Below are 56,508 nucleotides of genomic sequence, written 5' to 3' on the forward strand. Positions count from 1 at the left end.
TGCCAAGCGCAGCTATGGTTACTTCCAGAGTCAAAGCACCGTGCGCGGCGAGCAGACCGCCTTGGTCAACGAGATGATCGAGGGCCAGAAGGTGGTGCAGGCCTTCGGCCACGAGACCGAGAGCCTTGCCGCCTTTGACGAGGTGAACGGCCGTCTGCAGGATGTGAGCCTGAAGGCCATCTTCTTTTCCAGCCTGACCAACCCCGCCACCCGCTTTGTGAACAACATCGTGTACGCAGGCGTGGGCCTTGTGGGTGCCGTGTACGCAGTGCGGGGCGGCATCACCATCGGCCAGCTGAGCGTGTTTTTGAGCTACGCCAACCAGTACACCAAACCCTTCAATGAGATCTCCGGCGTGGTGACGGAGCTGCAGAACGCTCTGGCCTGTGCGGCCCGCGTGTTCGACCTGCTGGACGCCGACGATCAGGTACCGGAAGCCGAGAACGCTCCCGTGCTGCAGCCGGACGGCCATGTGCAGCTGGAAAACGTTTCCTTCCGCTACCTGCCCGACCGCCCGCTGATCGAGGGCCTTTCCCTCGACGTGAAGCCCGGTCAGCGCATCGCCATCGTGGGCCCCACGGGCTGCGGCAAGACCACCCTCATCAACCTGCTCATGCGGTTCTATGACGTGAACGGCGGCAGCATCAAAGTATCCGGCACTGACATCCGGGATGTGACCCGCGCTTCCCTGCGCGGCAGCTACGGCATGGTGCTGCAGGACACCTGGCTGCGGGCCGGTACCGTGCGGGAGAACATCGCCTACGGCAAGCCGGATGCAAGCCTTGAAGAGATCGTGGCAGCAGCCAAAGCCGCCCATGCAGACAGCTTCATCCGCCGCCTGCCCGAGGGCTACGACACCGTTATCGCCGAGGACGGCGGCAACATCAGTCAGGGCCAGAAACAGCTGCTGTGCATCGCCCGCGTGATGCTCTGCCTGCCGCCGATGCTGATTCTGGACGAGGCCACCTCCTCCATCGATACCCGCACCGAGGTGCGCATCCAGAAAGCCTTTGCCCGCATGATGCAGGGCCGCACCAGCTTCATCGTAGCCCACCGCCTTTCCACCATCCGGGAGGCCGACGTCATCCTTGTGATGAAGGACGGCCACATCGTGGAGCAGGGCGATCACGACCAGCTGCTGGCTGCAGGCGGCTTCTACGCCAAGCTCTACAACAGCCAGTTCGAGGGCGTGGAGACCTGAGAAGGGGCCTGCCCCAGAAAAGAAGGAAACCGGCAGGACATTGCATCCCGCCGGTTTTTTCTTATCTTCCGCCTGCCCTGTCAAGGGGAAAATTCCGCCGCTGGCTGCTTTTCACGCAGATTTTGGGGCGATTCACGCAGATTTCATTTCCTTTGCCCCTCTTTTGTGCTATTATCAGGTCAGGATAATTACGGGGGGGTATGTTTTCCCTTTCCGGCTCAAAGGAGGAGTTTTATGAAACTGCACAAGTTCATTCAACGCATCTGCGCTGCCACTGTGGCAAGTGCACTCACCCTGTCGCTGTGCACACCGGTGCTGGCGGAAGGGATTGCAGCCCTGCCCGCCCCGACGTCCGGCACCTCGCAGCCGGATGAAACGGGCGATGTCCCCATTGACCCGGCCCACTTCCCGGATGAAAACTTCCGTAAGTATCTGGGGCAGAAGGCTATTGATGATGACAAAAATGGCATTCTCAGCCAAACCGAGCGGGAAAAAGTAACCGCTATCGTTCTCCACAGTGCAGGAAACATCAGCGACCTGACCGGCATTAAATATTTCCCGAATCTGAAAGAGTTGTACTGCAACGGCGGGGATCTTGCCAACCTTGATGTGAGCCAAAATACTAAGCTGACCAATCTGTACTGTTACAACAATCAGCTCACCAGTCTGGATGTAAGTGAAAACACCAAGCTGACTGAACTGGACTGCTCCGACAACCAGCTCGCCAATCTGGATGTAAGTGAAAACCCCGAGCTGACCTATCTGAAATGCGGCAGCAATCAGCTCACCCGCCTGGATTTGCACGTCAACACCGCATTGGAAACGCTAATCTGCGACAATAACCAGCTCACCAGCTTGAATCTGAGCAGCAACACCGCGCTGACTCAGGTGTATTGCTCCGGCAACAAGCGCCAGATCACCGTGGGCGAGACCGGCCAGTTTGATCTGTCCGCGCTGAAGGGCTTTGACGTTTCCAAAGCCTCCGGCTGGTCTGAGGGTGCCACTGTGGATGGGAATATCCTGACCGTGCCGTACGGCGTGACCGAGATATCCTATCGATATGATCTGGATCTGGGCAACAGAAAGCGCGAGACGTTCACCCTTACCTTTGACAAGGTGGAAGAGCCCGACCTTCCCGACGATTCGAGTGCCCCCGCAGACACCGGCAGCACCGCAGGCGGCGCCATTGCCGCTGTGGCCGTGGGCGGCGCGGCCGTGTGGGGCGGCTATGAGCTCGTCACCCGCGTGATGCTGCACAGCCTGCTGCCCGAGGGCGCAGCCATCCCGGCCAGCCGCGGCCAGCTGGCCTTGCTGGTGTGGAACACCGCAGGCCGTCCCGAACCCGTGAACGCCCCTGCTTTTGCGGATGTGACCGACCCGGACACCGCCAGAGCGGCCCAGTGGTGCGTGGAGCAGGGCCTGCTGACCCTGAAGAAGGACGGCAGCTTTGACCCGGACGGCTGGACACCCAAGTTCCGTGTGATTCAGGTGTGGAACAAGGCATTCCCCAAGCAGTAACCTGACGGCAAAAGGCCGGCGCAAACTCCTTCAGTCTCGCATTCGCTCGACAGCTCCCTCAGTGAGGGAGCCTCTGGCGAAGAGATAAGGCTTTATGCCATGCCAAAGCCTCCCTCACAGAGGGAGGTGGCACGGCGTAAGCCGTGACGGAAGGAGTTACGTCGACCTTTCTTTGCTGCTTTTATTTCTTTCACCCGATCTGCTGCACCACCGGTTCATCCGGCGGCGGAGTGAGGGTGGAATGCTCCACGATGAACTGCTCTGCCCTCTCCCGGGCCAGACGCTGGCGCACCTTGCGTGCATCGTTGGCCGGGAAGGTGCGCTCACCGTCCAGCTTCGCGTCCCAGTGGGCAGCGGCTGCCGCCACCTCGGCGTCCGAGGGTGCAAGTCCTTCCTTTTCCGCCACCAGCAACAGCCCCAGCCAGCTGCGCAGCTTGCGCTCTGCCTGCGTGTGGAGCCAGACGCGGAACTCCTCCACGGTCTGACCGCGCACCTTGAGGAACTGGTCAAAGTTGATGCCGTTGGCCTGCAGGCTCAGGTTGAACTGCCGCTGCTCGGCAAAGTAATTGCCGCCCACCAGCTGTTTGGGCAGTGTGCCCGTTACCGCATCGCCCAGCTGCCACACCAGCTCCCTGCGGGCACGCTGCACCGCCTGTGCGCAGCGCTGGGCCCAGATGTCCCGGGCCACCTGCCGGCGCAGCGCTGCCTTGCCCGCGGCGTCGGCTGCACGCTCCTCGTCGCCGTGGTGACGGTTGATCTCCAGTTCAATGGTCAGCTGCCGGATGGGGTGCGGCTCCACGGCCTGCACGAAACCGGTGTACTGCCCCACTTCCAGCGGCGGCAGCGCGTAGAACTGCGCCCCCGCCCGGAAGCCCTCGGCCCGGTTCACCGCCAGCAATTCAAAATCCGGGTCGGTCACCGGCACCACATGGTACTCCCGCACCAGCTGCTCATACAGCGCCGAAAAGCCGCCCAGAATAGTGCGGTTCACCGCCTCAGTCAGCAGACCGTCCTCTTCCTGCGGCGCGTCCGGCCCTGCCTGCACCTGTGCAATGGCTGCCGCCAGTTCCTCGGCACCGGCTGTGAATACCAGACGGCAGTCGCCCGGCTCAGCCATGCCAAAATGTTCCAGTTTCATCCTCTTTTCCCCTTTCAGTGGGCAATGCCCACGGTCAGCACCAGCAGGACCACACCCAGCACGGCATACAGCACCTCGGCTCCCAGCGTGGCCCGGTCGCCTTCCACGTACATCTTCTCCGGGTCGTCGGGGTCATAGTATAAGGTGACGGTATCTCCCACCGCAAAGCTCTTGCCCCGTGCAGGCTTCGGGTAGTGCAGCCGATGGCTGCCGCCTGCGGTGGTAAAGGCCAGCACATAGGCACCACCATCCCGGCTCTTCACGGTGCCCTCCACCGTGGCCGCGACCTTCTGCCCCTGCGTGCACAGCCTGCGCCGTGCCAGCACACTGCGCAGCGCCATAAAGAACATGATGCCTGCCCCCAGCAGGAAAATGATAACATTGAACATTCTGTTTTCCCTCATTTTCTCGGCAGCCGCTTTCCCGCTCCGGGGCGCACCGGGCCGACACCGCGCCACTGCCGGTATGGCAGCAAGCGGGCCGTGCAGCGGTGTGCTGCGGTGTGCAAAAGCAGCTTCTTAGTCTGCGCATACAGGAGCACCCGCAGCGCGTCCTGTTTATTGTATCACACTTTGGCGAAAATTTCGCCCTGCAGCGGCTATTCAGAGTGCATCAATTTTGCCGCAAAAATTTGTCGAGAAAATCTGAAAATAATGCTTGACATTCTTCGTATATCTGGTATAATAACTATCGTTCCGAGCGGTACAGCTCACGAACATAACAGAATATGCGGATATGGCGGAATTGGCAGACGCGTTAGATTCAGGTTCTAATCGGGGCAACTCGGTGGAGGTTCAAGTCCTCTTATCCGCACCAAACCATGAAAATCCGAACCTTTTCTCGATAGGAGAAGGGTTCGGATTTTTTGTTTTCTTCGGAAAGCAAAATGAAGGCTCCTTCCCGACGGCTGTGTGTCCAAAACCTTATCAGAAGAACCGTATAACAAAAGTCACAACTGTAAAGGTGCCGTAAGGCAGAAAGGACACGAGTATGAAGTACGATGAAAGAACCTGCAAATTCAACATGGACACCGGCTGCGTGGAGCTGCTGCTCGGGGATGGGAGAAAAATTTCCATTGACTGCACTGGGGTCGAGGATGCGTTGGACGTGACCATGGCGCAGAGGTCGGAGTTGGATTACCTTATCCACAATGACCCGTTGGGCTATGCAGACTTGATTCTGAATGGCGCCCCGGAGAAATACCTGAAAAATGTAAACGGGAGCCATGGGTTAGAAGATTAAGCAAAGAAAGAGCAGGAGCATTTTGAGAATGTTCCTGCGCTTTCTTATACCTGTTCCATCAACTTGACGAAGGCTTGTGCATAGCGCGGCAGATAGTCACCGGTGCGCCATGCCGCCACCGATTCAATATGAAGTGTACAGTTTTGTAAAGGATAGGCTCCGAAAGGAATATCAAGCTCCAGATGTTCCAGCAGTTCTCCGCTCAAAAATCCAATTCCATAGCCATTTGCAGCCAATGCGGCCGCAGCACGAATATTGCTGCTCTCTAAAATCTCGGCGGGCTGAATATGCCGTTTTTCCAGTTCCTGAAGGATATACTGCCCCTGCCGCTGGGTACGATTTTGCAAAAGCAAAGTCTGTCCGGCCAACCACTCCAGCGAAAACTCTCCTCTTTGGGCAGATTTCGCTTCTAACGGATGCCCTTTCGATAAAATTGCGTACATCTTATCACTGTGCATGACCTGATAACTTAAGCCGGTCATTCGTTCAAAGGACATATAAAATGCCAGATCTATTTCGCCGTTCAGCAATTTCTGGTCAAGTACGGCACTGGGGGCCTCTACAATGCGGAACTGTACCTGCGGAAACTCTTTGTGGAAGATGGGTAGTACCTTCGGCAGCGAGAAGCTGCATCGGAACGGCGGGATACCAACATAAAGAACACCCCGGTCAGAACGCAGAATATCCGTCATCTCTGCATCCATCTCACGCTTCTGGCTTAGGATACGCTCCACATGGGCATAGTACCGCTGTCCGGCATAGGTCAGCTTCAATCGGCGGCTCCCACGTTGAAACAAAACCAGTCCAAGGTCTTCTTCCAACTTTTGCAAAAATTTAGAAAGTGTAGGCTGGCTGACATAGAGCTGCCGCGCTGCATGGGTAAGATTTCCGCATTTTACAATAGTGGAAAAATATTCTAACTCCTTGAAATCCATATAGATTCACCTGCCTATTCCGTGTGCTTTTATTTTATCATGTACTATGCATATAAGCTATAGAAAAAATGAAAAATTGATATTTTTGGAATCGAAAAAGTTATGATATACTGCTACTTGTGAAATATATCACAAGAAAATCTTTCTTTGGGACGAAAAAAGCAGGAGGAAATCATGAAAAAGAACAAGATGCTGTATCGCATTGTTGCAGCAGTCCTTGCTTGTGCAGTGGTTGCGCTGGCGCTCGTCACGTATCAGAGCCGCAGTAGCAGCAATGCACCTGTGGCAGAAGGCGCTGTGACTGCAACTGGTTCGGCGAAGGGCATGGAAGGCGATGTGGTGGTGGAAGTCACAGCAGATGCCACTACTATATACTCCATCACTGTGAAGGAGCAGAATGAAACACAGGGCATTGGCTCTGTGGTCTGTGAGCAGCTGCCGGATACCATGGTGGCTGCAAACAGCTACAATGTGGATGGCATTGCCGGTGCAACGGTCACCAGCGATGCGCTGAAGGAAGCCGTGAAAGCCGCTCTGACCAGTGCCGGGCTGGACGCATCTGCTTTTGCAGTTGCACAGACGAGCGATGCCGCAGTGGAAAAAACTGCCGAGAGTCTGGATTGTGATGTGGTCATTGTTGGTGCAGGCGGTGCCGGTTTGACTGCTGCTGCACAGGCCGCTGAAAATGGAGCCAAGGTCATTGTTGTTGAAAAGATGCCCATTGTGGGCGGCAACAGCCTGAAAGCAACGGGCGGCATGAACGCTGCGGACACCAAATATCAGGAAGCACTGGGCATTACGGACAGTGGTGTGGACGAATTTATCGAGGATACCATGAATGGCGGCCATCAGATCAACGACCGCAGCTTGGTGACCGTGATGGCAGAAGAAAGTTCGGATGCAGTCGATTGGCTGGATGCTATCGGTGCTCCGCTGCCCAAAGTCGCTGCAACGGGCGGCACTACCCACAAATATCTGCATGAGCCGGAAGATGGAAGCGCAGTCGGCAGCTATCTGGTTGAAAAGCTGAATGCACAGGCAGAAAAGCTGGGTGTGCAGATCATGCTGAACACCGAAGCGACCGAGATCCTGACGGAAAATGGTGCTGCGGTTGGCATCAAGGCAGAAAGCAAGGAACATAATTATACCATCCATGCAAAGAGCGTGATCCTTGCGACCGGTGGTTTTGGCGCGAACTTTGATTTGATGGCCAGCTTCAATCCGGCACTGGCCAATGCTGTGACCACCAATCACGCCGGTGCTACGGGTGATGGTATCTTGATGGCAGAAGCCATTGGCGCTGACACGGTGGACATGGATCAGATCCAGCTGCATCCGACCGTTTATCAGGAAACCGGCCTGCTGGTTTCGGAGAGTGTGCGCAGCATGGGCGGTATTCTGGTCAATGCTGAAGGCAAGCGTTTCTGCAACGATCTGGCTACCCGTGATGCTGTTTCCAATGCGGAATTGGAGCAGCCGGGTGCATACGCCTATATTATTTTTGACCAGCGTATTGTGGACGATCTGAAGTCCTGCCAGAAGTACATTAAAAATGGCCTGACCGTTTCTGCCGACAACTACGAAGATCTGGCAAAAGCAATGGGACTGGAGGGCGATGCCATCCAGAACTTTGTGGATACGATGGATACTTGGAACGCAGCAGTGGCAGCAGGCGAGGACAAAGAGTTTGGCCGCAACAACGGTATAGACGCTGACCTTTCTACTGCACCCTATTACGCGATCAAAATCGCACCGGGCATCCATCATACCATGGGTGGCCTGAAGATCAACACAGACGCAGAGGTCCTTGATACGCAGGGGAATGCGATCCCCGGTTTGTATGCCGCTGGCGAAACGACCGGCGGTGTGCATGGCGGCAACCGCATTGGCGGCAATGCCGTGTGCGACTTTGTAGTGTTTGGCCGGATCGCGGGCAACAACGCTTCGGCTTACGCAGCGAACTAAGCCATTTATATAAAACAAAAAACAGGGTGCGCCCTGCGGACGCCCCCTGCCAAAAGCCACAGACAACAGCGATATGTACAGCAGGGAGTTCCCCACCGGAGGGAACTTCCTGTTTTTCGTTGTTTGCATGATGGGCCTGTTCCGCCTGCCATGCGGCAAACTCCCGCTGACCTTCCTCGCTGTTCCAGCAGGCAAGGATGGCCGGGTAGAATGCCCGTGCCAGACGGTCGATGACTTCATCGGGATAAGGGGAAGTGTTTGTGGACTTTTTCTTTTTGTTCAAACGCACGCTCCTTTGATCGTCCCACCGTGGCAAAGTTGGGCGAGAAAATCAAAGTTCCAATTTTTATCAGGCGCAAGGGCGCGGATGCTTTCCGCCCTGCACTTGCGGCTGGGGGCTCGTTGATGGCTTACAGGTGCCTGTCGTTATGCGATTTCTTTCTCGTTCAGCATTTCTTCAAACTGTGCCATATACGCCTTGTGCTGCTTGAGGATTTTTAGCGTTTCAGTTTTGGCGTAGGAATCGTCCGGTAGCTTAGGCAAGTATCTCATCAAAAAATCAAAGTCCTGCTGAATCCGCCGGACAGCGACTTCCAACGCGGAGTAGTTGATTCCAGAGTAGTGTGAGTAGCTCGACTGCGGAGCGGGGCGGTCCTCCGGGTGCAGAATCTCGTGCACGATCTGCTTGCGGTTCGGAAAATCGGCTCTGGCAAGGCGGTGCATATCAGCATCACGGACTTTGAACTGCCCGGACAGGATTTTCTCCTGCATACCGGGCACCATCTGTTCCATGATCTCTACGCCACGCATGAATTTTTCAGAACGGGCAACGTAGGATTCGCTGACATTGTTCCGCTCCGCAATCTGCTTGCGGATGCTCGCTTCCGCAGAGGTGGGAGGAATTGTGTCAATTTGACACAATTCCTCCGGGGCGGTTTTCTTGGCAGCAGCCGTGTGCTGGTTGTTGCCGTTTCCACCGGGCTTTCGATGCTCCACACTGTACTGTTTTCCAATGAGGAACTTCTTCTGCTCCGGGGTTAAATTGCGCCGCCCCAACTGGTTCTTACAGATCCAAGCGAGAACTTCTTCCCGGCTTTCAAAGGGGAGCGGCATCGTGGAGAAAGAGATTTCGGGATGTTCCTGAACGATTTCATAACGATTGTGGCCATCAACAAGTGTGTTGTTCCACACGATCAAAGGAGAGATCAGCTTGCCCTCTTTCAGGATATTTTCTTCAAGCTGCTTAAATTCATCATCGGTCAGAGGGGGAATCTGGGACTGGAACTCCGGGTCAATTTTCAGATTGATCATACGCACACTCCTTTATCTCTCCTGCTGCGTCTGTTCTTCCTCCCGGAAAAAGGACGCAACATTCTGCTTTGCGGTTTTCAGCTTGAGCAGTTCTTCCTTGGCTTCTTTGTACTGTTCATAGAACTTTGCCTTTTCGGATGCCAGCTGCGCATACTCGGCTTCCAGCTTTTTCGGGCTGGGCAGCTTGGTGATGTCGTTTGCCTTGAAATAGGCTGCTGCCGCCCGGTGCGCTGTCAGCTCTGCACAGTGCTGTTCTTCAAAGGCTGCTGGTCGTTTTGCAGTTTTTAACTGCTGTGCGATGTCCTTGGTGCTGGCGTAGGCTGCGACGTGATAGCGCAGCTCTTTGTTGAATTTCATGCGACCTTCGAGGTCTTTCACTACTGCCAGCGAATCGTGATACTTGGTTTCCAGTTCGGCGATGCGCTGGTTCAAGGCGTCCTCGTCGGTCAAGTTCTTTTCCTGCAGAAGATTCACGGTCTGTGCCATAACTTTGAGATTGTGTTTAGTGAGCCAACGCTTATAGCCGATGCCCTTGCCCTCGGTCATTCTCGACTGGATGTCGATCAGTTTCCCGATGGTATCCTGCTTGAACTGCGCCTTGGGTTTGCGTTCGGCGTTTGCCTGCAACGTGGCAAGCACTGCTGCCTTATCGAACTTGTCACCGAGCTTTTTTGCCCGGATGAACTTCGTTCTGCCAGAGGGCAGATAGCTGAGCTGTCCACGGCTTTCCTTGACGGTGATGCCATACTGTTGCATGAGCCTGTCGGAAAATTCTTCAAAGCTCGTGGCACGGTACAATACAGACGAAATCTGTCTCCGTAAAGTATCCTTCACAGTTTCAAACTTCTTCTGCCGGGGCTGCTGTCCGGCTACGGTAAGGGCTGCGTTTTCACGGTCAAGTTTTAACTGGCCGCGCCTGCGCGCCCAATACTCGGCTTCGCTCACGCGCTCCTTCGAGCCGTTGAGCAGGTCGATCTGGTACAGACCAGCACCTTCGCACAACTCCATGACCTCGACACGCAAGTGCCGCATGGTCTGGGCAGTGCTGGAGTGCTTCATGCCCTCACGCCAGTCGCGGGGCTTCTGCATATAGGGCTTGCGCTCCACCTCTCGTGTTCGGATGCTGCCAATCACGATGTGGACATGGATATTTCCCGAATGGTTGTGCCCATCCGGGTGAGTGCAGACGATGGCGGGATGACCGGGAAAGTTTTCTTCGCAGAATTTCAGGCCAAGAGCCTGTGCCGTTTCCATGGTCAAGCCATTGTCGGCTGCATCTCTGGGGTCAAAGCTGATGATATACTGGTGGCTTTTGATATCACCATGCTGGGTATTCTTGCCATACTTGCGGTTTGCCAGCAAACAGGCTGTAGCAAACGAGAAATCGCCGCACTCAAGGGTGTCGAGCAGGTACGAATCCCGCAGCTTCGGCTTGCCCTGTTCATCCAGAAGTTGCTTTCCAGTGAACGCATCGTGTTGATAAACGAGGTACGCTTCGATGGCGGTATAGTCCGAGTTTTTAGAGGCGATATGCTTGAGCGTTGCCATACAGTTCACCCAGAACTTTCTCGGTGTGCAGCCGAAATGCGGTCAGGTCTGCAAGTTCGTCAAGGAGTTTCGCTCGGATCTGCTCGGTGTCTGCACCGCCGGAATTGAAGTGCCTTGCAAGCTGGTTGAGATTGCTGCCCACCTTGCTGCACTGGGCAAGCAAAGTGGAAACAGCAGTCAGGGTTTCTTCTCCGCCGCCGGCAACGATGACTGTTTTCTCGATCTTGACGTTGTGGATGGCACGGCGGATAAAAGTGGAGAGGGAGAGATTCAGGAGTTTGCAAGTGAGTTCCAGTGACGCTTTTTCCTCCGCTGTCACACGGAACTTGATGACGTGCGTTTTGTTGTTCGGCGTGTCGTGGTGCTGGGAATTGCTAGGGGTCGATTGAACATTCGTTTTGGTCATTGTACCTCCTGTCTGTTCGATAACTCCTCGGTGAAGTTATGTAAGCACGACACGCCGTTCCATTCGTGCCGCAAGGCACGAATGATGAGCAGGGTTTGGGGCAGGCACGCCCCAACAAGATCACTTGGAAAACTCGCAAGAGTTTGAGAAGTGAAGTCCCGGATGGATAGAAATTTTCAAGAATTGAAAATTTGTGGCCACGGGACGGTTCTTGCCCTCTACCGCTGCGCTCAAAACCGTTTCTGGGTAATTGTTTCCGAATTGTTAAGGCGCAAAAAATAAGTAGAGGTTGTGCTGCTCATGTATGTGGGTCACCGTTTGCTCCGAACGCAGTTCCTGCCCCTGTTTGTGCAGCGGCGTTGACGGAAAGTCGGTATCACGTCCGGTCGGCTCATAAAATTTTCAAGGTACGTTTCCCATAAAGAAAAATACCGCCCACGCAGCGCAGCGATGATTTTGTCGGGTGAATCGGCGGCAAAATAGATCGGATGTGTTGCGGGGCGGTAAAAATCTTCATGGGGAATAAATCCTCGCCGCTCTGTACTTTTCTACAAAATTGGTGGGATTTGCGATAAAGGGTATCATGGATTGCAGGGCACGTCAAGATGGTTTTGCAAATTTTATTGCAGTAAAGCAGTGATAGTAGGACTTATGTTTAACACACGGCAAGAAACAATTTCCGTTTCGCACATTGTAATGTTCGCAGAAAAAACTTATAATGCTTTTGAACCTGTAGGACACACAAAACGCGGAAAAGAGAGGGAATCATGAGAAAACTGTTCCTTTTGGAAGATGATCTGAGCCTGATCAGTGGGCTGACCTTTGCATTCAAGAAACAGGGCTTTGCACTGGATACAGCCCGGACACTGGCAGAAGCCGAGGTGCTGTGGTCAGACAGAAAATATGACCTGCTGGTGCTGGATGTTTCCCTGCCGGATGGCTCTGGCTTCGATTTCTGCCAGAAGGTGCGGCGCACATCCAACGTGCCGATTCTGTTCCTGACCGCTTCGGATGAGGAAATGAACATCATCATGGGACTGGATATGGGCGGGGATGATTACCTGACCAAGCCGTTCAAGCTGGGTGTCCTGTTGTCGCGGGTCAATGCACTGCTTCGCCGTGCAAATGCGTCCAGCGCAGGAGAACCCGTACTGGAATCGGGCAGCATCACCGTCCGGCTGTTGCAGGGGCAGGCGTACAAAAACGGAATCTTGCTGGAACTGACCGGCGCAGAGTACAAGCTGCTCTGCTTCTTTATGCAGCATCCGAATGCCGTTCTATCCAAGGAACAAATTCTGGATGCACTGTGGGACTGCGATGGGGATTACATTGACAGCAGTGCCTTAACAGTGTATATCCGGCGGCTGCGGATGAAGATTGAGGACGACCCCGGCAAACCGCAGATGCTGCTGACTGTCCGCGGCATGGGCTATAAATGGAATGGGTAAAGGTGCCGTATGAAAGTATTCGCAAACCGGGAGATCCGAAATTTGTTCCAAGCCGTGCTGGCGGTCTGGGCGGTGGCATTGGCGCTCACGCAGGGCATCGTATGGCATACGACGCATGTATTTTCTTTCGGGTTACTGTTGGTTTTTCTGCTGCTGGGCGGCTGTCTCTGGGGCGTGCTTTTTCGCTATTTCCAAAGGCAGAGCGCGCTTCTGGAACAGGCAGTCCAGCAAATCCAAAGCTGTCTGGATGGCAACCCGGATGCACGACTGGACTGCGACCGGGAGGGAGAATTTTACCGTCTGTTTCACTCCGTTAATGCATTGGCGGCAGTTCTGAGCGCACACGCAGACAACGAGCAACGGGAGAAGCGTTTTTTGAAAAATACCATTGCAGATATTTCGCACCAGCTCAAAACACCGCTGGCGGCGTTGAACATCTACAACGGTCTGCTTCAGGACGAAGCTGTTTCGCCGTCGGAGGTCAAAGAGTTTGCAGACCTGTCCGAACAGGAGTTGGACCGCATCGAAACGCTGGTGCAGAATCTGCTCAAAATCACCCGGCTGGATGCCGGTTCGGTCGTCTTGGAGAAGAAAAACGAAAATGTTGCTGAAATGGTGCAGGACATCGCGCGGCAGTATCACTATCGTGCAGAGCAGGAACAGAAAAAGCTTGTTCTGTCCGGCTCAGAGGCGGTTACACTTTGGTGCGACCGTGACTGGATGCAGGAAGCTGTGGACAATCTTGTAAAGAATGCCCTTGACCACACAAAGAGCGGAGATACGATTCAGGTAGAGTGGAATGCACTGCCGTCCATGGTTCAGATCAAAGTGCGCGACAACGGCAGCGGCATCCACCCGGAAGATTTGTACCATATCTTCAAACGGTTTTATCGCAGCCGCTTTTCACAGGATACACAGGGCATCGGGCTGGGTCTGCCGCTGGCAAAAGCCGTTGTGGAAGCCCATCACGGCACCATTGAAGTAGACAGCGAGCTGGGAAAGGGCACGACCTTTACTCTGAATTTTCCGATTCCTACAAAATTGTAGGCTGCGTGTAGGCTTGCAGTAAGGTTGACGTGTTATCCTTTTCTGCACAGACAGAGATCATCCGTCTGAATCGAAGGAACCTGCAAAGTGAGGGATACACTATGGAACTATTAGAAGTCAACCATCTCTGCAAGACCTACGGCAGCGGAGAAACCGCTGTCCATGCGCTGAAAGATGTTAGCTTTTCAGTGCCGAAAGGCGAATATGTGGCGGTCGTTGGCGAATCCGGCTCTGGCAAAAGCACCCTGCTCAACCTGATTGGCGGACTGGATATGCCGACTTCCGGCAAGGTGCTGATTGATGGCAAGGATGTTTTTGCCATGAAAGACCGGGAGCTGACGATCTTCCGCCGCCGCAATATCGGTTTTATCTTTCAGGCATTCAACCTCATCCCGGAACTGACCGTAGAACAGAACATCCTGTTCCCGGTGCTGTTGGACTACCAAAAGCCGGACAGGGCATATCTGGAAGAACTGCTGACCGTGCTGAATCTGAAAGACCGTCGGAAGCATCTGCCAAGCCAGCTTTCCGGTGGGCAGCAGCAACGGGTAGCCATCGGCCGCGCCCTGATGACCCGCCCTTCCCTGATTTTGGCGGATGAGCCGACCGGCAATCTGGACACCCAGAACACCAGCGAGGTCATTGCCCTGCTAAAAGAAACATCCCGGAAATACGAGCAGACCATCCTGATGATCACCCACAACCGCAGCATTGCGCAGACGGCAGACCGGGTGTTGCAGGTATCGGACGGCTGCCTGACCGATTTTGGGAGGTGCCGGGAATGAGCAGCACAGAAATGAAAAGCTATCTGAGCCTGATCCCGATTTCTGCCAAGGTACGCAGACGGCAGAACCGCATGACGATTTTGTGCATCGTCCTTGCGGTGTTTCTGGTCACGGCGGTGTTCAGTATGGCAGATATGGCGATTCGGATGGAAACCTCAAACCAGCTGAACAAAAACGGAAACTGGCATATCATGGTAAAGGACATCTCCCCTGAAACAGCCGCAGAGCTTGCCGCACAGGAGGATGTTGCTGCATTTTCGGCGTATAGCGACATCAACGCTTCCCTTACGGAAAACTACTTTGCCGGAGATAAACGTGCCGCACTGGTAGGAGCAGATGATGCAATCCTTCAAATCTTTCCGGGAATGCAGTGTAGCACTGCCCCGGCGGATGGCGAAGTGCTCGTGACAGCAAACATCCGGGATTGGCTGGATGTCACGGTCGGTACAGCGATTCCGCTGACGCTCCCGGATGGACAGACCATTTCGCTTACTGTCGCAGGTTTCAATGAGGATACCTCCGATGCGAACCAGTATGATGCTGTTGTGCTGGTGATGAACCGCAGTACATTTTCTCAGATTGCCGCACAGGTAGAAGAATCCTTTGAAACACAGTATTTCATCCAGTTCAAGCCACGTACCAATTTGCGGCAGTCCATTGTGAACATCGAAAACAAGTACGAAATTTCAGAAGAAAAAATCTCCGAAAATACTTACCTGATGGCGTTGAACGCAAGCAGCAACAACGATTATATTGTAGGCTTATATGCGGTAGCGGCTGTGTTGGCTGGCATGGTCGTCCTTGCCGGAATTTTTATGATCACAGGCAGCATCAACAGCAATGTAGCGCAGCGTACCAGCTATTATGGAATGCTGCGTTGTCTTGGGGCAGGAAAAAATCAGGTTCGGATGCTTGTCCGGCTGGAAGCTCTTTTCTGGTGTAAAACTGCTGTTCCAGCAGGATGTGTGCTGGGAATCGTTTCCACATGGGGATTGTGTTCCTTTCTGCGTAGATTTATCGGCGAGGAGTTCAGCTCTTTACCAGTGCTTGGCATCAGCCCGGTCGGTATTATCTGTGGTTCCGTGCTGGGACTTATCACGGTTTGGTTCGCGGCATCTTCTCCGGCACGGCGGGCGGCAAAAGCTTCTCCGATCACAGCAGCAACTGGGAATGCGGTAGAAAATGCAGCGGATTCTCCGTGTCATGCTCGGTTGTTTGGAAGTCGTGCAGAGCTTTCTTTGGGCGTGAGCCATGCAACCTCGTCCAAAAAGAACTTGCTTCTGATGACAGGTTCCTTTGCGTTAAGCATTCTCCTGTTTTTGAGCTTTTCGGTTTTGCTTCGATGGGTTGGATTTGCGCTGAATCCGTTGCAGCCCTACACACCGGACTTATCGGTGGCTGAAACATCCGGGCAAAATGTCCTTGACCCGGTGCTGGTGGAGCAGCTGGAAGCTCTGCCGGAAGTCAAACACGCATTCGGGCGGATGTATTGCCCGCTCCCGGCGGAATATCAGGGAAAACAGGGGTCCATCGACCTGATTTCATACGATACGATACAGTTTGGCTGGGCGAAAAAAGACCTGATTGGCGGAACCCTTCCGCAGGAGCCGGAGGATGGCACATACCCTGTGCTGACGGTATTCGACAAAAGCAACTCCCTGACCGTGGGTGATACCATTCAGCTGGAGGATGCAAAGCTCACAGTCGTGGGTGTATTGAACGACAGCCCGTTCAGTAGTACCGATTCCCCGATTGTTATCTGCACCGAAGAAACCTTCCATCAGCTGACCGGGCAAAACCGCTATGCGGTGATCGATATTCAACTAAAAGATACCACAGCAGACGCAGCCATTGCACAAGTGCACACCCTGCTGAGCGACACGTTAAACAAGCAGGTTGTTTTTTCCAACCGAATCGAAGGAAATCGGATGATACAAAGCACCTACTGGGCGTTCCATCTGGTGGTCTATGCGTTTCTCATCGTGATTGCAGGAATCACCATTCTGAACATCATCAACAGCATTTCCATGAGCGTGTCGGCACGAATGAAGCAGTATGGCATCCTGCGTGCCATTGGGATGGATGATACACAGCTGAAACGCATGATCTCTGCCGAAGCTGGCACCTATGCGGTGTCCGGTCTTGTGGTGGGCATTGCGCTGGGTCTTGTGCTGAATCGGAAGCTGTATATCCTGCTCATCACCCATTATTTCGGTGCAGCGTGGCAGGTGCCGTGGGGCTGTCTTGCCGTGATTGTCGTAGTCGTGCTGGCGGCTGTGGTGCTGGCAGTATATAACCCGGTCAGGCGAATCCTCATGCAGCCCATTACTGCAACCATCAGTGAATTATAAGCCAGAACAACAGATGTCCACCAGCTTATGGCGAAAACCATAGGTCGGTGGGCATCTGATTTACGAAAAGAATTAAATGATGTTCGTTGATTTTCCCATTGCAAACCGTTGTAAAATATGGTATATACATTATACGAAACTGCATTTTGAAAGAACCGTTCACCGTTTAATGATGTGTAAAGTGAGGTGCTTGCTATGACCGCCGTAATCTACGCCCGCTATTCCTCGGACAACCAGCGCGAAGAATCTATCGAAGGTCAGATTCGTGAATGCACCGCCTATGCCGAAAAGAACGGCATCACCATCGTCAAGCACTATATTGACCGTGCCATCTCTGCCAAGACGGACAACCGCCCGGAGTTCCAGCAGATGATCAAGGACAGTGACAAGAAGCTGTTCGACATCGTGCTGGTCTGGAAGTTGGATCGTTTTGCCCGAAATCGCTATGACAGTGCCCGGTACAAGACCCAGCTGAAAAAGAATGGTGTCAAGCTTATGTCTGCCACCGAGATCATTTCGGATGGCCCGGAAGGTATCATTCTGGAATCGGTTCTGGAAGGTTATGCCGAGTATTACTCCGCTGATCTGTCCGAAAAGGTCATTCGCGGCATGACGGAAAACGCCCTGAAAGGCAAATTTTCTGGCGGTGCTATCCCTTTCGGCTACACCATCAACGCAGACCGCCGCTTTGAAATCGACCCACTCACAGCTCCCTTTGTAGCTGAAGCTTTCCAGCGGTACAATGACGGACAGACGATGCGGGAGATTCGGGATTGGCTCAATGAAAAGGGCATCAAGAATAAGCGCGGTGGGCCAATGACTTTCAATGTCATCCAGCACATGCTGAGCAACCGCCGATATATCGGCGAGTTGAAGTACCGGGACGTCCTGATTCCCGATGCGATTCCCTCCATTGTGTCCGCAGAGCTTTTCAACGATGTACAGGAAAAGATGTTGAAAAATAAGAAAGCCCCTGCCCGTAGAAAGGCAGAGGATGACTACCTGCTCACCACCAAGCTGTTCTGCGGCTACTGTGGGGCGTTGATGTTTGGCGAAAGCGGCACGAGCCGGACGGGTGAAGTCCACCGCTACTATAAATGTGCCACTGCCAAAAAGCACAAGGGCTGCAAGAAAAAGACCGTCCGCAAACAGTGGCTGGAAGATCTGGTGGTCAACCAGACCATGCAGCTTGTCAAGGACGATGCCGCTATGGAATCCATCATCGCCAAGGTGATGGAGTTGCAAAACAAGGAGAACACCAACATTCCCCTTTATGAAAAGCAGCTCCGGGATGCAGAATCCGGTATCCAGAATATGCTGAACGCGATACAGGCTGGAATCCTAACCAGTTCCACCAAGGAGCGGCTGGAGCAGTTGGAAGAAACCAAGCGTGAGCTTGAAGCCCGCATTGCGGAAGAAAAGCTGGCGAAGCCGAAAGTGACCGAAGAGTTCATCCGGTTTTGGTTGCTCCGGTTCCGCAAGCTGGACATGAGCCTGAAAGACCAGCGGCAGGCACTGGTGGATACCTTCATCAATGCGATTTATCTGTACGATGATAAGGTTTTGATAACCTTCAACTATAAAGAAGGAACACAGACCGTCACCTTTGGAGAAGCGACAGAAGTTGCATCCGAGGGAAATGGTTCGGATTTGGATTGCTTTACTGCACCAAGAAAAACCAGTACACAATGTGTACTGGTTTTTCTTTTTCGGTGCGGAAGAGGACTTGAACAGCAACGACGACGACCGCAGCCAGCGGCTGAAACAGGGAGGAGTTGTTGGGGCCGCGTTCTGATTTTTCAAAGCCCTGCCAAGGGGCTGCAGAAAAATCAGCAAACGCAACCCGTAAGGCCCTGACCGCCAGATTCCGCCGCGGTTCCCAACCTGTAGGAATGTCTACCGGGAGGCAGACTGTCCACTGTCTTTTTTGTTTTACATAGCAGTTTCTCTTTAGCAGTAACTGCGGATAAGAGGACTTGAACAGGGCGGCGGCGCGCAGCGCCGTAAGCAAAGCCACAGTGCGGCTTTGCTTAGCCTGCGGTTCCCAGCCCGTAGGAATGTCTACCGGGAGGCAGACTGTCCACTGTCTTTTTTGTTTTATTTACGTAATATCCTTTCGCCCAGAACACTCTCCTTCCGTATTTGTATTTTAGGTTTGCATGTCGCTCGAATATCATGAGCGTACTCTTCCCTTTGAGATACCCCATGAAATCTGCTACGGCAAGTTTGGGCGGTATCGACACAAGCATATGGATATGGTCTGGCATCGCGTGTGCTTCTATTATCTCTACATGCTTGTAATCGCATAGTGTCCTTAGTATTTTTCCAATATCTTTTCTTAGCTTTCCGTATATCACTTTCCTGCGATATTTCGGTACTAGCACTATGTGATATTTGCAATTCCAGCTCGTATGTGATAAACTTTTCTCGTCCATATGGATGAACCTCCTTTTGCTTTAGTATGCGGTTGGCGTTACCCGCTTCTAATTATAGCAAGAGGAGGTTCTTTTTCTACCGTTTCAACGCTACGGCTCTATTCTTCCACAAGCATAGCTTGTGGTTTTCTATATGAACGAAAAGACCGCTTCCGTTCAAAAAACGGAGGCGGTCTTTTGCGTCCGGCAGATCTACTACTGGTCAAAAGAAATTGATCGCACCAGGGTGAAGGATGCGCTGGACGCTCCATGCGCGCAGAGGTCTGGCATTGTTCTGGCCGTTTTTACATCTTCTGGATGACGGCACCAAGCCAGCGGCACATGGTATCTCCCGCCTGATTGGCAATTTCCAGCACGCGGGCATGGCTGTGCTTCACGGTCTGGATGCCGGTGGCCATATTGGTGATGCAGCTGACCGCAAGCACCTTCATTCCCATATAATTGCAGACCATCGTTTCCGGTACGGTACTCATGCCCACGGCATCTGCGCCCATGCCTGCAAAGGCGCGTATCTCCGCAGCGGTCTCGTAGCAGGGCCCCATGAATCCCAGATAGGTGCCCTCCTTGTAGTCGATGCCCATTTCCTCAGCGGTGTGCTTGGCAAGCTCCTGCAGTTCCAGATTGTAGGGCTCGGTCATGTCCGGAAACCGGGGGCCGAACCGTTCATCGTTGGGGCCGATGAGGGGATTCGTGCCCATCATGTTGATGAAGTCGGTGATGAGCATCAGGGTGCCGGGAGCAAAGTCCCGGTTGATGCCGCCGCAGGCATTGGTCAGCACCACCTGCTCCACGCCCAGCAGCTTGAGGACATAGAAGGGGTAGCAGACCTCCTTCATGCTGTAGCCCTCATAAAAGTGGAAGCGGCCTTCCAAGGCATAGACTTCTTTTTCGCCCAGTCTGCCTGCCAGCAAAGCGCCTTTGTGCCCTGCCACTGTGGATACCGGGAAGTTGGGGATGTCCTTGTAGGGCAGCTCCTCTGTGTCGGTAAAGTCTGCGGTCAGGTTTCCCAGCCCGGACCCCAGCACCACCGCCACCTTTGGGCGTTTGGTGGTGCGTGCCTTGATGTACTCTGCACTTTCCAGTGCTTTTTCATAAAGATGTTCCATAGTGTATTCTCCTTTTTTATGTGAGATCGTTAAACAAGGTGGACCAGAAGCATATTTCGATGCATCGGTTCCGCACCGCTATGTCAATGCGGGGCAGGAAACCGCAAAAATGACGCTGCTGATCCAATATTTATAAAAGAGCTCGATTGCAATAGGAGTATGAAAATCGATTTTCTGCTGCCGGAGGATGGCTTATAAAAATCGCGCAGTATCAGCAAAAACAGAGGGGCTGTTGCAAAACAGCCCCAACGAAAAAAAGAGATAGACTTTCCCGAAGGGGTTGCCTATCTCATTTTTTGTTGTAAGCTGAGGTTGTGAAAAAACAGATACAACAAGAACAGTATACAGGAACGGGCGGCACATATCAACAGCCGCCTCTGCCAATAAGCGAAAATATTTTAATCCACGGTCTGCATGGCTTCGCTCAGGGGATAGAGCCCATTTAAAAATCTGCGGAATATATAAAAAGCAAGTGCATCCCCTCTCCATCAAAAATTTTGGTTTTCGAGAAAAAGTGTTGCACTTGCTTTTCTTTATGTGAGATCTCGGTTTGAATTATCGCGTAATATCGTCAACCCAAAGAGTGCTGTATTTTGCAGCAGCCCCTTTGATTTTATGACCGCGATTTTCCAAAGCAGCGCTATGCCGTGTGCGGTCACGCCCAGTTTTTCCGCCCATAGCGGGTGGTCAGCAGGCAGATCTCCTTTTGAAGCTTCTTGGTCAGCTGGGTCTTTTTCAGCCGCCAGCGCCAGTTCTGGCCCACGGTGGAGGGCTGATTGATGCGGGCAGAATTGTCCAACCCCAGCCAGTCCTGCATGGGAACGATGCAGGTCGCCGCTGCGCTGCGCAGGATCAGTGCGATCATGCTTTTATAGAGCTGCTCTTCCGGGGTGGCGTAGTCGTACAGGTAGTCCCGCACCATGGCACGCTCGGCATCGGTGATGGTCTGGTACCACGACACCAGCGTCTCGTTGTCGTGGGTGCCGGTATAGGCCACACTGTTCACAGGGTAGTTGTGGGGCAGGTAGTCGCTGGCGCTGCCGGTGTCCCGGGAGTCAAAGGCAAATTCCAGCACCTTCATGCCGGGGAAGCCGCTGTCCCGCACCAGCTGACGGACCGTCTCGCTCATATAGCCAAGGTCCTCTGCAATGATTTCCCGCTTGCCCAATGCCTGCTCCACGGCGCGGAACAGCTCGATGCCGGGGCCCTTCTCCCAGTGGCCCTCCGCCGCAGTCTCGCTGCCGTAGGGGATGGAGAAATACTCATCGAAACCGCGGAAGTGGTCGATGCGCACCACATCGTACAGCTCGAAGCAGTACCACAGGCGGGTGATCCACCACTGATAGCCGGTTTCGCGGTGAGCTTCCCAGCGGTAGAGCGGATTGCCCCAGAGCTGACCGGTGGGCGAAAATCCATCCGGGGGAACACCCGCCACCGCCGTGGGCAGATTTTCCTGATCCAGCTGGAACAGCCCCGGGTTTGCCCATGCATCTGCTGAGTCCAGCGCCACATAGATGGGGATATCGCCGATGATCTGGATGCCCTTGCTGTTGGCGTAGGCTTTCAGTTTGCGCCACTGCTCGTCGAACTTGAACTGGAGATACTTGTGGTACTCCACCTCAAAATACAGCTCCCGGCGGTAGTAGTCCATGGCAAGCTGCCAGCGCAGACGGATGTCCTCGGCCCACTCGATCCACGGCTTGCCCTCAAAGCGGTCCTTCACCGCCATGAACAGGGCAAAATCATCCAGCCACCACTTGTTTTTCTCACAGAACGCTGTAAACACTTCGTTGTGGCCGATGTCGCTGCGGGAGTACGCCAGCCGCAGCAGACGGCCGCGCTCGGTATACAGGCGGCTGTAGTTGATGTCGTCTGCCTTGCGGCCGAAGTTTGCCTTTTTGCACTCGTCGGCAGTCAGCACCCCTTCCTCCACCAGTGCATCCAGACTGATGAAATACGGATTGCCCGCAAAGGCAGAAAAACTCTGATAAGGGCTGTCGCCGTAGCTGGTAACACCCAGCGGCAGGATCTGCCAGTAGGTCTGCCCGGCTTCCTTGAGCCAGTCCACAAAGTCGTATGCTTCCTGCGAAAAGCAGCCGATGCCGTAAGGGGACGGCAGACTGCTGATGGGCAGCAAAATGCCTGCACTTCTCTGCATCTTCGTTTACCTTCCTTTATAACTCGATCAAAATACCTGCATGGTCCGATACCTGTGGCTCCTGCAAGCCGTTGAACACCACCCGGCTGCTTTTTACGGCTGCTGCTCGGGAGCACCAGATCTGGTCGATGCGCTTTTTTGCCGCCGCATCCGGGGCGTCCCGCCAGCCATCGATGGCCTGCACAACGGTGTAGCCATCATCCCGCTGCTGCGCCAGACGATAGGTGTCCTGCCAGCCGCTGCGGAGGATGAGGTCATAGCCTTCCCCCCGCACGTCGGCTTCACTGTTGAAGTCCCCCAGCAGAAAGGCGGTCTGTTTTGCACCCGCTGCCTGCGACAGCGTTTCCCACTGGGCAGCAAACGGTTCTTCCTCGTCCTTCCACCAGCCCATGTGCACCGTGTAATACCAGACGTCTCCTGCACAGACGCCCAGTGTGCGGCGGGTCTTCCAGTTGCTGTAATCGTTTGTTTTGCTCAGCAGCAGGTTTTCGGCGGCGGTGATGGGCGCACGGCTGAACACCGCCTCGCCCTCATCGTAAATATCGTAGCCGACCTTTGCCGGGAGCCAGCTCCAGTAGTAGTGCACGCCCCGCTGTTCCAGCATCCGGGCCACCGCGGCGGCGTGGTTGTCCGCTTTCAGCGGCACCCTATTGCCAGGGCAGGGATAGTACCCTGCCGGAGCGTCCCCCAGCAGCGGAGCGGCGGCGGTCTGGTTCACCTCCTGCAGGGCGAACACCTCCGGCTGCTCCACTGCGATGAAGTTTACAAAGATCTCCCGCTTGGCCTCATAGTCCGGCTCGATGAGGCTGTGGGTATTCAAAGTCAGCAGTTTCATAGTTTTTTTACAAAATATCGTTGATATCAGATTTCAGAACGTCTGCCTTGGGGCCGTACACAGCCTGAATGCCGTCGCCCTTCACCAGCAGGCTCAGGGCACCCTCAGCCTTCCATGCGGCAAGGTCGGCCACCTTGGCGGGGTCCTTCACAGTAACGCGCAGACGGGTCATGCAGGCATCCACCAGCACGATGTTCTCACGGCCGCCCAGCAGGGCGATGATGCGCTCGGCCTGACCGTTGTCGGCCTTTTTGTCGGCCTTCTTCTCGGTCTTTGCATCGGCAGCGGAATCGTCCGCGTTGTCATCGGTATAGTTGCCCAGACGGCCCGGCGTAGCCAGCTTGAGCTTGCCGATCATGAAGTAAGCCACAACGTAGCCGATTGCAAAGAATGCGATCACGCAGATCACAAAGTTGATGATATCGCCGCCCAGACCGGCCTGCAGGGACATGGGGATGCGGGTGATGAATTCCAGATTGCCGAAGGAGTGCAGGCGCAGATGGATGATGCCTGCCATGGCGAACGCACAGCCCTGCAGCAGTGCGTACACGATGTACAGCGGCATGGCGCAGAACATGAACATGAATTCCAGCGGCTCGGTGACGCCGGTCAGGAACACGGCCAGTGCGGTGGAGATGAACATGGACTTATAGTTTGCGCGCTTGTCGGCGTCCACACGGCGGTACATGGCCAGTGCGATGCCCAGCAGCAGACCGGTAGCGCCGATCATCTGGCCTACCTTGAAGCGGGCGGGGGTAACGGTAGCCAGCAGGTTGTTGTAAGCAGCCATGTCACCGGCCTTCTTGAAGTTGATGAGGTCGTTGGCCCATGCCAGCCACAGCGGGTCCTGACCAAATACCTGACTGCCTGCATTGACGCCGGTGGCGATGGTGTAGGTGCCGCCGAAGGAGGTGTAGTTCATGGGGATGGTCAGCATGTGGTGCAGACCGAAGGGCAGCAGCAGACGCTCCAGCGTGCCATAGATGAACGGAGCCAGAACGGGAGAGGTCTCGGAAGAGTTGGCGATCCAGATGCCGAAGTTGTTGATGCCGGTCTGGACGACAGGCCAGAACAGCGACAGCACGATGGAAATGACCACCGAGTAGGCAATGACCACCATGGGCACGAAGCGCTTGCCGTTGAAGAAAGCCAGTGCATCCGGCAGCTTGCGGAAGTTGTAGTATTTATTGTAAGCCACACCGCCCACAAAACCGGCGATGATGCCCACAAACACGCCCATGTTCAGGGCCGGAGCACCCAGCACGGAGGTAAAGTAACCGTTGACGGCGATCTCCTGCCCGAACAGGGTGTGGGTCACGGCATTGGGGTCTGCCAGCATGGCGCTGGTGACGCCGAAGATGTTGCCGGTGATCACATTGATGAGGGCAAATGCCAGCACTGCCGCGAAGGCACCGCCGGCGCGCTCCTTTGCCCAGCTGCCGCCGATGGCCACGGCGAACAGGATGTGCAGGTTGTTGATGACTGCCCAGCCGATGTTCTCCATGGTGGTGCCGATGGTCATGACTGCTGCGATGTCGCCGCCGCCCATCTGCACCAGCTTGCCCAGACTGATCATCAGACCGGCAGCGGGCATGACGGCGATGACCGTCATCAGCACCTTGCCCAGCTTTTGTAAAAAGTCGAAGTTGATGAGCCCCTTTTTGCCCGGAGCCGCTTTTGTTGTTGCCATGATGTTCCTCCTTATTCCTTTTGCATCGTTTTACGCAAGTGTTGCGCCACGTTTGCGTAACTTTACGCAACAAGAATAATCCAACTCCGCAATTTTTACAAGAGTTTTCTATGGCAAAAATAAACTTTCTACGTTTTCTACAACACAGCAAAGGATTCTTTGTGAAAGTTGTCGAAGATACGCAGAGTGACGCATTGCACGATTTGCGCAACTCTTTGCGCAAACATTGACATTGCGTGCAAACGGCTTTACAATAGAAGCAATATATCAGACACGGAAATCAACTTTTGATGCTTGACCCAGAGCAAAAGCCTTCACCCCTTGGGGGGAAGGTGGCGCGTAGCGCCGGATGAGGGGTATTTAGAGCAAAATGCTGTTGTCCTGCGCCCTCATCAGTCACCTGCGGTGACAGCTGCTCCCCTCTTTGTCACCTACGGTGACATTTCTCCCCGGCGCGGGGAGAATCTGTCCCTTCCGGGGGAAGCCTTTAGAGGAAAATTGATTTCCTTGTATGTCGAGGAGGAACAGATCATGGCAGTTACCATCAAGGATGTCGCCGCAGCAGCGGGGGTCTCCCCCTCCACGGTGTCCCGCACCTGCAAGGACAGCCCTTCCATCAGCCGGGACACCAAGGAGCGGGTGCGCCGCATCATGGCACAGCTGGGCTATGAGCCGAACTTTGAAGCCGAACCAGTGGAAGCTTTTTCCAAGACCATCGGCATCATTCTGCCCTCCTCCCAGCGGGACGTCTACGAAAATGCATTCCATCTGGAGATCATCCGCGGCATCGGGCAGTTCTGCAACCAGCGGCGGTATGTGAACACGGTCATCACCGGGCAGGACGATGCAGAGGTTCTGGACGCCATCCAGAGCATGGTGGCCAACGCGCAGGCAGATGGTTTCATCCTGCTCTATTCCAAAAAGGACTGTCCTGTGGCAGCCTATCTGCGCAGCGAAGGGCTGCTCCACGTCATTGTGGGCAAGGCAGCACAGTCCGCCAACCAGACCATCTATATCGACAACGACAACGCCCTTGCCGGAGAGGAAGCCGCCGACTACCTCTATGAGATGGGCCACCGCCGCATTGCCTATTTTGGTGTCAGCAATGCCATGCTGTTTTCGGCAGAGCGTAAGCGCGGCTACCAGATGTCCCTGCTCAAGCATGGCATCACCCCCCGCGAGCAGGACTGCGTGGAGATCGACGCCCTGAACGATGCGTACGAAGAAACGCTGAAGGCCCTGCTCACCGCGCCGGACCGCCCCACCGCCATGCTGGTCAGCGATGATATTCTTGCTGTGGTGCTGGAACAGTTCTGCGGCAAGCTGGGGCTGCACGTCCCGAAAGACCTTTCCATCGTTTCCTTCAACAACTCGCTGTTCTCCCGCATCACCAGCCCGCAGCTGACCACCGTGGACGTGAACCCCTACCAGCTGGGCATGGAAGCGGCCAGCCAGACCATCAACCACATCGAGAACCCGAATCTTCTGGCAACCAAGATCATCGTGCCGCACCGGCTCATCCCACGGGAGAGTTGCTGCCCGCCGCCGGAGGTCTGATGTGCAAAAAACGAGGCCGTTTCCTCTCTTTTCCAGAGAGGCAGAACGGCCTCGTTTTGCTTATTTTTTCCGGTACTCCCGGGGCGTCATGCCGAAGTGTGCCTTGAACGCCCGGTTAAAATAGGAGAGGTTCTCAAACCCGCACCGGGAAGCGATGGTCAGAACCGTCTCATCCGTGGCCTGCAGCGCTTCGGCGGCGGTGTTGAGCCGGTACTCGTTCAGAAAGGCCACAAAGCTCTGTCCGGTCATCTGCCGGAACCACCGCATAAAATGGCTGGCGCTGAAGGAGCAGACCCCGGCGGCATCCGCGACCCGGAGCGCCTCGGCATAATGAGCCGAGAGCCATTGCAGGAGCGTTTTCAGCCGCTGGGTGTCGGCTGTCTCGGCGGCAAGCCGCTGCCGGCCCTGTGCAAGGAGCAGGGCAAGAAACCGCAGCAGCGCCCCCTTGACCTGCAGTTCATAGCCGGGGAGCTTGGCACGGTTGGCATCCTCCACCTCCCGCAGGCAGGCGGCGGCCTGCAGATAACACAAATCGTTCGGGGTCAGCCGCGCAGGCAGCGACAGGCGCCCGCTTTGCAGCGGAAGCAGATATTTCTCGGCACAAAGGTCCTCTGCGCCGCCCAGAAGCTCCAGCTCAAAAATGATATTTTCGTATTCCATGCACTGCCCCTCGGCCTGCCGCAGGGCATGGAGGGTGCCGGGCGTAAAAATAAAGATGTCCCCCATGCGGGCCGGGCAGCTTTCAGCGCCCACCTGCACCAGCCCTGTGCCCCGCTTGACAAAGACCAGCTCCATGCTCTCCTGCCAGTGGAGCGCCACCTGCGGAAAGTCCCCCGGAATGGTGCAGGGATACAGATTGAAGGGAAACCGCACGGCACCGTGCTGCTTGGTCTCCTGCAAAGATGCCTGATTTTGCATCGTTTCACCTCCTGATGATAGGATTGTACCACAGTCTGCGCTTTTTAGGCAAGATTTTGATTGTTTTATGTGGTATATCTGGAAGTACAGATGTCAAACCTGTTTTCCGCAAGGTGTATCTGAAAACAAAGAAAATGATGAATATTCCGCAAGCACAAGCGGGCTCTAAGGCAAAGAGCCACAGGGATCCTTTGTGGATCTCAAGGCTGTTTCACGCAAGATCCGGCTGTGCTTGTAGAAACAGACTAAATTTTCGACTTTTCAGATACACTCTAATAAAGGAGGATGCATTTATGAGCTTTACCGAAACGTTACAGGGTCTCACGGGCAAGCCGCTGGCGGACTGCACGAATCAGGAGCTGTATCTCGCGCTGCTGGAACTCGTCCGGCAGAAGAGCGCCGACCGTGTGCAGCCGGTCACCGGCCGCAAGCTGTACTATATCAGCGCCGAATTTCTCATCGGCAAGCTGCTGTCCAACAACCTCATCAATCTGGGACTGTACGATGAAGCCCGGGATGCACTGGCTGCCGCCGGCAAGAGCCTTTCCGATATCGAAGAGGTGGAGCCGGAACCCTCTCTGGGCAACGGCGGTCTGGGCCGTCTGGCTGCCTGCTTCCTCGACTCTCTGGCAACGCTGAACCTGCCCGGCGACGGCGTGGGCCTGCGGTATCACTTCGGCTTGTTCCATCAGTCCTTTGAGGACGGCGTGCAGAACGAAAAGCCCGACCCGTGGCTCACCGCCCACAGCTGGGCCGAAAAGACCGACATCACCTACCCGGTGGAACTGGCGGGCAAAGAGTACACCGCCCGGCTGTACAAACTGGCCGTCACTGGCTACGAGGGCCGCACCAACACCCTGAACCTGTTTGACCTTGACACCATCGATGAGAGCATCGTCCATGACGGCATTGCCTTCGATAAAACTGCCATCGACAAGAACCTGACCCTCTTCCTCTACCCGGACGATTCCGATGAGGCAGGCCGCCGCCTGCGGGTGTACCAGCAGTACCTGATGGTCTCTGCCGGTGCCCAGCTGATTCTGGCCGAGTGTGCCGCCCGGGGCTGCGATTACCATGATCTGGCCGACTACGCCGCCATCCAGATCAACGACACCCACCCCAGCATGGTCATCCCGGAGCTGATCCGGCTGCTGGGCGAAAAGGGCATCGAATTTGAGGAAGCCGTAAAGATCGTCACAAAGACCTGCGCCTACACCAACCACACCATTCTGGCCGAGGCGCTGGAAAAGTGGCCCCGCGCCTATCTGGATGCCGTTGTGCCCCAGCTGATGCCCATTATCGAAAAGCTGGACGCGCTGGCCCGCACCCGCACCAAGGACGAGAGCCTTGCCATCATCGACAAGGACGACCGGGTGCACATGGCCCACATGGACATCCACTTCACCCACTCCACCAACGGCGTGGCGGCGCTGCACACCGAGATTTTGAAGAATTCCGAGCTGCACGGCTTCTACGAGCTGTACCCGGAGAAGTTCAACAACAAGACCAACGGCATCACCTTCCGCCGCTGGCTGCTGGAATGCGACCCCCGCCTGACCGCCACGCTGGAACAGCACATCGGCTCCGGCTTCCGCAAGGACGCTGCCGAGCTGGAAAAGCTGCTGGCTTTTGCTGATGACGAAGCTGTGCTGGACCAGCTGACCGCCGTGAAGAAGGCCAACAAGGAAGCACTGGCAGACTGGCTGCTGCGTACCCAGAAGGTGAGCGTGAACACCGATGCCGTGTTCGACATCCAGTCCAAGCGCCTGCACGAGTATAAGCGCCAGCAGCTGAACCTGCTGTATCTCATCCATCAGTACTACGAGATCAAGGCTGGGCACCTGCCCGCTGCTCCGCTGGTGAGCATCTTTGGTGCCAAGGCCGCACCTGCCTACACCATTGCAAAGGACATCATCCATGCGCTGCTGACTCTGTCCAAGGTCATCGCCGCAGACCCGGAGGTGTCCCAGTGGCTGCAGGTGGTCTTTGTGGAGAACTACAACGTCACCGCCGCCGAAAAGCTGATCCCGGCCTGCGACCTGTCCGAGCAGATCAGCCTTGCCTCCAAGGAAGCCTCCGGCACCGGCAACATGAAGTTCATGCTGAACGGCGCGCTGACGCTGGGCACCATGGACGGTGCCAATGTGGAGATCAGCCAGCAGGTGGGCGAGGAGAACATCTATATCTTCGGCCAGACCTCCGATCAGGTCATCCACCGCTACGCCGTGGGTGACTACGACCCCGCCCAGTGGGTGGAGGGGGATGCTAACATCCGCCGCGCCATCAACTTCCTCACCGGCCCGGAGATGCTGGCCGCCGGTCACGCCGAAAACCTGACCCGCCTGCACAACGAGCTGATCCATAAAGACTGGTTCCAGACCCTGCCGGACTTCAACGCCTACGTGGTGCGCAAGGGGCAGGCCCTCAGTGATTACGTCTGCGACCCGAAGGGCTGGCGGCGCAAGTGTCTGGTGAACATTGCCAAAGCAGGCATGTTCTCCTCCGACCGCACCATTGCCGAGTACGACCGGGACATCTGGCATCTGGGCAAATAATTTTTCCTAAACTGCATTCCACCATCATTTTTTCAAAGGCTGCTGCACGCTTTTTGCCGTGCAGCAGCCTTTTTGTATAACGAAAAGGCCCTCCCTGTTTGTCAAGCAGGGAGAGCCTTTATCTATTCGGCATTGCCGCTGTTTGCGGAGAAAGCGGTCTGACGGCCTTTCCTTTTATCCTCTCCACCCTCTGGCAGAGGGGTCCAGCATTTCGGCGGCAGAATAAACAAGGGCGTTGCAGATGGCTGCGGCCACATTGCTGCCGCCCTTGCGCCCCATGGCAGCAATGGCAGGCACGCCGTGCTGTTCGCAGATTGCAAAGAGGGTCTCCTTGCTTTCCACCACGTTCACAAAGCCCACCGGCACACCGATGACCAGCGCAGGCCGCAGCCCGGCTTCTATTTCTTCTGCGATGGTCAGCAGGGCTGTGGGCGCATTGCCCACGGCAAGGATGGCCCCCGGGTGCTCCCGGGCAGCGCGGTGCATGGCAGCCACGGCGCGGGTGGTGCCCGCCTGCTTTGCCGCTTCGGCCACAGCGGGGTCGGCCATGTAGCAGACGGCCTCACAGCCCAGCTTTGCAAGGCCCGGTCTGGAAATGCCCGCCAGCGCCATGTTGGTGTCGGTGACGATCACCGCACCCCTCTGCAGGGCCCTGACAGCGGCCTGCACCGCGCCGGAAGTAAAGCGCAGATTTTTTGCGTAGTCGAAATCGGCAGTGGTGTGGATGACCCGTTTGACCACCGCAGCCGTCTCCGGCGGCGGGGTCAGGCCCAGCTCGTCCAGTTCCCTTGTGATAATGGAGATGCTCGTCCGTTCAATGTCGGCGGGCAGATGATGCTGCGGTGTCATGCGTTCTCTCCTTTCGGTCCGGCAAGGCCCATAGCGGCGTAAACGGCAGGCAGGTCCAGCGCCGCGCGCACGCCGTCTGCCAGCAGGTCAAACTGCTGCTGACGGTATTGTTCCATGGGGATGAGATCGGCCCCGGCCGGGTCGATCCCCTTCTTTCTGCACAAAAAAGCGGTCAGTTTTTCAGTCAGTTCGCCGGTGTCGAACAGCCCGTGCAGGTAGGTGCCGAACACATTGCCCTGCACACAGCCCTCCGGCGTGCCGCCTGCAAGGGTGCAGAACGCACTGCCCCGCACCTCGGTGCGGCCTGCGTGGATCTCGTAGCCCGTGAGCGCTGCCCCGGCAAAGGGAGCAGCGGCAGCGCGGGCTGCGGTCTGGGTCAGGTGCTTTTCGGTGCCGAACACTGTCGTGGTGGGCAGCAGGCCAAGGCCCCGCAGGGTGCAGGGGGTGCCGCTCTCCTCCCCTGCCGGGTCGCAGAGCTGTTCGCCCAGCATCTGATAGCCGCCGCACACGCCCAGCACCGGTGTACCGGCTGCCGAAAGCCTGAGCATCGCCGCTTCCAGCCCGCTTTCCCGCAGCCAGCGCAGATCATCCATGGTGTTCTTGGTGCCGGGCAGGATGACGAGATCCGGCGCGCCCAGCTGGCGGGTGCGCTGCACATACCGCACGCCCAGCAGCGGGTGCTGTTCCAGCGGGATAAAGTCGGTGAAGTTGGACACATGCGGCAGGCGCAGGATGGCGATATCCAGCGGCTTGACGGCGCTTTTTGCTTCCAGACGGTCCGAGAGAGAATCCTCGTCCTCGATCTCCACCCGCAGATACGGCACCACACCCACTACGGGCAGCTGCGTTTTTTCTTCCAGCATGGCAAGGCCGGGCCGCAGGATCTCCACATCGCCCCGGAACTTGTTGATGATGAGTCCCCTGATGCGGGCACGCTCGTCGGCTTCCAGCAGCTCCACGGTGCCGTACAGCTGCGCGAACACGCCGCCCCGGTCGATATCGCCCGCCAGCAGCACCGGCGCATCCACCAGCTTTGCAAGGCCCATGTTGACGATATCATCCGCCTTCAGGTTGATCTCTGCCGGGCTGCCCGCGCCTTCGATCACGATGATGTCGTTCTCGGCGGCAAGGCTGTTGTAGGCTTCCAGAATGTCCGGGATAAGGCTGCGCTTCATCCTGAAATAATCGGCGGCGGACATCTGGCCCCGGGCCCTGCCATTCACAATGACCTGACTGCCCACATCGCTGCTGGGCTTGAGCAGGATGGGGTTCATCCGCACATCCGGTTCTGCGCCCGCAGCCTGTGCCTGCACCACCTGTGCACGGCCCATCTCCGCGCCGTCGCGGGTGACGAAGCTGTTCAGGGCCATGTTCTGGCTTTTAAAGGGTGCCACACGGTAGCCGTCCTGCGCAAAGATGCGGCACAGCGCCGCGCACAGCAGGCTTTTACCCGCACCGCTCATGGTGCCCTGCACCATAATGCATTTTGCTTTGCTCATTGCGCCACCTCCGGCAGGGTCTCGGCCAGCAGCGCAAGCAGCTGCCGGTTTTCATTCTCGGTGCGCACGGCGGTGCGGTACCAGCCTGCGTCCAGACCCGGATAGTTGCCGCAGCTGCGCAGCACCGCGCCCTTGTGCCGCAGCGCAGCGCCCAGCGCTTCCGGTGCCCGGAACAGCAGATAGTTGGCCCGGCCCTCGATCACCCGCAGGCCCAGCGCCCGCAGGCCGTCTGCCAGCACAGGCCGCTGTGTTTCGATCAATGCACGCACCTGCGCCACATAGTCCGTCTCGTCCAGCGCAGCAATGCCTGCCGCCTGCGCCAGACCGGACACCGCCCACGGCTGGCCCGCTGCCTGCATCCGGGCAAGGCGGCTTTCGTCCGCGCTCAGGGCATAGCCCAGACGCACGCCCGCCATGCCGTAAAGCTTGGTGAAGGCTTTCAGAATGATCAGCTTCCTGCTGGTGCTCAGCAGCCGCTTTGCGGAAAGGATCTGCCCCTCGGGCAGAAAATCCAGAAAGCATTCGTCCACGGCCAGCACTGCACCCACGGCCTCGCATCTGCGCAGCAGCGCCTCCACAAGGGCAGGCCGGGCCAGCTGGCCGGTGGGGTTGTTGGGCTGACAGAGGAACACCAGATCGATGCCCGGGTGCACGGCATCAAGGATGGCGTCCGTCACCGCAAAATCGTTTTCCTCCCGCAGGAAATGCCGTTCCACCCTGCAGTCCACAGTTCCCAGTGCCGTGGCGTACTCGGCAAAGGTGGGTGCCGTCACAAGGGCGGTGCGGGGCTTTTCGGCCAGCGCCAGCCGAAAGATGAGGTCTGCCGCACCGTTGCCGCACAGCAGCCATTCGGCGGGCACACCCTCAGCCACAGCCAGCTTTTCACGCAGGGCCCGGCACAGCGGGTCCGGGTAGCGGTCGGCCGTGGCAAGGGACGCCGTAATGGCCTTTGCCACGCCCCCGGGCAGACCCAGCGGGCTGACATTGGCCGAAAAATCCAGCGGGTCGCGGCCGAACTCGGCGCGGTAGCCCGCCCAGTCGCCGCCATGGGTCAGTGGTTTCATGCAAGACACCCCCGTATCACAAGGCCCAGCACCACCGCCAGCATGCTGGCCGCATACATCATGCGGTTGGCGCGCAGGATGTCCTGCGGCTCAATGGGACGCAGAGCATCACCGATGGTGGGCTTGGGGTAATATTCGCCAAAATAGTAAGCCGGGCCGGCCAGCTGCACCCCCAGTGCACCGGCGCAGGCGCTTTCGGTCTGGGCGCTGTTGGGGCTGGCGTGGTTGTGCCGGTCCCGCCGCCAGATGCGCCATGCACCTTTGGCATCGTTTCCGGTAAAGGCCGCAGCGGCCACCCACAAAAGGGCGGCAAGGCGGCTGGGGATGTAGTTGGCCATATCGTCCAGCTTCGCGGCTGCGCGGCCAAAATAAAGGTACTTCTCGTTCTTGTAGCCCAGCATACTGTCCATGGTGTTGATGGCCTTGTAGGTCAGCGCCAGCGGTGCCCCGCCGATGAGCATATACAGCAGCGGCGCAATGACGCCGTCGCTGGCATTTTCGGCCACCGTTTCCACGGCGGCCTTGGTCACGCCCTCGGCGGTCAGATTCTGGGTGTCGCGGCCCACGATGCGGCTCACGGCTTTGCGGGCCGCGGGCAGGTCGTTCCGGACCAGCTCGTTATACACATTTGTGCTCTCCTGTGCAAGGCCCTTGGCTGCCAGCGCCTGCCCGCACCAGAACATCTGCACGGCAAGGCCCAGCCACGGGCTGAGCTTTGCCGCCGCCAGACACACAAGGCTCGTGACCAGAAAGGTGCCCACCGGCAGGCAGAACGCCGTCACGGCACCGCCCAGCAGCTCTCCCTGCGGGGTGCCGGGCAGGCGGGCGCGCAGGAACTTTTCCAGCCGGGAGATGCATCTTCCCATAAGCACCACCGGGTGCGGCAGCCACGCCGGGTCTCCGAAGAGGGCGTCCAGCACAAAGCCGCCGACAACTGCCTGAAAGATCATGCCCTGCTCTCCTTTGTGTACTGGACGGTCTTCACGAGATACAGCAGATGCTTTTCCGTCCAGTCCTTTGCATCCAGCACAAAGCCGCCCGCGTTGGGCCCGCACCATGCGTAATAGTCCCTGTGGGGGACGGCAAACCGCTCCATGGCGGCCATCTGGGTGCCGCCGTGGGCCAGAATGACCAGCCGCTCTTCGCCTGCGGCAAGGGCTTTATCGATCAGTTCTGCCACAGTGCGGCAGATGCGATCCGAAAAGTCCGTCTTGCGCTCTCCGTCCGGGCAGGGGCTTTCGCAGTTGGCCTTCACCCATGCCTGATACTCGGGGTCCTTTTCCATCTCGATGAAATTGCGGCCCTCAAAGCTGCCAAAGCACATCTCTTTCAGGCCGTCCACCGGCACAAGTTTCGCCTCCGGGAACAGGATGCGCGCCGTCTGGCTGGTGCGCTGCAGGGTGGAAACATAGACCACATCGGGGTCAAAATCTGCCCGGCGCAGCTGGGCAGCGCCTTCGGGTGAGAGCGGGATGTCGCGCTGGCCCTGATAACGCTTCTGGGCGTTGTATTCCGTCTGGCCATGACGCAGAAGATAGATCAGCATTGAGACAATTCTCCTTTCAAAACCGTTGGGATGCCGCAGAACATCTGCACGACGCACTCTGCCCGTGCGGCCAGCAGGCAGGCAAGCCTGCCCGCCGCCTCGCGGTCGGCACGCTGCTTTGGGTCCATCGGCACAACACCGCCGCCTACCTCGGTGGCGATGAGGATCTCGTATTCAGAAGCAAGGCGGTCTGCCAAGGCAGGCAGGTCGGCGGCATCTGCCGCCAGCTGCTGCACATCGGCCAGCGCCCTGCCGGGAAGCATTTGCGCAAAGGTGCGCTTGCCGCTGTAGAGCGGCCCGGTGATAAAGATCATAGCAGTCCTCCCCACTGGCAGGCACACAGCGCCGCCAGCATCCAGAGCTCGGCCTTTTGCAAAAACCACCCGGCAAGGTCGCCGGTGATGCCGCCGAACTGCTTCCGGCTCACAGCATGGTAGCGCCAGAGCACCGTCAGCGCTGCCAGCACCAGTGCCCAGCCGCCCAGCGCCGCCATGCCCATGCACAGCACTGCGGCCAGCACCGCCAGCACCCGGCGCACCACAGTTTTGTCTGCCGCAGTGGCAAAGGTGTGCGCAAGACCGGTGTTTTTCGCCATGGGGAATGCCGCCACCGCATAGCCCGAAAGCGCTCGTTCCAGCACCAGCGCCAGCGCCCACAGCGCCCCCGCCCGGGGAGTGAACCGCACGCAGGTGCACAGGGCAAAATAGGCCAGAAAATAGCTGCACAGCCGGATGACCGCAAAGGCACCGCAATGGGGGTCTTTTAATATTTCCAGCTTCTTTTCTCGGTCGCCGTAGCTGGAAAGGGCATCGCAGGTGTCGGCGTAGCCGTCCAGATGGATGCCGCCCGTCACCCACACAGGCACCAGCGCAAAGCCCGCCGCCTTTGCAAGACCCGGCAGAGGCAGCACCCCGCACACGCACCATGCCGCCCCAATCACCGCACCGATGAGCGGGAAGGCGCACATGGCGTAGCGCATATTTTTTTCGTTCCAGTCGAACTGCGGCACCGGGATGGCCGAAAACATGGCAAAAGCCACCGCGATGGTCTGCAAAACGATCATTTTTCCACTCCTTTATAGTACACGGGGATGCCGCATACCACCCGCACCACCGCATCTGCCCGGGCGGCAAAAGCATTGTTCACCTGCGCCAGTGCCCGCAGATAGCGGTCTGTATCGCCGGCATAGTCGGCCCCGCCGCTGAACACCTCGTTGGAGACCACGAGCAGGTTTTCGCACTGGGCAGAAAGGCTGTCCAGCCCCCGCAGGATGGCAGCGGCGGCATCCTCCCCTGCCCCGGCAGGGTCGTACAGCTCGTTGGCCGCAAGGTTGCCCAGGTCTTCCAGCAGGGCCGTGCCCCGGGCAGGCAGACGCAGCTTTTCCAGATGCAGCGGACACTCCACCGTTTCAAACTGCTTTGCGGCCCGCATTTTGCGGTGCTTTTCCACCCGGGCGGCACACTCGGCGTCCCATATCTGCATGGTGGCAAGGTACCAGCGGGGGCCGGTGGTCCTGAGCACAAGGCTCTCGGCATATTCGCTTTTGCCGCTGGCTGCGCCGCCCAGCACCAGCGTCAGCATTGGGGCTTGTACGGCTCAATGCCGCCCTCCGCAAAGGAATAGCACCCGCCGTACACCGCCAGTGCCATATCCCACAGCGGGATGCTTGCCACTGCACCGGTGCCCTCGCCCAGATGCAGCCCTGCGGTGATGACGGGTGCCTTGCCCAGTGCTTCCAGCACCATACGGGCCGCAGGCTCTGCGGAGCAGTGGCTGGCGAACACGGCCTTTGCCGCCGCCGGGCACAGCCGCACGGCGCACAGCGCGGCTACCCCGCTGATAAAACCATCTGCCAGCACCGGCACCCCGGCCAGCGCCCCGCCCAGAAAGATGCCGCACAGGCCCGCGATGTCAAAGCCGCCCAGCTTGGAAAGCACATCCAGCGGCTCCTCCGGGTCCGGCTCATTCTTCAGGATGCCGCGGCAGATGGCATCCACCTTGCGGGCAAGCCCCTCGTCCGAAAGGCCCGCACCGCGCCCGGTCATAAGCTCCACGGGCTGGCCCAGCAGCACCGCCGCCACCGCACTGGAGGTGGTGGTATTGCCAATGCCCATTTCACCGGTGGCGATGAGCCTGTAGCCATCCTCTGCCAGTTCCCGGACAAGGGCGATGCCCTCCCCAATGGCCTGCACCGCCTCGGCACGGCTCATGGCGGGCCCTGCCGTAAAGTCCATCGTCCCGGCGGCAATGCGGCAGTTCCGCACGCCGGGCACCGGTTCGCCTGCCATGCCCATATCCACGGGCACCACATCACAGTGGGCCGCGCGGGCCATCTGGCACACACTGGTGCGCCGCATTGCAAGGTTTTCGGCCACGGCGCGGGTCACTTCCTGCCCGGTCTGGCTCACCCCCTGCGCCACCACACCGTTGTCCGCGCAGAGCACCACCACCGCCCGGCGGGAGAGATCAAACTCCGCACTGCCGGTGAGGGCAGCGGCGTCCTCCAGCATGGTCTCCAGCCGGCCCAGTCCGCCCAGAGGCTTTGCAAGGCCGGCCCAGTGGGCGTGTGCCGCCGCGCGGGCGGCTTCGTCCGGCGGGGTGATACCCGCCAAAAGTGCATTCAGTTCCGTTTCGGTCATTTTGGTCATCCTTTTGTTTTGCTGTATCGTTCTGCCGCACGCACAAATCGTCCCGGCAGGGGCGTGCCCGCCCAGTATAAATGCGGGAAGCCCGCATAAAAATTCTCGTTTGCAAAGCCGCATTCCCACTGCATTTTCTCGTTTTTACGGGCCGTAAATGCAGTGCCGTTTGCGGTGGAATCCCAGTGGTGAAATTCGTGGACAGGCAGGCTTTCTCCCGCGCGGAACAGCATACTGTCCCGCTTTGCGGTCAGGACAGCATAGCCGAACCGCACCAGCCTGCCCGCCCGGACGCCTGCTCCCGGCAGGACGCCCGCCATGGGCCAGCTCTTTTCCTCGGCGTCCTCCAGACTCTGCCCGAGATACAGAAAGCCGCCGCACTCTGCCGCTGTCGGCAGACCGGCGTTCACAGCCTGCAGGATGGAGGCCCGCATGGTTTTGTTTTCGCTCAGGGCCTGCGCATACAGCTCCGGGTAGCCGCCGGGCAGATACAGCCCGCAGACTCCCTCCGGCAGGGCAGCATCCCGCACCGGGCTGAAAAATACAGGCTCCGCGCCCGCCTCCCGCAAAGCGTCCAGCGTTTCGGCGTAAGTAAAGCAGAAGGCTCCGTCCCTCGCCACGGCGATGCGGACAGAAGCGGAAGCCGTTCCCCGGGGAGAAAGGCGTCCGCCCTCGGGGCATGGCCTTTCCGTCACCGCCGCCAGCTTCTCCCAGTCCATCACCAGACGGTCTGCCAGCAGAGCGATCTTTTCCTGAATGTCCGTGATCTCGCCTGCGGTCTTCAGGCCCAGATGGCGGCTTTCCACCGCCGCCTGCGGCAGGTTGGGCAGATAGCCCAGCACCGGCAGGCCGGTCTCGCTTTCCAGCAGGTCTTTGAGCATTTTATACAGCTTTTCGGAGCAGCTATTGAGCAGGATGCCCGAAATATGGCTGTTTTTGCGGAAGTGCACAAGGCCCTGGATCTCTGCCGCCAGCGTTACGCTGGCCCCTCCGGGCTGCACCACCAGCAGCACCGGAAGCCCCAGCGTGTCTGCCAGCTCCCATGCGCTGGCCCGGGTGGTCAGGCCCTGCCCGTCGTAAAAGCCCATGGCCCCCTCGCACACGGCAGCGCCGTGCCCGGCGGCACAGCGGGCGTAAAGCGCCTGCACCGTAGTCCGGTCCGAGAGGAACAGATCCAGATTATGGCTGTCCACCTGCAGAGCGGAGCGGTGGAACATGGGGTCGATGTAGTCCGGCCCGCTTTTGAAGGCGCAGGGGTCGGCCCCGCGCTTTTTCAGTGCCGCCAGCACGGCGCAGGTCATCGTGGTCTTGCCGCTGCCGGACCGGGGCGCGGCGATGAGGAATTGCATCATTTGCGTATACCCGTAATGAGGAAGATGGGGTTGTTTGCCATGAGCAGGTGAAGACGGCCTGCCGGTTTTGTGCGGCTGACCGCCAGCTGCACCACCTCGGCGGCAAGGCCCCGGGCGGTAAGGGCGGCAGCCGCAGCGCTCAGCGTTTCCAGCGCAATGGCGGAAATGCAGATGCGCGCGTCCGGGTTTTTGGCAAGCACAGCATCCAGCACGCCTTCCATGCCGCCTTTTGTTCCGCCAATGAACACGGCGTCCGGTGCAGGCAGGTCTGCCAGTGCATCCGGGGCGCGGCCCTCGATGAGGGTGAGGTTGTAAGTTTGGAACTTTGCCCGGTTCTGCCGGATCAGGGCACAGGCGTCCGGATCGCACTCCACGGCATACACATGCCCTTTAGGCGCTGCCAGTGCCAGCTCCACGCTCACACTGCCCGTGCCTGCGCCCACGTCCCACAGGATATCCGCAGGCTTCACGGCCAGCTTTGCCAGCGCGGCGGCGCGCACCTCCTGCTTGGTCATGGGCACCTGGCCCCGGATGAAGCTTTCGTCCGGGAAGCCCGGTGTGCGGAAGTGCGGGACATCAAAGTTTTCCACAAGAAGCACGCTGAGCGGTGCAAAACTCTGCCCCGCCAGTTCCGCCGCAGAGCCGTAGCGGATGGCTTCTTCCCCGGTGCCAAGGTTTTCGCCCACCAGTGCGTGCACTTCGCCCATGCCGGCATCGGCCAGCTTCCGGCAGAGGGTGGCGGGTGTTTCGGCCCCGCCGGTGAGGAAAAAGACGGAGCGCTCCGTCATGCACTCTGCCACCGGGTCGCAGGCACAGCCGTGGGCCGACACCAGCTTCCAGTCCTGCCATGGGCGGCCCAGCGCCGCCGCCAGCAGCTGGATGCTGGAAACGCCCGGATACACCCGCGCAGGGATGCCCAGCGCCCGCAGGGGCGTAAGCAGGCCGGACGCGCCGGAATAAAACCCGGTGTCCCCGCTGTAAAGCACGGCGGCATCCTGCCCGGGGGCCTGCGCCAGCGTCTCAAGGATCTCGGCAGGCTGATAGAGGGCAAACTGCCGGGCAGTGCACTCGGGCGGGAGGCCCGCCAGCAGCCGCTTTGCGCCAAACACAAGGCCTGCCCTGCGCACAGCGTCCTGCGCCTGCACCGACAAAGCCTCCCATCTGCCGCTTCCCATACCGATCAGTGTGACCATTTCAAAATCTCCTGACAATGCGTGAATAATCCTGCCTCGGTCTCGCCGACCTCCTCCGGACGGCGCAGCACCACCAGCTGTACGCCGGTCTCGGCTGCGGCCTGCACCTTTTCGGCAAAGCCGCCCGCCGCGCCGCCGTCCTTGGTGACGAGATACCGGATGTGGAACTGTTCGATCAAAGCTTTGTTCAGCTGGCAGGAAAACGGCCCCTGCATGGCAATGATGTTCCGGTGCGGAATCCCGGCTGCCTCGCAGGCGGCAATGCCCTCCGGCGTGGGCAGGACCCGGGGATAAAGCCGCGCCGGGTCCAGCGGCGCAAACGCTGCCAGCTCCTTGGCACCGGTGGCAAGCAGGATGTTTTCCTTCGTTCCGGCAAGGTACTCTGCCGCCTGCGCCGCGGTCCCGAACACCACGCAGTCCTCGGGCAGCGGGCTCCGGGCCCGCAGCAGGCGACGGTATTCCACGCCGGCCTGTGCCGCCGCAGCGCGGATGTTCCGGGTCACATCCACCGCATACGGATGGGTGGCATCCACGCAGAGGTCTGCACCCGTCAGCAGCGCCGCCATGGCATCCGGTCCCAGCCGCCCGGCGTGGACCGTGATGCCCGCCATCTCACCCTGTTCCTCGGCTCCCAGCGGCGTGGCCACACACACGGTCACCTCAGCCCCCAGTGCCGCCAGCTTTTTGGAGAAGCGGCGTCCCTCGGTGGTGCCGCTGAACACGACAGCCTTCATTTGCGGTACCCCCGGGGTGTGACCATCCGGCCCGAAAGGGCGCGGGTGTTCCCGTTGCCGATGTACACGGTGGTGAACATATCCACCGGCGTGTCCTCCAGCTCGGCCAGCGTCAGCACCCGGGCGCTCTGGCCCTCGCGGCCAATGTTGCGCACAAGGCCGCAGACCGTCTCCGGCCCCTTGCCGTTTGCGCGCAGGATGCGCACCGCCTTTTGCAGGTAGTCCGGCCTGCCCTTGGAAGAGGGATTGTACAGTGCCACGCAGAAATCGCCCTGCGCGGCGCAGGCCAGCCGCTTTTCGATGACCTCCCACGGGGTGAGCCGGTCGGAAAGCGAGATCACGCAGAAATCGTGGGCCAGCGGTGCGCCCAGCACCGCTCCGCCGCTGAGGGCGGCAGTGAGCCCGGGCACCACCTCCACGGCAACATCCGGGTAATCCTCGGCCAGTTCCAGCAGCGGGCTGGCCATGCCGTAAACGCCCGCGTCGCCGCTGCACACCAGCGCGACCCGCTTGCCGGTGCGGGCTTTTTCCAGCGCCCAGCGGCAGCGGTCGATCTCCTGCGTCATGCCGGTAGCATAGTATTCCTCGCAGGGGAACTCGGGCTCGATCAGGTCAATGTAAAGCTTGTAGCCGCAGATCGCATCCGCATGTTCAAGGGCGCTCTGGGCTTCCTGGGTCAGATAAAAAACATCGCCGGGGCCAAGGCCCACCACGTAAACAACATTCTCGGGCCGGTCCATGTCCCATTCATCCATCTCAAATTCGTACCTGTCAGACATGCTGCCACCTCCAATCCGGGGCGAAGGGCCGCGCCGCCAGCGCAAAGGTCACGCCGGTGCGGGCAAATTTGTGAAAAACCAGCGGCCCGCCTGCAGCCAGCACTGCAGCGCGCTCGCAGACGTTATCCACGCCGGTGACGCTCTGCACAAAGGCCGAGGGCGTAAAGCTGCCGGGGGCCTGCCGCAGCTGTTCCGCCGTGAAAAACTCCACAGGCCAGCCTCGACTCTGGCAAAAGGCCAGAAGGCCCGCTTCGTTCTGTTTTAGATCGATGCTGGCCGCCGCCGCGATGCACTGCGGGGCAAAACCTGCCTGTGCGCAGAAGGCCGCAAAGGCTTCGGCCAGCGTGTCGGCGCCGGTGCCGCGCCTGCACCCCACCCCCAGCACGCCGATGTGCGGCACAAGATGCAAAGCATCTCCCGCCGGGCACAGGGTGAGGGCAAGTTCCGGGGTCGCTGCATCTTCTGCAAGGCCCGCAGGCGGGCTGCCCGCAATGGGCCAGTCGGATGCGAACCGCACCGTTCTGCCCGCCAGCAGTGCGCCGCTGACCTTTTTGATGCGCTCCGGCTCCAGCACGGCACAGTTCTGGTGTCTGGCCCATTCATCCACCGCAAACACACCGTTTGCGTCCGTGGCAGTGGTAATGACCGGCACCGCGCCGCACACAGCGGCCAGCCTCCGCGCCAGCTCGTTGGCCCCGCCCAGATGGCCGGAGAGAACGGGCACCGCAAAGCGTCCGCACTCGTCCAGCACCACCACCGCAGGATCAGACGCCTTGCTTTTGCAGTGGGGCGCAATGGCCCGCACCGCAATGCCCACCGCGCCCACAAAAATAAGGGCATCACTGTGTGCAAACTGCCGGGCCGTCCAGTCCGCAAGGCCCGGCTGCCCGGGCTCATGGCCGCAGCGGGCCACACTGCCGGGATATTCTGCGGCCAGCTTTTCCGCCAGCGCAAGGCCCTTTGCCGTAAAGGCAAGGTAGGCCCGGGTCACTGGTCTGTCCCCCTGCGGAACTCGGTGGTAAAGGCCGGGTCGTACAGCTTGCTGCGCTCGTAGTTCCGGCCCAAAAAGTCACCCACCACGATGAGCGCCGTTTTGGTGATGCCCGCTGCATGAACGCTTTCCGCCAGCGTGCCCACAGTGCAGCGGACGGTCCTTTCTTCCGGCCATGTAGCCTTGTACACCACTGCTGCCGGGGTATCCGGCGTGTAGGCTCCGCCCGCCAGAAGTGCCTGCTGCACCTTTTCCACAAGGCCGATGGACAAAAAGATCACCATGGTCGCCCCATGGGCGGCAAGGCCTGCCAGCTTTTCCTTTTCCGGCACCGGGGTGCGGCCCTCCATGCGGGTGATGATGACGGTCTGGCTCACGGTGGGCAGGGTGTACTCGGCGTTCAGCGCCGCTGCCGCGCCGCAGAAGCTGGACACACCGGGGGTATCATCGTAGCGGATGCCCTCGGCGTCCAGCACATCCATCTGCTCCCGGATGGCTCCGTACAGGCAGGGGTCGCCGGTGTGCAGGCGCACGGTGGTGCGGCCTGCGGCTTCCATCTGCCGCATTACTGCCAGCACCTGTTCCAGCGTCATTTCGGCGCTGTTGTAAACCGCACAGTCCTCTCTGGCAAGGCCCAGCAGCGCCGGGTTGACCAGACTGCCCGCATAGATGATGCAGTCGGCTGCCTGCAGAAGGGCCGCACCGCGCCGGGTGATCAGGTCCGGAGCACCGGGGCCTGCGCCTACAAAATGTATCATAACATCACTCCTTTACCAGAACGGTGGTAAAATAGCCCGGCTGGACCTGCGGCTGTCCGAGGGAAAGGTCCGGGCAGACCTGTTCATCCGGCAGGCCGCAGTTGCACACAAGGGCGCTGTTTTCAAGCCTGCCAGCCTGTTCCAGCGCAGCCAGCAAAGCGGGCAGCTGCCTGCCGGTCTTCATCAATACTTTGGTGCCGGGCGTTTCCAGCACGCGGCCCGCCCAGCTGCCCGGCGCAATGGTGAGCGGTGCATCCATGCCGCCGGTCAGCGGCACATTCAGCCGCGCCGCCGCCGCACAGAAGCTTGGCACCCCCGCCGCCATGGCGGTGGGATAGCCCTCTGCTTCCAGAAGGCGCTGCAGATAGCCAAAGGTGGCATAGATGGAAACGTCCCCAAGGTTCAGCATGGCAGTGTCCTGCCCGGCATCCAGATAAGGCCGCACCGCCTGCACCGCCTCTTTGTGGGAAGCCGCCAACACGGCCGGGTCACGGCTCATGGCAAAGTGCAGCGGGACGATGGTCTTGCCGTCCAGCGCTTCTCCCAGCGCACTGCAGGCGATGTCCAGCGCCAGCATCTGGCCGGAAGAAGTCTGCGGCGCAGCCAGTACCGGGCATTTCCGGATCAGCCGCACCGCCTGCAGGGTCAGCAGCTCCGGGTCGCCGGGGCCTACGCTGACGCCGTAAAAGGTGCCTTTCAGTTCTGCCATTCCTTCATCAGCTCCTTTGCAATACAGGTCTCGCCCAGCGGGCCGTGCTGGTTGGAAAAGAGCACCGCGCCCACCCGGAATGCCCCGCCTACCCGTCGGTCCAGATGCATCTGGATGGCCGCAAGGATGCTTTCCAGTACCGGGCCGCGCAGCTGTGCGCCGTCCAGAATGTCAAGACAGGCATCCGTGGTGGCGGCATCCATCAGGGCAGCGCACACTTCGCGCCGGGCCCCGCACAGCGCCGCATGGGCACAGAACACCTCGGCACGGCCATCTGCCGTGTGGGAGTGGGTGTTCATGACCCCTGCCGCCAGCTTGCAGAGCTTGCCCACGTGTCCCACCAGAAGCACCTGTTCAAATCCTGCCGTTGCCGCCATATCCAGCGTATCCCCGATGAAGTTGGAGGTCTTGACCACCGGGAACCGCTCAAACTGCGGCAGAGCGGAGGCCAGATAGTCCAGCCCGTAGTTGCCGGGGGCCAGCACCAGCCGCCGGGGCCCGGCGGCGGCTTTGGCCCGCAGCGCAGCCTGATTCATTTCCAGCTGGATGGTATCCAGAATCGCCTGCTGGCTCATGGGCTCCACGATGCCGCTGGTTCCCAGCACGGAAAGCCCGCCCTCCACCCCGATGTGCGGGTTGAAGGTGCGCTTTGCGGTCTCGGCACCGCCCTCGATGGAAATGGTCACTGCAAAGCCGCCGGTGTAGGCAGCATTTTCAGCTTCCCGTTCCAGTGCCTCGGCGATCATCCGGCGCGGCACATGGTTGATGGCAGCTTCCCCTACGGGCTGGTCAAGGCCGGGCTTCGTCACCCGGCCCACCCCCTCGCCGCCAAAGATGCGCACGCCGGGGGCATCCGGTTCCAGCACCACCGATGCAATCACCGGCAGGCCCGTGGTCACATCCACATCGTCGCCGCCGTCCTTGCGGATGGCACATGCGGCACCTGTGTCCGTTCTGCGGCACCAGAGGGGAGCCACCTCCACCACGATGCCCTTGGGCGTGCGCAGGGCCACCGTTTCCGGTTCGCGGCCGGTCAGCAGCAGACGCGCCGCCCCGGCAGCCCCCAGCGCGGCACAGGTGCCGGTGGTGTAGCCGCAGCGCAGCAGCTTCTGGCCGCTGCGGACGTAATGCTCAAACTGCGGCTTTCCGGCAGGTGCCTTTTCGGCTTCCGGCTCCGGTGTGCCGAACAGAGCCGTGTACTGCTGTTCGGTCAGGCCGTACAAAGCGCAGATGTTCTCCGGCTGAAACGCCTGTTCCGGGGTCAGCACGCCGGAAACACCGCCGGGCGAAACGCACACCACCGTGTCCGCTATTTTTTCGGCCAGCTCCAGCTCGTGCAGGCTCAGGATCACCGCCAGCTTTTGGGTGTGTGCAAGCGTTCCGAGGATGGTGAGCAGTTCAATTTTGCCCTTGATATCCAGAAAAGAGGTCGGTTCGTCCAGCAGGATCACTTCCGGCTGCTGGCACAGGGCCCGGGCCAGCAGGATGCGCTGGCGCTGACCGTCGCTGATGCGGTTAAAATCCCGGTCTGCCAGCTGCGCCGCGCCCACCAGCTCCAAAGCTCTGTGCACCTGCTGCCTGTCCCCGGCAGACAAAATGCCCAGCCGTCCGGTGTAGGGATAGCGCCCCGCCGAAACAAAATCAAAGCAGGTGGTCAGCTCCATCCGGCGGCTGTGCGGGGCCATGAGGGCCAGCTTCTGCGCCCGCTGGATACCGGTGTAACCGGCAAGGCTTCTGCCTTCCAGCAGCACCGTGCCGCCCATGGGGGCCAGCTGACCCGCCAGTGTGCGCAGCAAGGTGGATTTGCCTGCGCCGTTGGGGCCGATGAGGGTCAGGATCTGGCCCGGCTGCACCCCGAGGCAAATATCCGAGAGCAGCGGTGTCTTGCCGTAGCCGATGGCAAGACCCTGTGCTCCGCACAAAAAATGTTCCTTCATCGTGCCCCCTCCTGACTGCGCCGCACCAGCAGCCAGATGACCACCGGTGCGCCGAACACGGCCGTGACCGAGCTGATGGACAGCTCCGTGGGCGCAAACAGACTGCGGGCCAGCAGGTCGCAGAACAGGCAGAAAGCCGCACCGCCCAGACAGCACCCGGGCAGCACATGCAGCGGCTTTGCGCTGCCCAGCAGCTGCTTTACAAGGTGCGGCACCGCGATGCCCACAAAGGAGATCGGCCCTGCAAAGGCAGTGACACAGGCGGCCAGCAGACTGGAAAGCAGCACCAGCACCGCCGAGAAGAGCCTGACGTTCACGCCAACACTGCGGGCGTACTCCTCGCCCATCTGGTAGGCCGCCATGGGTTTGGAGAGCAGAAAGGCAGCCGCCAGCACAGGCAGCGTCACCAGCGCCGCCGCCTGCACGTTGGCCCATGTCATGCCGGAAAAGCTGCCCTGCGACCAGTTGTGCAGGTTGACGATGTTGGAGTCCTGTGCAAAGGCCACCACGATATCGGTGACAGCGGAACAGATGTAGCCGATCATTACACCGCAGATGACCAGAATGCTCATGCGCTGCACCCGCCGGGCCACCGCCAGCACAAAGGCCATGGCCGCCATGGCACCCGCAAAGGCAGCCACAATCATGGTGGCCGAGCTGGTCAGCATCCCGCGGTCCAGAAACACCACCATGGTCAGGGCCACCGCCAGCTTTGCGCCGCTGGAAACGCCCATGACAAAGGGCCCGGCAATGGGGTTTGCAAAAAAGGTCTGCAGAAGGTATCCCGCTGCACTGAGGGCTGCCCCCAGCAGCGCCGCCATGACCGCGCGGGGCAGGCGCAGCTGCAGGATGATGTTCCCCGCAAGCGCATCGCCGCCCTTGCCCAGCAGCGCCGTCAGCACCGCACCCGGTGCAAGGGATACGCTGCCCCAGAACAGGTTCAGCGCAAAAAGCACCGCCACGGCTGCCGCAAGGGCAATATAGGCGGCTGCAAGGCGTCTGGTACGGGTCATAGGCTTTCCTTTCTGTAAAATTTTTCTTCTTTAATCCACATGGGTGAGGAATTTCAGGGTACCGGCGGCAGGTGTACCCTCGGTGAACACCCGGTTCATATCTACGATCAGGTCTGCCAGCTCCATGCTCTGCTGGAACAGGCTCTGGGCGGTGCACCACACCTGCCCTTCCTTCACCGCTTTGAACTCGTTCAGCAGCGGGAAACGCTCGGTCAGCTGGCTCACCGATGCGATCATGCCCTCGATGGCGCTGTTGTAGATGAGCACGTCGGCATCCTTTGCGCCTGCATAGAAGTCCTCAAGCGGCAGGTTCATGGTAGCAAGGCTGTTGCCATTGTCCGTCAGGTCCGCAAAGACATAGCTGCCGCCCGCCATTTCGATCATGCGGGCCACATAGTCACTGCCTTTGCGCACAGTGGCAAGGTTGTTGGTGGTCAGCGAGAAGAAGGCACAGCTTTTTCCCGTGGGTTTTTGCGAGAGGATGGGCTGAACGGCTGTCTCCTGCGCGGAAAACACCTGCTCGGCCTGTTCTTCCCTGCCCAGCAGGATGCCGTAAAGCTTGATCCACTCCATGCGGGCCAGCGGGTCGCTCTCGTAGCTGGAACGCTCCACCAGCACCGGGATGCCAAAGTGTTCCAGCTGTTCCTTTACCTCCGGCGTATGCAGGATCATGGTATTCTCAATGGCAAGGCGGCAGCCCGCCGCCAGGATCTGCTCGTAATCCGGGGCGCTGTACTTGCCTGCATACGCGATTTTTTCCTCTTCCATGGCCTGCTGCACCGCGGGCAGATACCAACCCTCGGCCTTGGTGCCGGAAAAGGCCACGCTGTCCAGTGCATCCAGATGCAAAAGCAGATCCATCACCGAGGTGGAGACCAGATAAATATTCTCCACCGGCTGGCGCAGCACAGTCACATCAGCGGGCAGACCGTCCACCTCCGCAGCATCTTCCGGCACAACAAGGAACCGTGCATCCGACTCCGCAATGGTCAGCATGGTATAGCCGCCCTCATAGCAATCCGCCGTGAACTGCTGTGCATAGTCCAGCTGGTAATGATGGGAGAAAACAAGACTTTCCGTATTGGCAGGCTGAGCCTTGCTGCCGCAGCCGGTCAGCGTCAGCGCCGCAGCGGGGATCAGTTTCAGAAATTGGTTGCGAGTGATTTTCATAGGTAACTCCTTCCGTCACGGCTTACGCCGTGCCACCTCCCTCATAGAGGGAGGCTTTGGCAGTACGGTAAAGTTTATCTTTTTGCCAAAGAAGGTGACTGGAGGAGTCACTTCAAGCTTGCAGAATCAAAGGTCAGCGTGTACTCGATCTCGTGGGGGGTGCTCATGGCCACGGTGTCGGCGGTGACGTCCAGTGCCGTGTCCAGCGCGGCAACGGGGATCTCAAAGGTGGAATTGCCCTCAGTGTTGGTGGGCAGATACTTCTCGCCGTCCACGAGCATATAGTCATAGTTGGGGCTGCTCCACACGATGGCAGCGGTCATTTTGCCGTCTGCCACGGTCAGGGCGGCGGGGCTCTCCACGGTGGCACGGCCGGAGCCGCCTTCCAGCGTCACCTCACAGGTGTAGGTGCCGTCGGCGGGAGCTGCGGTGCCAGCCTGTTGGACCGCATTGCGCACGCTGACGACATGATCGTACCACTTGCCCTTGGTGCCCAGAATGGCCAGATCAAAGTCGGCATCCACAGCAGAGACCGGGATATCAAAGCCGTACACCTCCTCCGAGGTGCCGTCGGAGTAGGTGACGGTGTCGGTGGTGGGCTGCAGCCAGTCGGACGCGTTGGCTGCGGCGTCCGCAGCCTTGCCCAGATACAGGTTGACGATGTGGGTGGACGCCAGACTGACGTGGAAGGTCATCTGGCCATTCTCCACGGTCAGGGTGCCCTTGCCATTGCAGGCTTCGTTGGCATGGAACATGGAGCTGTCGGTGTCAAAGTCGGCGGTATACACACCATCCGGCAAAGCGGCGGTCTCAACGGCAGAAGAAGCCACGGAAGAAGCAGCCTCCGAGCTGGCAGCGCCGGACGCCGCAGAAGATGCCGTGGAAGAAGCGCCGCAGCCCGCCAGCAGACTCAGTGCCAGAGAAGCAGCGACAACACAGGAAAAAACGCGTTTCATAGGAAATACCTCTACATTATAGAAAATCAGCTTTTATTATACCATTGTTCCGATAAAAAATGAACCCTCTCCACCGGGTGCCGCAAAGCGGCCGCGAAACGGAGAGGGTTCGTTTGATCAACCGTTCAGAGAATCGATTGCCGCCTTGGTGTGGGCGACATACAGCTTCTGGACATCCTCGATCTCACCCAGACCAGCGATCTGGCAGTCAACCGACTCAAATGCACCGGAAGCGTTGAACATGCTCAGCCAGGAATCATCATCCGAACCGGCCATGTCGTTGTTGGCGTGATCGCCGGCAACCACCATCAGCGGGCGCAGGATGACCTTGGTGTAGCCCGCAGCCTTAACAGCCTCGATGACGTTCTCGCAGGCAGTTTCCTCCGGCTCGCCCTCAACGGTGCCAATGAACACACTGTCATAGCCCAGAGTCTGCATGGTGGTCTGCATCTGGCTGTAGCTCACCTTTGCGGTGTGAGAGGTGCCGTGGCCCATAAAGACAAAGGCGGTCTTGTCCGCGGCAGCGGCATCCAGACTGTCGTAGCCGGCTTCCTTCACGGCAGCAGCGGTGACAGCCTTGGCAACGTCTTCCTTATCCTGATTGATGATGGTGGCATCGGAGCCGACCTCGCCCAGCAGGGGCTCAGCCACAGCGACAGATTCAAACTTGTCGCGGTAGGTGTCGATCATTTCCATCATCTCGTCGTACTCAGCGCCGTGCATCAGGTGGGTGGGCTGGACGACAAGGTTCTTCACGCCGTTTGCCACAGCGCGGTTCATGGCCTGCTGCATATTATCGATCTTTTCGCCGTCACGGGCCTGCACATGGTTGATGATGATCTGTGCGGTGAAGGCGCGGCGCACGCTCCAGTCCGGGTATGCGGCCTGCAGAGCATCCTCGATGCCCTTGATGTCCTTCACGCGGCTGTCGTTGAAGGAGGTGCCGAAGGAGACCACCAGCAGCTCGTTGTCGCCGATGTCGTCCTGATTGCGGGCATCGTCCTTGGAGGCATCGCCGGTGTCACGGCCAAAGTAGTCAGGGTCGGCGTTCTCGCCTTCCACCAGTTCCTTCTGGGTGTCGGTCAAAGCATCCCATGCAGCCTTGGCGGCTTCGCACTGAGCATCGGTGTCATCATTGCGCTCCTGCACATAGATGGCATCGATCAGGTCTGCCACATTCTTTGCTGCCATTTCGTCAGCCTCCTCGCTGCTCGCTTCGCTGGAAGCGGCAGACGCAGCGGTGCTGGATGCAGTGCCGGAAGCAGCACCGCCGCAGCCGGTGAGCACGCCGGCGCACAGGGCCAGAGCCGTAACAGCTGCAGCCAGCTTCTTGGTTTCGATCTTTCTCATTGTCTTGTCCTTTCCTGTGGATAAATTGCGGCCGAACCGAACAAAGGGTACAGGAAAGTGAGGTAAAAAAGAGGCCCTTTTGTCCTGCGGATGGCATGACAAAAAGACCTCTGATTTTTTCAGGGCTTTTTGGTACAACCAATTCCTCGTGATCTGGGGCTCAGGCCCCCGTACCAACAGCAGGCAGGTTTCCTGACTGAAAGATCGCCGCCCGGCGCCGCCTTCCCGGAGCAATGCTCCAGTGGCCGGTGCGCACAGCACCCTGACGCGGACTCCCTTATCACAGTGACGAGATCGTGCGGGATCTGCACCCGCTTCCCTTTTACCCTTCCCACCGCGCAAAGCGGCAGAAGGCACCTGCTGTTTTCTGTTCAGTTCGTCCGGAATTATAACATAGAATTGCGCAGAATGCAATCCGGAGCCGCCGGATCTGCCGCTTATCCAATAAATATTTTTGCAGCAAAAAAGACGGATATCCGCCGTTTTCGCACAAATCCATCCACATTGCCGCACCCTGCCTTCGACGGGCGCAAAAAACCTTTGAAGAAAAAAGTAAAAAACAGTTGACAAAATCCATTTCCCATGCTAAAATAAGCAAGTCGTCCGGCGAACGGACGCGCAAAAATGAATATGGGCGTGTTCCCGAGTGGCCAATGGGGACAGACTGTAAATCTGCTGCTTTCAGCTTCGGTGGTTCGAATCCACCCGCGCCCACCAAACAAGAAAAATCCGAACCTGTTTCCGATTGGAGAAGGGTTCGGATTTTTCGTTTTCTTCGGGTACAACAATGAAGGCTCCCGTGGACGGCGTAAAATGTATACAACGCAGAAACACAAATGAATTTAACATCTATGCTGATTTTTGTGCAAAATATTGTATTATATTAGTTGATGACAAATTTAATAGCGGAGGTTATCATCTATGAAACTAACTCCTGAAGAGAAGAGAAAAGTGGTTTCTTGTTGTAATGGCAATCTTATCCCTGACCATGATTTTGATTGGGTACATAACTATCCGACAGAATGGTTTCAGCAAAAATTCGATTTTATACCAGACGAAAGGTTGAAAGAACATTTAGGGGATGAGTTTTATCAGACGCGATTTGCATATACCTTAATGCAAACTCTGAGCCTACCAATGTCAAAAAACAAAGGCATCATTAAGTTTCAAATTATACAGTACGCATCTATTTGTGAGGCTTTGCTAAATTATACCTTAGAGCATTATTTCAAGGAAACATTTGAAAATCAGTTTGCTGCGGTGACTTTCAAAAAGTGTTCACAAGCGCTAACTGAAAAAACAAAGATAACCTATGATGGAAAAGCGCTGTATTTATGTGATACAAAAAGCGAAAAAGCTAAAATTGAGTGGACTGCAAATCCAGTAAAAGCAGATTTTGCACTAGAAAATGGCATTCTATCGGAAACGACCAAAGAGAAATATTGTGAGTTATACGATTTAAGGAATAATGCACATATTTTGAAGGCAGCAAGAGCCGACTACTATCCTAGACTCAAAGACGCAAGTGCTGCATATGAGTTGGCAGTACAGTTTATTGACGAAATTCGAGCATATTTTAATGCACACACGCTTGACTCTTAATCTTATATGTAAAGCAGGGCGTTCCCTTTACTGGGAGCGTCCTGCTGTTTTTATGCTGCAACAGGCAAGGCTTGTAGAGCTTCTTGCTCTTTCAGCCATTCCTCATATTCACGCTGGCCTTCCTCACTGTTGAAAAACTCAACCATGGAGGGATAAAAGCAACGTGCCAGCGCCTTGATTGCTTCATCCGGGTAGCCGGATTTGTTTGACTTCTTTTTTTTTGTTCAAATAGTATCCTCCGAAAATCAAAGTTCCATATCCTGCCCACGCTTGCGGTTTTTCTGCGGCACATTCATGGTGCGCTCCTGCTTGAGGGCGAGAATCTTTTCCAGAAAGCTGCGCACCAGTTCAGGCGCACGGTGGAGCGCGTCCAGATAGGGCTTCACTTCATACCAGAGCTCATGATACTTTTGACCCCAATGAGCAGCTTCCTTCTTGGCGGTGGAAAGTTCTTCTTTCAGGCGGCGGTTCTCCACGTCCATCATATAGCCGTGGTCGGCCTGCTTTTTCAGTTTGGAAAATTCCTCCTCGGTCAGCGAGTAGTTGCCGAGGAAGGTGCGCTTGCCGATATAATCCAGATCGCGCGCATGAATGAGGGCTTCTTTCGTGAGCGTGGCCTTTTTCTGCACAGCGGCAAGTTCCTTCTCCTTTTTGGAGAGGGTCTGACTGGTTTTGGCAAGCGACTGCGCCTTTTGGTCGGCTTGGGCGGTCAGGCTGTCCAGCCGTTCCTGCTCCCGTTGAACTTTGAACTGGGTGACGGTCAGGTGTTCTTCGGTGCTGCCGCGCTCGCCGCGCTCTACATCGGTGTACCCGGCATTGTGCATATAGTTGAAGAAATCGTCTTGCAGGATGCTGTACGACTTCTTCAGGACTGGTTTGCCGTTCTTTTGCAGGACGGGCTCTCCAGCATCGTCCAGCAGGGGCTTGGATGCCCACTTCTTGCTCCGGCTGACCTGCATGACGGTCTCCTTGACTGTGCCGACCAGTGCCTTGTCCTTGCAGCGTTTCGACCACAGGATCTGCTTTTCCACCACAGGTACATAGACCACATGGAGGTGGTAGTGGTAAACTTCGCGGCCTAGTGCTTCGGTCATGGCACGGTTGATCTCGTCGGCGTGCATGACTGCCGAGAGGATATACTGCTCACCGCCCACGATCTGAACAGCAGCTTTGTAGGCATCCTCATAGAACTGCTTGGCGAACTCGTAGCCACCGTGATTGTCGAAATAGGCAGAGTTGACATCAAAGACAAGCTCGCAATAATGGGTGGCATCCGGCTTCAGGCCGCGCGTTGAAATCGTACCAGCGGTTTCCAGTTGGGCGAACAGGTCAGTGTAGCTGGCGGTTGGCTTTTTGAAGTGGACGTTCCATGCAGCGCGCTGGGGGATAATATCGGGGTTCCGATAGCTGTCCTTTTCGCGCTCGTTGTGCTGCTGGGTGTTACCAACGGCCTTATCCGAAACGGCGAGGTTTCGGACACTTGTGCGGTCAATACCATCATTTCTTGCCAAAGGGCATCCCTCCTTTCGGGGTTTATCGGGAGGTAACGGGGAACGGAGATGCACTTCTGCGGAAGTGTAATAACCCACTATAACACTTTCATCCCTATGGGCTGCAAAGTGTAGTGGGCTCTTCGAGGACTCTCCGAGGGGGAACGTCTCCTGCGGGAGAGCTACGATCAAGTTCGCACAATGCGAACTTGATTGCTCCGTACGTATCTGAAAAAATTGCGTACGGACTTCAAATAACCTGTACGGTTCGTACGGTGTACGAAAATCCAAAATACAAACGATAACACGTTTTAATTTTCGCTGATTTGCCGTACAGGTGCGTACAAGTACAGACCGTACAGGTTGTACGAACTTCTTCCGTGAAAAAAATGCACTTTTTACGGGCAGGGGTGGACAAGAGGTTCGATGCCTACAAAGCCCCGCACCCTGCGGCCACCGGGCAGGTAGATGTTGTTGGTGGCTTCAAGGTTATAGCGGCGGTCATTCTGGCGCAGTTCGGCGCTGAAACGGATCGCCGATACGCTGTGGCAGGCGTTGTCCTCGCACCACTGCTTGTAAATGTCGTAGAACTCCTTGGAGCTGATGGAGTAGTCCGCCTTGAAGCGGAAGTAGCCCTCGGACTCCATGAAGTCGATGACGTTGTTGCTGCTGCGCTTGATGGTGTCCACGTTGGCAGCGGCTCGTTCGCTGACCGTGAAGCGGAAATCGTTCTGCACCAGCCGGTGCAGCCCTTCCTGACACCACAGCAGGATGCCCTCCAACTCGGCGCACATCTTCTCCACAAGGAAGGGGTCATCCGTGCGGTCGGTGGGCTTGTCCTTGGTGGTCAGGATGAGCTGGCGGCGGAAGAAGCCGTCCGAATGGTCATACAGCGAGGTCAACGCACCGTTGCCGAAACAGAGGAATCGGGCGTAGATGTCCCGCTGGTAGCTCTGGACACCTTTTCGTTCCAAGTCCAGCTTGGCTTCGGCGGTCACGATGGTCTTAATATAATTCGTCTTGGGCAGGGCGTTCATATCCATGTCATCGTCGATCATCAGCAGGCGGCGTTCCAGATCGACACGGGCAAAGCGGTTGTTCTCCACCTTCTGGACGCTGCCGTTGCTGGCGGCATCTCCCATGAGTCGCTTGAGCACCAGCCCGATGCGGGACTTGCCCTCGCCGCCCTTGCCGACAATGAGCATCATCTTCTGCCCTTTGGTGCTGGGAATCAGGCAGTAGCCCAGATACTCCTGCAAGGTGGGGATGTCGGCATCGTCCAGCAGCTCGTGCAGAAAGGTCAACCAACGGTCAGGGGTGGCGGCTTTGGGGTCATACCTCACAGGCAGGCGGTTCTGGCAGAACAGCCGACTCTCCTGAAAAGAGCCGTTCGGCAGATGGTACACTCCGTTCTGGAGGTGGATGCAGTCCTGCTCGATGGGGAACGGGTCGGAAAAGGCCAGCAGCTTGATGGTCTCCAGAATGTTGGTGACCTTTTTGGACAGGCCGGAGGTGACATATTCCTCGATGTTCTCCAAGATGCGCTGCTTGATCTCGCTTTCGTCCTCCACCGGTCCGTCCAGCGTGTACAGTGTTCCGTTGACGCATTTCAGCGGCCACTGTTCCAGAAAGGCACGTCCAAACTGGACTTCGTCAATTTTCTTACCGTTGTACCAGTCCGGCCATAAAGGGTTGCGGGAAATGTTTTTCTTCATGTGGTGGCTCTCCTTTCAAAAAGTAAAGTGGTGATTATCATAATGATAAGCACCACTTTAGGTGAATGAATCGTCAGGCGCACTTTGCCAGAGCAAGGCGGTCGGTGCGCTCCTCCAGCATCAGCAGGTACGACCCGGACAGCAGCTGTGCGGCGGCAGCGGCCTTCTGCTGGGGTGTTCCAAATGCAACGCAGTCCGTCAGGTGCTCGATGGTCTCGGTCATGTGGAGGGCTTCCACGAACCGCTCGTCCAGCGGTTCTTCCGGGCTGGCGGGCTTGTAGCGCTCCTACCAGTCGTGCAGCAGGTCGAGATAATCGGTCAGCACCCGCAGGCAGTAGGCGATGTCTGCCCACTGCTCGTCCGTCAGGCCACGCTTGGGCGGCGGCAGGGCGATGGCATTGGCGGGCGGCTTATCCGGGTCAAGCCCGAAGTCACTTGCGAGCTTCTCGGCGGCTTGCCGGGGGTTCAGGTCGAACAGCTTGGCGGTGAGGTCGATGGCATCACCGTTGGCTCCGCAAGCGAAGCAGTAATAATAGGTGTCGTTCAGCTTCATGCTGGGGTCGCTGTCAGAATGGAACGGACAGCACACCATGCCATGGCGGTCAGGCTCCATGCCGTACATCTCTCCCACCTGCCGAACGGTGATGGCGGACTTGACAGTTTGATACAGGCTCAAGGGCATTTCTCCTTTGTTTCGTGCGTTGCACCAGAGTACCCCCCCAAAGTGGGAACTCTGGTGTTTTTTTTGCTTCCTGCCTGAATATACGGAAAATTTTGCAGAAAGGGTGAAAAAGCGGCAAAACTGCAACGGAAAAAGAAAAAAGCCCTTACTGGTTGCAGGACTGCAACAGCAAGGGTGGAGAGGTGACCGTATATTGAACAAAACGGCAGAGCGTACTATAATGAGAAAAAAGATCAAAAAGGAGGGCCGACCACATGGCACAGGAATATCTGCCCGCACCGTCCAACGTCCGTCTTGCGGACTTGATGAAAGAGCACAACATCAGCCAACC

50 protein-coding genes, 2 tRNA genes, 2 pseudogenes and 1 riboswitch (2 of these 55 running past the window's edge) are annotated in these 56,508 nt (G+C 57.8%); of the genes and pseudogenes, 15 read left to right on the forward strand and 39 right to left on the reverse strand.

Going from position 1 to position 56,508, the window contains the following annotated elements; translation table 11 throughout:
* Both MTP37_RS10610 and MTP37_RS10615 read left to right on the forward strand, forming a co-directional pair.
* A protein-coding gene (locus MTP37_RS10610; RefSeq protein ID WP_249237249.1) for an ABC transporter ATP-binding protein crosses the window boundary here: on the forward strand, window positions 1–1,201 show its 3' portion. The gene continues 575 nt to the left of window position 1, outside the view; only the last 1,201 of its 1,776 coding nucleotides appear in the window; the start codon falls outside the window, past its left edge; the stop codon is at window positions 1,199–1,201.
* Between the two features lie 234 nt (window positions 1,202–1,435).
* Window positions 1,436–2,719, forward strand: coding sequence for a leucine-rich repeat domain-containing protein (locus MTP37_RS10615; protein ID WP_249237250.1), 1,284 nt, complete (start codon window positions 1,436–1,438; stop codon window positions 2,717–2,719).
* Window positions 2,720–2,909: 190 nt separating this feature from the next.
* Here MTP37_RS10615 and MTP37_RS10620 read toward each other — a convergent pair whose 3' ends face one another.
* Together MTP37_RS10620 and MTP37_RS10625 are read right to left on the reverse strand one after the other, a co-directional pair.
* Window positions 2,910–3,857, reverse strand: coding sequence for a SurA N-terminal domain-containing protein (locus MTP37_RS10620; protein ID WP_249237251.1), 948 nt, complete (start codon window positions 3,855–3,857; stop codon window positions 2,910–2,912).
* Window positions 3,858–3,871: 14 nt separating this feature from the next.
* Window positions 3,872–4,246: a DUF3592 domain-containing protein gene (locus MTP37_RS10625; RefSeq protein ID WP_249237252.1), complete on the reverse strand. Its 375-nt coding sequence runs from the start codon at window positions 4,244–4,246 to the stop codon at window positions 3,872–3,874.
* 340 nt (window positions 4,247–4,586) lie between these two features.
* Here MTP37_RS10625 and MTP37_RS10630 point away from each other — a divergent pair.
* Together MTP37_RS10630 and MTP37_RS10635 are read left to right on the forward strand one after the other, a co-directional pair.
* Window positions 4,587–4,673: transfer RNA gene (locus MTP37_RS10630), tRNA-Leu, on the forward strand.
* Between the two features lie 174 nt (window positions 4,674–4,847).
* Entirely contained in the window at window positions 4,848–5,099 is a 252-nt protein-coding gene (locus tag MTP37_RS10635) for a DUF6061 family protein (RefSeq protein WP_249237253.1), read from the forward strand.
* Between the two features lie 44 nt (window positions 5,100–5,143).
* On the opposite strand, the gene MTP37_RS10640 is transcribed toward MTP37_RS10635, so the two are convergent.
* Window positions 5,144–6,034 (reverse strand): LysR family transcriptional regulator, encoded by an 891-nt coding sequence (locus MTP37_RS10640; protein ID WP_249237254.1) that lies wholly within the window; start codon window positions 6,032–6,034, stop codon window positions 5,144–5,146.
* Between the two features lie 174 nt (window positions 6,035–6,208).
* Here MTP37_RS10640 and MTP37_RS10645 point away from each other — a divergent pair, with 174 nt between their 5' ends.
* Entirely contained in the window at window positions 6,209–7,999 is a 1,791-nt protein-coding gene (locus MTP37_RS10645; RefSeq protein WP_249237255.1) for a flavocytochrome c, read from the forward strand.
* A 426-nt stretch (window positions 8,000–8,425) separates the two neighbouring features.
* Here MTP37_RS10645 and MTP37_RS10650 read toward each other — a convergent pair whose 3' ends face one another.
* The 4 genes from MTP37_RS10650 to MTP37_RS13140 all read right to left on the reverse strand — a co-directional run bounded on the left by MTP37_RS10650 (window position 8,426) and on the right by MTP37_RS13140 (window position 11,781).
* Window positions 8,426–9,310, reverse strand: a complete 885-nt coding sequence (locus tag MTP37_RS10650; protein ID WP_249237256.1) for a ParB N-terminal domain-containing protein — start codon at window positions 9,308–9,310, stop codon at window positions 8,426–8,428.
* A gap of 12 nt (window positions 9,311–9,322) precedes the next feature.
* Window positions 9,323–10,858: a relaxase/mobilization nuclease domain-containing protein gene (locus MTP37_RS10655; RefSeq protein ID WP_249237257.1), complete on the reverse strand. Its 1,536-nt coding sequence runs from the start codon at window positions 10,856–10,858 to the stop codon at window positions 9,323–9,325.
* The gene (locus tag MTP37_RS10660) at window positions 10,830–11,264 is read right to left on the reverse strand and encodes a plasmid mobilization protein (RefSeq protein WP_249237258.1); all 435 of its coding nucleotides are present in this window, start codon (window positions 11,262–11,264) and stop codon (window positions 10,830–10,832) included. The genes MTP37_RS10655 and MTP37_RS10660 overlap by 29 nt, the downstream gene beginning before the upstream one ends.
* Before the next feature lie 391 nt (window positions 11,265–11,655).
* Window positions 11,656–11,781 carry a hypothetical protein gene (locus tag MTP37_RS13140; RefSeq protein ID WP_256469104.1) on the reverse strand — a complete coding sequence of 42 codons (126 nt, stop codon included), beginning with the start codon at window positions 11,779–11,781 and terminating at the stop codon, window positions 11,656–11,658.
* Between the two features lie 250 nt (window positions 11,782–12,031).
* Here MTP37_RS13140 and MTP37_RS10665 point away from each other — a divergent pair, with 250 nt between their 5' ends.
* From MTP37_RS10665 to MTP37_RS10685, 5 genes are all read left to right on the forward strand, one after another.
* Window positions 12,032–12,712: a response regulator transcription factor gene (locus MTP37_RS10665; RefSeq protein WP_097780795.1), complete on the forward strand. Its 681-nt coding sequence runs from the start codon at window positions 12,032–12,034 to the stop codon at window positions 12,710–12,712.
* 9 nt (window positions 12,713–12,721) lie between these two features.
* Window positions 12,722–13,759: a sensor histidine kinase gene (locus tag MTP37_RS10670; RefSeq protein ID WP_249237259.1), complete on the forward strand. Its 1,038-nt coding sequence runs from the start codon at window positions 12,722–12,724 to the stop codon at window positions 13,757–13,759.
* A 101-nt stretch (window positions 13,760–13,860) separates the two neighbouring features.
* The gene (locus MTP37_RS10675) at window positions 13,861–14,544 is read left to right on the forward strand and encodes an ABC transporter ATP-binding protein (RefSeq protein WP_249237260.1); all 684 of its coding nucleotides are present in this window, start codon (window positions 13,861–13,863) and stop codon (window positions 14,542–14,544) included.
* Window positions 14,541–16,895 (forward strand): ABC transporter permease, encoded by a 2,355-nt coding sequence (locus MTP37_RS10680; RefSeq protein ID WP_249237261.1) that lies wholly within the window; start codon window positions 14,541–14,543, stop codon window positions 16,893–16,895. Before MTP37_RS10675 ends, MTP37_RS10680 begins: the two co-directional genes overlap by 4 nt.
* A gap of 195 nt (window positions 16,896–17,090) precedes the next feature.
* A complete protein-coding gene (locus MTP37_RS10685; RefSeq protein ID WP_249237262.1) occupies window positions 17,091–18,752 on the forward strand; it encodes a recombinase family protein in 1,662 nt (553 codons plus the stop codon).
* Window positions 18,753–18,994: 242 nt separating this feature from the next.
* Here the strand turns inward: MTP37_RS10685 and tnpA are convergent.
* The 5 genes and pseudogenes from tnpA to MTP37_RS10710 form a co-directional block, all read right to left on the reverse strand.
* Window positions 18,995–19,330, reverse strand: a pseudogene (tnpA, locus tag MTP37_RS10690) (IS200/IS605 family transposase); the annotation flags it as partial.
* Window positions 19,331–19,614: 284 nt separating this feature from the next.
* Window positions 19,615–20,436 carry a purine-nucleoside phosphorylase gene (locus tag MTP37_RS10695; protein WP_249237263.1) on the reverse strand — a complete coding sequence of 274 codons (822 nt, stop codon included), beginning with the start codon at window positions 20,434–20,436 and terminating at the stop codon, window positions 19,615–19,617.
* 655 nt (window positions 20,437–21,091) lie between these two features.
* Window positions 21,092–22,594, reverse strand: coding sequence for a 4-alpha-glucanotransferase (malQ, locus tag MTP37_RS10700; protein ID WP_249237264.1), 1,503 nt, complete (start codon window positions 22,592–22,594; stop codon window positions 21,092–21,094).
* 16 nt (window positions 22,595–22,610) lie between these two features.
* A complete protein-coding gene (locus MTP37_RS10705; RefSeq protein ID WP_249237265.1) occupies window positions 22,611–23,429 on the reverse strand; it encodes an endonuclease/exonuclease/phosphatase family protein in 819 nt (272 codons plus the stop codon).
* Between the two features lie 7 nt (window positions 23,430–23,436).
* The gene (locus MTP37_RS10710; RefSeq protein ID WP_396344105.1) at window positions 23,437–25,119 is read right to left on the reverse strand and encodes a PTS transporter subunit IIBC; all 1,683 of its coding nucleotides are present in this window, start codon (window positions 25,117–25,119) and stop codon (window positions 23,437–23,439) included.
* A gap of 531 nt (window positions 25,120–25,650) precedes the next feature.
* On the opposite strand from MTP37_RS10710, the gene MTP37_RS10715 reads away from it, so the two are divergent.
* On the forward strand, window positions 25,651–26,676 hold the full coding sequence (locus MTP37_RS10715) for a LacI family DNA-binding transcriptional regulator (RefSeq protein ID WP_249237266.1): 1,026 nt from the start codon (window positions 25,651–25,653) through the stop codon (window positions 26,674–26,676).
* Window positions 26,677–26,736: 60 nt separating this feature from the next.
* Here the strand turns inward: MTP37_RS10715 and MTP37_RS10720 are convergent, their stop codons facing one another.
* Window positions 26,737–27,594, reverse strand: a complete 858-nt coding sequence (locus tag MTP37_RS10720; protein ID WP_249237267.1) for an AraC family transcriptional regulator — start codon at window positions 27,592–27,594, stop codon at window positions 26,737–26,739.
* Window positions 27,595–27,887: 293 nt separating this feature from the next.
* Between MTP37_RS10720 and MTP37_RS10725 the strand changes: the two genes are divergently transcribed.
* A complete protein-coding gene (locus MTP37_RS10725; protein WP_249237268.1) occupies window positions 27,888–30,149 on the forward strand; it encodes a glycogen/starch/alpha-glucan phosphorylase in 2,262 nt (753 codons plus the stop codon).
* A gap of 174 nt (window positions 30,150–30,323) precedes the next feature.
* Here the strand turns inward: MTP37_RS10725 and MTP37_RS10730 are convergent, their stop codons facing one another.
* The 22 genes and pseudogenes from MTP37_RS10730 to MTP37_RS10830 all read right to left on the reverse strand — a co-directional run bounded on the left by MTP37_RS10730 (window position 30,324) and on the right by MTP37_RS10830 (window position 50,688).
* Window positions 30,324–30,998 carry a precorrin-8X methylmutase gene (locus MTP37_RS10730; protein ID WP_249237269.1) on the reverse strand — a complete coding sequence of 225 codons (675 nt, stop codon included), beginning with the start codon at window positions 30,996–30,998 and terminating at the stop codon, window positions 30,324–30,326.
* Entirely contained in the window at window positions 30,995–32,497 is a 1,503-nt protein-coding gene (locus tag MTP37_RS10735) for a cobyric acid synthase (RefSeq protein ID WP_249237270.1), read from the reverse strand. Before MTP37_RS10735 ends, MTP37_RS10730 begins: the two co-directional genes overlap by 4 nt.
* Window positions 32,494–33,561, reverse strand: coding sequence for a pyridoxal phosphate-dependent aminotransferase (locus MTP37_RS10740; protein WP_249237271.1), 1,068 nt, complete (start codon window positions 33,559–33,561; stop codon window positions 32,494–32,496). The genes MTP37_RS10735 and MTP37_RS10740 overlap by 4 nt, the downstream gene beginning before the upstream one ends.
* A complete protein-coding gene (cbiB, locus tag MTP37_RS10745; protein ID WP_249237272.1) occupies window positions 33,558–34,511 on the reverse strand; it encodes an adenosylcobinamide-phosphate synthase CbiB in 954 nt (317 codons plus the stop codon). Before cbiB ends, MTP37_RS10740 begins: the two co-directional genes overlap by 4 nt.
* The gene (locus MTP37_RS10750) at window positions 34,508–35,107 is read right to left on the reverse strand and encodes a histidine phosphatase family protein (RefSeq protein ID WP_005943240.1); all 600 of its coding nucleotides are present in this window, start codon (window positions 35,105–35,107) and stop codon (window positions 34,508–34,510) included. The genes cbiB and MTP37_RS10750 overlap by 4 nt, the downstream gene beginning before the upstream one ends.
* Window positions 35,101–35,421, reverse strand: coding sequence for a bifunctional adenosylcobinamide kinase/adenosylcobinamide-phosphate guanylyltransferase (locus MTP37_RS10755; RefSeq protein WP_249237273.1), 321 nt, complete (start codon window positions 35,419–35,421; stop codon window positions 35,101–35,103). Before MTP37_RS10755 ends, MTP37_RS10750 begins: the two co-directional genes overlap by 7 nt.
* Window positions 35,418–36,170 (reverse strand): adenosylcobinamide-GDP ribazoletransferase, encoded by a 753-nt coding sequence (locus MTP37_RS10760; protein WP_249237274.1) that lies wholly within the window; start codon window positions 36,168–36,170, stop codon window positions 35,418–35,420. The genes MTP37_RS10755 and MTP37_RS10760 overlap by 4 nt, the downstream gene beginning before the upstream one ends.
* Complete coding sequence (locus tag MTP37_RS10765) at window positions 36,167–36,688, reverse strand: bifunctional adenosylcobinamide kinase/adenosylcobinamide-phosphate guanylyltransferase (protein WP_249237275.1); 522 nt, start codon at window positions 36,686–36,688, stop codon at window positions 36,167–36,169. The genes MTP37_RS10760 and MTP37_RS10765 overlap by 4 nt, the downstream gene beginning before the upstream one ends.
* Window positions 36,682–37,746 carry a nicotinate-nucleotide--dimethylbenzimidazole phosphoribosyltransferase gene (gene cobT, locus MTP37_RS10770; protein WP_249237276.1) on the reverse strand — a complete coding sequence of 355 codons (1,065 nt, stop codon included), beginning with the start codon at window positions 37,744–37,746 and terminating at the stop codon, window positions 36,682–36,684. Before cobT ends, MTP37_RS10765 begins: the two co-directional genes overlap by 7 nt.
* A gap of 5 nt (window positions 37,747–37,751) precedes the next feature.
* The gene (locus tag MTP37_RS10775; protein WP_249237277.1) at window positions 37,752–39,098 is read right to left on the reverse strand and encodes a cobyrinate a,c-diamide synthase; all 1,347 of its coding nucleotides are present in this window, start codon (window positions 39,096–39,098) and stop codon (window positions 37,752–37,754) included.
* Window positions 39,095–40,291: a precorrin-6y C5,15-methyltransferase (decarboxylating) subunit CbiE gene (cbiE, locus tag MTP37_RS10780; protein ID WP_249237278.1), complete on the reverse strand. Its 1,197-nt coding sequence runs from the start codon at window positions 40,289–40,291 to the stop codon at window positions 39,095–39,097. The genes MTP37_RS10775 and cbiE overlap by 4 nt, the downstream gene beginning before the upstream one ends.
* The gene (gene cobK, locus MTP37_RS10785; RefSeq protein WP_249237279.1) at window positions 40,279–41,025 is read right to left on the reverse strand and encodes a precorrin-6A reductase; all 747 of its coding nucleotides are present in this window, start codon (window positions 41,023–41,025) and stop codon (window positions 40,279–40,281) included. Before cobK ends, cbiE begins: the two co-directional genes overlap by 13 nt.
* The gene (cobJ, locus tag MTP37_RS10790; protein WP_249237280.1) at window positions 41,022–41,804 is read right to left on the reverse strand and encodes a precorrin-3B C(17)-methyltransferase; all 783 of its coding nucleotides are present in this window, start codon (window positions 41,802–41,804) and stop codon (window positions 41,022–41,024) included. The genes cobK and cobJ overlap by 4 nt, the downstream gene beginning before the upstream one ends.
* Entirely contained in the window at window positions 41,797–42,795 is a 999-nt protein-coding gene (locus MTP37_RS10795) for a cobalt-precorrin 5A hydrolase (RefSeq protein ID WP_249237281.1), read from the reverse strand. The genes cobJ and MTP37_RS10795 overlap by 8 nt, the downstream gene beginning before the upstream one ends.
* Complete coding sequence (cobM, locus tag MTP37_RS10800) at window positions 42,792–43,553, reverse strand: precorrin-4 C(11)-methyltransferase (protein ID WP_249237282.1); 762 nt, start codon at window positions 43,551–43,553, stop codon at window positions 42,792–42,794. Before cobM ends, MTP37_RS10795 begins: the two co-directional genes overlap by 4 nt.
* Window positions 43,554–43,557: 4 nt before the next feature.
* A complete protein-coding gene (gene cobI / locus MTP37_RS10805; protein ID WP_249237283.1) occupies window positions 43,558–44,262 on the reverse strand; it encodes a precorrin-2 C(20)-methyltransferase in 705 nt (234 codons plus the stop codon).
* Complete coding sequence (gene cbiD / locus MTP37_RS10810) at window positions 44,250–45,713, reverse strand: cobalt-precorrin-5B (C(1))-methyltransferase CbiD (protein ID WP_413784544.1); 1,464 nt, start codon at window positions 45,711–45,713, stop codon at window positions 44,250–44,252. Before cbiD ends, cobI begins: the two co-directional genes overlap by 13 nt.
* Window positions 45,699–46,199, reverse strand: a pseudogene (locus MTP37_RS13225) (ABC transporter ATP-binding protein); the annotation flags it as partial. The gene cbiD and the pseudogene MTP37_RS13225, both read right to left, overlap by 15 nt.
* Entirely contained in the window at window positions 46,196–47,212 is a 1,017-nt protein-coding gene (locus MTP37_RS10815) for a FecCD family ABC transporter permease (RefSeq protein ID WP_249237285.1), read from the reverse strand. The pseudogene MTP37_RS13225 and the gene MTP37_RS10815, both read right to left, overlap by 4 nt.
* 30 nt (window positions 47,213–47,242) lie before the next feature.
* Window positions 47,243–48,382: an ABC transporter substrate-binding protein gene (locus tag MTP37_RS10820; RefSeq protein WP_249237286.1), complete on the reverse strand. Its 1,140-nt coding sequence runs from the start codon at window positions 48,380–48,382 to the stop codon at window positions 47,243–47,245.
* 107 nt (window positions 48,383–48,489) lie between these two features.
* The gene (locus MTP37_RS10825; RefSeq protein WP_249237287.1) at window positions 48,490–49,338 is read right to left on the reverse strand and encodes an iron transporter; all 849 of its coding nucleotides are present in this window, start codon (window positions 49,336–49,338) and stop codon (window positions 48,490–48,492) included.
* 117 nt (window positions 49,339–49,455) lie between these two features.
* Window positions 49,456–50,688 carry a sirohydrochlorin cobaltochelatase gene (locus tag MTP37_RS10830; protein WP_249237288.1) on the reverse strand — a complete coding sequence of 411 codons (1,233 nt, stop codon included), beginning with the start codon at window positions 50,686–50,688 and terminating at the stop codon, window positions 49,456–49,458.
* 165 nt (window positions 50,689–50,853) lie between these two features.
* A riboswitch (cobalamin riboswitch) is annotated at window positions 50,854–51,064 on the reverse strand.
* A 256-nt stretch (window positions 51,065–51,320) separates the two neighbouring features.
* On the opposite strand from MTP37_RS10830, the gene MTP37_RS10835 reads away from it, so the two are divergent.
* Together MTP37_RS10835 and MTP37_RS10840 are read left to right on the forward strand one after the other, a co-directional pair.
* A tRNA-Tyr gene (locus tag MTP37_RS10835) sits at window positions 51,321–51,405 on the forward strand.
* Between the two features lie 204 nt (window positions 51,406–51,609).
* Window positions 51,610–52,290 carry a hypothetical protein gene (locus MTP37_RS10840; protein WP_249237289.1) on the forward strand — a complete coding sequence of 227 codons (681 nt, stop codon included), beginning with the start codon at window positions 51,610–51,612 and terminating at the stop codon, window positions 52,288–52,290.
* A 245-nt stretch (window positions 52,291–52,535) separates the two neighbouring features.
* Here the strand turns inward: MTP37_RS10840 and MTP37_RS10845 are convergent, their stop codons facing one another.
* The 4 genes from MTP37_RS10845 to MTP37_RS10860 form a co-directional block, all read right to left on the reverse strand.
* Entirely contained in the window at window positions 52,536–53,801 is a 1,266-nt protein-coding gene (locus MTP37_RS10845; RefSeq protein WP_249237290.1) for a plasmid recombination protein, read from the reverse strand.
* Between the two features lie 377 nt (window positions 53,802–54,178).
* A complete protein-coding gene (locus MTP37_RS10850) occupies window positions 54,179–55,495 on the reverse strand; it encodes a DNA primase family protein (RefSeq protein ID WP_249237291.1) in 1,317 nt (438 codons plus the stop codon).
* A gap of 73 nt (window positions 55,496–55,568) precedes the next feature.
* The gene (locus MTP37_RS10855) at window positions 55,569–55,718 is read right to left on the reverse strand and encodes a hypothetical protein (protein ID WP_249237292.1); all 150 of its coding nucleotides are present in this window, start codon (window positions 55,716–55,718) and stop codon (window positions 55,569–55,571) included.
* A gap of 63 nt (window positions 55,719–55,781) precedes the next feature.
* Entirely contained in the window at window positions 55,782–56,171 is a 390-nt protein-coding gene (locus tag MTP37_RS10860) for a CHC2 zinc finger domain-containing protein (RefSeq protein WP_249237293.1), read from the reverse strand.
* Between the two features lie 260 nt (window positions 56,172–56,431).
* On the opposite strand from MTP37_RS10860, the gene MTP37_RS10865 reads away from it, so the two are divergent.
* Window positions 56,432–56,508: the 5' end (the start) of a helix-turn-helix domain-containing protein gene (locus MTP37_RS10865; protein ID WP_249235584.1), read on the forward strand. The gene runs 754 nt beyond the window's last position; 77 of the gene's 831 nt are visible here — the first part of the coding sequence; it begins with the start codon at window positions 56,432–56,434; its stop codon lies beyond the right edge, outside the window.

The sequence above is a fragment of the Faecalibacterium sp. HTF-F genome (assembly GCF_023347535.1).
Taxonomy (GTDB): Bacteria; Bacillota; Clostridia; order Oscillospirales; family Ruminococcaceae; genus Faecalibacterium; species Faecalibacterium wellingii.

Bases quoted from the DNA above. Each gene is read 5' to 3' on its own strand.
- cbiE (WP_249237278.1), bottom strand. From the start codon at position 40,291: ATGGTCACACTGATCGGTATGGGAAGCGGCAGATGGGAGGCTTTGTCG.
- MTP37_RS10855 (WP_249237292.1), bottom strand. From the start codon at position 55,718: ATGACCGAGACCATCGAGCACCTGACGGACTGCGTTGCATTTGGAACA.
- cbiB (WP_249237272.1), bottom strand. From the start codon at position 34,511: ATGATCTTTCAGGCAGTTGTCGGCGGCTTTGTGCTGGACGCCCTCTTC.
- MTP37_RS10720 (WP_249237267.1), bottom strand. From the start codon at position 27,594: ATGCAAAATCAGGCATCTTTGCAGGAGACCAAGCAGCACGGTGCCGTG.
- MTP37_RS10650 (WP_249237256.1), bottom strand. From the start codon at position 9,310: ATGATCAATCTGAAAATTGACCCGGAGTTCCAGTCCCAGATTCCCCCT.
- MTP37_RS10655 (WP_249237257.1), bottom strand. From the start codon at position 10,858: ATGGCAACGCTCAAGCATATCGCCTCTAAAAACTCGGACTATACCGCC.
- cobT (WP_249237276.1), bottom strand. From the start codon at position 37,746: ATGACCGAAACGGAACTGAATGCACTTTTGGCGGGTATCACCCCGCCG.
- MTP37_RS10725 (WP_249237268.1), top strand. From the start codon at position 27,888: ATGAGCTTTACCGAAACGTTACAGGGTCTCACGGGCAAGCCGCTGGCG.
- cobK (WP_249237279.1), bottom strand. From the start codon at position 41,025: ATGAAGGCTGTCGTGTTCAGCGGCACCACCGAGGGACGCCGCTTCTCC.
- MTP37_RS10675 (WP_249237260.1), top strand. From the start codon at position 13,861: ATGGAACTATTAGAAGTCAACCATCTCTGCAAGACCTACGGCAGCGGA.
- MTP37_RS10775 (WP_249237277.1), bottom strand. From the start codon at position 39,098: ATGATGCAATTCCTCATCGCCGCGCCCCGGTCCGGCAGCGGCAAGACC.
- cobM (WP_249237282.1), bottom strand. From the start codon at position 43,553: ATGATACATTTTGTAGGCGCAGGCCCCGGTGCTCCGGACCTGATCACC.
- MTP37_RS10760 (WP_249237274.1), bottom strand. From the start codon at position 36,170: ATGATCGTTTTGCAGACCATCGCGGTGGCTTTTGCCATGTTTTCGGCC.
- MTP37_RS10620 (WP_249237251.1), bottom strand. From the start codon at position 3,857: ATGAAACTGGAACATTTTGGCATGGCTGAGCCGGGCGACTGCCGTCTG.
- MTP37_RS10830 (WP_249237288.1), bottom strand. From the start codon at position 50,688: ATGAGAAAGATCGAAACCAAGAAGCTGGCTGCAGCTGTTACGGCTCTG.
- MTP37_RS10705 (WP_249237265.1), bottom strand. From the start codon at position 23,429: ATGAAACTGCTGACTTTGAATACCCACAGCCTCATCGAGCCGGACTAT.
- MTP37_RS10735 (WP_249237270.1), bottom strand. From the start codon at position 32,497: ATGAGCAAAGCAAAATGCATTATGGTGCAGGGCACCATGAGCGGTGCG.
- MTP37_RS10850 (WP_249237291.1), bottom strand. From the start codon at position 55,495: ATGAAGAAAAACATTTCCCGCAACCCTTTATGGCCGGACTGGTACAAC.
- MTP37_RS10765 (WP_249237275.1), bottom strand. From the start codon at position 36,688: ATGCTGACGCTGGTGCTGGGCGGCGCAGCCAGCGGCAAAAGCGAATAT.
- MTP37_RS10635 (WP_249237253.1), top strand. From the start codon at position 4,848: ATGAAGTACGATGAAAGAACCTGCAAATTCAACATGGACACCGGCTGC.
- MTP37_RS10695 (WP_249237263.1), bottom strand. From the start codon at position 20,436: ATGGAACATCTTTATGAAAAAGCACTGGAAAGTGCAGAGTACATCAAG.
- MTP37_RS10625 (WP_249237252.1), bottom strand. From the start codon at position 4,246: ATGTTCAATGTTATCATTTTCCTGCTGGGGGCAGGCATCATGTTCTTT.
- MTP37_RS10755 (WP_249237273.1), bottom strand. From the start codon at position 35,421: ATGATCTTTATCACCGGGCCGCTCTACAGCGGCAAGCGCACCTTTGCG.
- MTP37_RS10645 (WP_249237255.1), top strand. From the start codon at position 6,209: ATGAAAAAGAACAAGATGCTGTATCGCATTGTTGCAGCAGTCCTTGCT.
- MTP37_RS10665 (WP_097780795.1), top strand. From the start codon at position 12,032: ATGAGAAAACTGTTCCTTTTGGAAGATGATCTGAGCCTGATCAGTGGG.
- MTP37_RS10680 (WP_249237261.1), top strand. From the start codon at position 14,541: ATGAGCAGCACAGAAATGAAAAGCTATCTGAGCCTGATCCCGATTTCT.
- MTP37_RS10740 (WP_249237271.1), bottom strand. From the start codon at position 33,561: ATGAAACCACTGACCCATGGCGGCGACTGGGCGGGCTACCGCGCCGAG.
- MTP37_RS10730 (WP_249237269.1), bottom strand. From the start codon at position 30,998: ATGACACCGCAGCATCATCTGCCCGCCGACATTGAACGGACGAGCATC.
- malQ (WP_249237264.1), bottom strand. From the start codon at position 22,594: ATGCAGAGAAGTGCAGGCATTTTGCTGCCCATCAGCAGTCTGCCGTCC.
- MTP37_RS10615 (WP_249237250.1), top strand. From the start codon at position 1,436: ATGAAACTGCACAAGTTCATTCAACGCATCTGCGCTGCCACTGTGGCA.
- cobJ (WP_249237280.1), bottom strand. From the start codon at position 41,804: ATGTCTGACAGGTACGAATTTGAGATGGATGAATGGGACATGGACCGG.
- MTP37_RS10670 (WP_249237259.1), top strand. From the start codon at position 12,722: ATGAAAGTATTCGCAAACCGGGAGATCCGAAATTTGTTCCAAGCCGTG.
- cobI (WP_249237283.1), bottom strand. From the start codon at position 44,262: ATGGCAGAACTGAAAGGCACCTTTTACGGCGTCAGCGTAGGCCCCGGC.
- MTP37_RS10820 (WP_249237286.1), bottom strand. From the start codon at position 48,382: ATGAAAATCACTCGCAACCAATTTCTGAAACTGATCCCCGCTGCGGCG.
- MTP37_RS10825 (WP_249237287.1), bottom strand. From the start codon at position 49,338: ATGAAACGCGTTTTTTCCTGTGTTGTCGCTGCTTCTCTGGCACTGAGT.
- MTP37_RS10660 (WP_249237258.1), bottom strand. From the start codon at position 11,264: ATGACCAAAACGAATGTTCAATCGACCCCTAGCAATTCCCAGCACCAC.
- MTP37_RS10715 (WP_249237266.1), top strand. From the start codon at position 25,651: ATGGCAGTTACCATCAAGGATGTCGCCGCAGCAGCGGGGGTCTCCCCC.
- MTP37_RS10840 (WP_249237289.1), top strand. From the start codon at position 51,610: ATGAAACTAACTCCTGAAGAGAAGAGAAAAGTGGTTTCTTGTTGTAAT.
- MTP37_RS10815 (WP_249237285.1), bottom strand. From the start codon at position 47,212: ATGACCCGTACCAGACGCCTTGCAGCCGCCTATATTGCCCTTGCGGCA.
- MTP37_RS10750 (WP_005943240.1), bottom strand. From the start codon at position 35,107: ATGCTGATCTATCTTCTGCGTCATGGCCAGACGGAATACAACGCCCAG.
- MTP37_RS13140 (WP_256469104.1), bottom strand. From the start codon at position 11,781: ATGAAGATTTTTACCGCCCCGCAACACATCCGATCTATTTTGCCGCCG.
- MTP37_RS10685 (WP_249237262.1), top strand. From the start codon at position 17,091: ATGACCGCCGTAATCTACGCCCGCTATTCCTCGGACAACCAGCGCGAA.
- MTP37_RS10710 (WP_396344105.1), bottom strand. From the start codon at position 25,119: ATGGCAACAACAAAAGCGGCTCCGGGCAAAAAGGGGCTCATCAACTTC.
- MTP37_RS10640 (WP_249237254.1), bottom strand. From the start codon at position 6,034: ATGGATTTCAAGGAGTTAGAATATTTTTCCACTATTGTAAAATGCGGA.